This is a genomic window from Bacillus cereus group sp. MYBK108-1 (assembly GCF_051917185.1).
Classification (GTDB): domain Bacteria; phylum Bacillota; class Bacilli; order Bacillales; family Bacillaceae_G; genus Bacillus_A; species Bacillus_A cereus.
Genome location: NZ_JBQAHZ010000032.1, coordinates 1 through 50,085 on the forward strand (window position 1 = coordinate 1; position 50,085 = coordinate 50,085).

Genomic DNA, 50,085 nt, shown 5'->3' on the forward strand with positions numbered 1-50,085 from the left:
AAAACGTTGTGTCGCTTCCTCCATTGTAGGTATCGAAGGAAGTATTCCTTTTGCTAAGCCCACAGATTGTGGCTCCTTTCTTGATTGGAATGAATTAAAACGTTGTGTTGCTTCCTCCATTGTAGGTATCGAAGGAAATATTCCTTTTGCTAAGCCCATAGATTGTGGCTCCTTTCTTAATTGGAATGAATTAAAACGTTGTGTTGCCTCCTCCATTGTATGTATTGAAGGAAGTATGCTGTTTGCCAAGCTCATAGGGGTTGGCTCCTTTCTAAGGTATCTACTCTTAATATAACAGAACATAAGGAAAATTCAGAAAACCACAAATATTATTGGTTACAATGCATTTGAATGCTTTCTTTTTAAGCCCTCTATAATAATATAGCACTTCGAACAATAAATCTTGAATTTGAATACTTTTCATTAAAATAGAAAAGGTTTATGAATTTATTGCTTGCGACAAATGAGTTTTACAAAAGATACAAAATGTTAAACTCATAAGAACCAGTGATATCATGCGTTTTTCTATGGTATTACTGGTTTTTTTCGCTATAAAATGAAAAGAAAAAGATTGTCAGTTTAACAAAATAAAGTTATAGTTAAGGTAAGTTTTACATATTATAGATAACAGCATCGTATTAGGAGGTCGTGTTTTATGGCGAAAGGAGGACGAAAACCTGGAGCAAAAGAGCCGATTCGTTCATTAGAAAAAATTGAACAAATGAAAGATTGGTTACTACAAAATTCCTCATATCGAAATTACTTTTTATTTTACTTTGGAATTAATACAGGTTTACGTATCAGTGACATTTTACGATTACGTGTAAAAGATGTTCGTGGAAAAGATGTCATGAAAATTAAAATGGAAAAAACAGATACAACGGTAGAAGTGTATTTCAATTCAGTCTTACAACAAGAAATCGCGAAATACACAAGTAATCGTGCTGATTCTGATTGGCTTTTTCCAAGTCGTCAAGGAGATAAACCAATTACAAGACAAATGGCACATACTTTCTTGCATAAGGCGGCCGAGGCTTGCGGTATTGATTCGGAACAATGGGGAACACATAGTATGAGAAAAACGTTTGGATATCACTATTACCAGAGAAAGAAAGATGTCTACTATTTAATGAAATTATTTGGTCATGCGACACAAGGGCAAACGTTACAATATATAGGTGTAGAAGCTGACGAGATTCGAAAGACAATGGAAGACTTTACGTTGTAAGAACGAAAAGGAGGATATTGTTTGTGGTGGATGTAGTTATTAATTTTTTGCTAAATACTTTACCAAAGAAAAAATTCACTTGTGAGATGTGTCAATTTATTTTTCCGTTGCCACGAGGGGACGTAAGAGATTGTAAAAAGAAAAATGATGGTCCTTATTGTCCGAAATGCGGGAATAAGCATGGAGGGCAGAAAGAGAAAAGTTATAAGACGGTATTTGTAAACTAAGTAATAAAGAATGGAGGGCGTACGGATGAAGTGTGTCGAGTTTGAAGTATTAAAAGAATGTGGATCACCAACGGTATATTTTTGCGAACATGAGATGAAAAATAGTTGTTTGATTGCAATTCCATCCTGGAATTGGAGTTTCTTAATGGATTATGCGATTGATTTTAAAGATGAAAAGCCTATGTTAATGAAAGCGTTGGAGAAGTATGTTTCTTATCATCTTGTAGAGAATGTTGTAGATGCATTGTATGATTTTGCTCTTAGTGAAATTTAAGTAAAGTGTTATTGTATTACAATTTAAATTTTGTTTGGGAGGTAAAGATATATGAAGAATAAAGAACTGACAGGTTTGAATGAACAATTAAATAAAATCTATGCGTCTATCCTTTTTTTTACAATATCTATTATTGCCACTACACTTATGGTTTATTTGATTGAGAAAACACTTATTCTTCCTAGCTGGTCTATAGTTGTTAGTTATGCTGTTCCCTGGATTTTATTATTAATACAGATTTTATTAATTATTAGGGTTGTAAAAATTAAAAGAAATATGAAAGGTGTGTAAAAATAGCTAAACCAATTGATGGATTAGATACACCTATAATCAATGTAAATGAGGTTGGTTTTCCAGTGCCAGTTGCACCAGTAGAAATTTATTTTAAATGACTTACTCATAAAACACCGCGGTGTTTTAAAGTGACTGATTCAGAAAAATACCGCAGTGCTATGAAATTGATTGACTAATACTCAATTAATGTAAAAGTATTATTCGATAGAAAGGAGATGTGTTGTTTTGATACTCAATTTTTGGAGTTTGTTAGGCTTTTTGTTAGGTCTTATCGTATTTTGGGATTTGATTTTTATAAAAAAAAGATGATTTCCATATAAAGGTGAACAAACTCTTTATTTTGAACATATTTTCAAATGGTACAATTAGGAATTTGTAGAAGCTCAAAGAAAACGTGATGAAAAGCCAGGTGTTGAATAAAAAGGGGGAGTACAATGAAATTCAAAGGGATTATAAGCAGTTTTTTAACGGTAGGGTTGTTATTTACAGGATGTTCAGCAATTCAAAACTCAAATCCTGCAAAACAAACAAGTGGATCACAAGATATTGCACAAGTTATAGAATTTCCGTCAAATAAGTATCCAGAAACCGCGGCACATATTAAAGATGCGATTGCAAACGGAAAGACAGATATTTGTACAATTGATCGGAATGGAGCCGCTGAAAGAAGAAAACAATCTTTAGCAAATGTTCCAACGAAAAAGGGATATGATCGAGATGAATATCCCATGGCCATGTGTTTTGAGGGAGGAAAAGGTGCAAGTGTTAGGCATATAAAACCAGCTGATAATCGTGGTGCTGGTTCGTACATTGGAAATAAAGTGGAGAAATTACCAGACGGTGTAAAAGTGAAGATTGTTGTGAAATAAGGGGGACAGGGCTATGACAATTATAAAACTGTCTTGTATTTTCGGTATAGTTATATTCCTGGTATGGCGCTTTATAAGACTTTTATATCGTTTTTTAGAAAAGAAGGTTCAGCAGATTGAGGAAAGACAGGAAAGTAAAAAGATGCAACTTAGAGAATTACGAAAAGATGCGTTTGAAAATCGATATGATGAAGTTTATTATAATGATTCACCACCATTTAAGAGTAAACAACGTAAGAAATCCGCAAAATCTTCTACTTATACAGATGATAATTTGAACTATATATCACCTGTTATAACTACATCCACATTCCACTCACATCATGATAATTCATCAAGTAATTGTAGTGATTCTTCTTCTAGTGATGCTGGAAGTTCCAGCTGTGATTAACTAATAAAGAGCCATGTATATACATAGCTCTTTATTTTTTTGAAAATAAAGAAAAATAAATGGTAAAATAAAGGTAATTATAATAAACAAGGGGGAAGTATCATGGGATATTATGTTATTGATCCAGAAACAAATGAAGAAATTCACGTGTCTAAATGGAAAATAAAATATCCAGATCAAGACGCATCATGTGAAGTATGCAATACAGCTGTATATGTGAGAGCTGACGCTACACCAAATAGACAAGATCATTTCGCACATTACAAGCATTCTAATTGTCCTACTATAAAAGATGGACGTAAAAAGTATGAACATCTTCACCCTACAGAAAAAGATGAAGAAAATGCAAAGAGGATCAAAAGAGAAGTAGTTGCTAATTTATGGCCAATTTATCAAAAATGCAAAGAGATTATGAAAGGTAATCAAAAAGGAAATGAAGCATTTTTATATAAAAAAGAGTTTAAAGAAATGATTGATAAAGCAGATGAAAGAAATATATGGGCTTATAAGGGGTTAACACTAAAATATGTCCCATATGTGCTATTAGTGAATTATGGGGTCTTTCCTAAAAAAGACCTTCGAAAGCGAAAAGTTCATTTTGTATTTGATTCTTTAATGAGTAACTACGATGATTTATGGATAAATTCAAAAGTGAAACAAAATATATGGCGTGTTTATCCAGATGAACAAAATTCAGTTGAAAGAGAGCAAATAGACTGGGATACTTCTGGATTAGAACCAGATTACTTTATAAATTTCATTACAGAAATTCCAAACGAAATATTGGAAGGTAAAAAAGTCCTATCTTGATAGGGCTTTTTTATTTGTCGAAAAAAACCGAAAGAAAAAATAGGAAAACACTTGAACTTTTAACCTATATAGGTTAAATTTGAATTGAAAGGAGGTTCATAGAAAAATATTTATAGATTTAGAAAGGGATTTGTTAATGAAGGAAATTGATAAGTATATGTTTCTTCAAGAAGCGGCTATAAGATGGGGAATACCCTATGAAACAGTAAAAAACAAAGTAAAACCATCTTTAGCAAAAGAAGAACAAATTGATAGTATGATTGAACGCGGTTTGATTAAATATTTTGAACCGCCGCGTGATCCGAACCGCATATATAAACGGGATCAAAAGTCTTGGCTTGTATCGATTGATGCAATGCATGAATGGTTTGGTGAACCTAAAAATAAAAAGTAAAAAAACAAAAGAGAAAGATGTTTCCGCGCCTGCCAGCCTGGAAAAACACCTTCCTCTTATGGGCCAACATAATTTAAGAAAGGAAGAATGGCTATGAAACAAATCCTTATTAAAATTACGTCTGGTGAGCCTATTTTAACACAACCTCACCTTAAATTTAAATTCCTCAAAAAATTTTACTTATCTATTTCAGAAAATTACAAAAAGTTAAATCGTTATTTTGGTATTGAAGAAAATGTTTCCGATCAGATTTGGTTTTATGGTTTCTTTGCAACCTCCATTTTTATGATGCTTTTCACTTACTTATTTTCGGGTATCTTATATGGATTTTAGAGGAAAGCCAGAAAAATGCCTATTTTCAAAACAATCCTTCTAGAAAGGAGATAACACATTGATTCAATCATTAAAGAGTACCATGCAATTTATTGGTTTGATCTTAATTAGTGCGTTGATTGCTGTGAGCTTAGTGAATTAGTCCTTTAAGAAAGAAAGGAGCAATCACATGGAAGATTACAAATGTAGAGCGTGTGGGAAAATTGCCGCGGAAGGATTTGCGTTAGGAAGACTATGTTATTACTGCATTGAAGAAGTTGTAATTTACATGAAAAAACAGATAGAAGACAAAGAGAATTCTTGTAAGCATGGAGATAATCAAACAATCGAAATCCAGGGAACAGATGAATCTATAACAGTTTGTCATGAGTGTGGAGAAGAAGTATAAAAGGGAGGCAAGAAAATGAAAATCGGTGTATCTGTATGGAGAGTTCTTTGCAAAGAAACAAAGTTGAAATTGCTTCAAAATGCTATGCAAGAGAGTAAAAGCCGCTTTACAAAAGAATCCCTTTCCATTGCTATAAAGCAACAGAAAGGGGAAGTGTGATGAGTGATCGTATTGGTGAAGGGCACAAGAAATAAGATGCCTTCAAAAATATTTTAGCATGTTCATTTAGGAAATAAAGGGGGAATTTCATGTGATGAAAACAGTTCAATTATTGAAAAGTGAAGAATTTGAAATTGGTACAACGGATAAAAACGGGCACAAATTAAGACAGTCCGATTTTGTTGTCACACAAGATGACTTTGAAGGTATTAGTATCTGTCAAATCTTATACAACAGTATTGCAAAAGAGTTTGTGGCCATGAGTGATTCGAATTGGTGGATACCATATCATGATTTATCTGTTGCAACAGAAAGGCTAGATTATGTCATTGCAAAAGAGTTTTTGGGGCTTGAAACATGCGGTACATATTGGGGTAAGAATCGTACGCCATTTATCAGAATGCCGATTGAATATTTCAATCCTGTTGAGGAATCCACTTTTATTCTAGAAAAATTAGGGAGGCAATATGACGATCTATTGAGCATAAAAGAAAATGGGTGCTGGTACCTAACAGTGAACAAGAAAATATATAGTGAAAAGCGTCTTGGGATAGCCGCCTGTTTAGCCGCTGTTGATATTGTAAGAAGCAAAAAATAGGGCTTTGATTTTAAGGGTGAAATACAAATTCAAATTATAAATAGGGGGAATTAAAATGTTACATGCAGTTATGCAAGAGCAACAGTATTGGAAAGGTCAAAAGCAGAAGTTTCGAAAAGAAAATAAAAAATTATTGATTTCTTTAGAACCACATTTATATGAAAGGTTGGAAGAATTAGCACTTTATAATGAAAGCTTAGATCAAATCGCATTAGAGTTAGTAACAGAAGGGTTAGACTATATTTATATGGAGGATGTACCTGTTCAGCAGTCTCATGCTTTTCAGCATTTTATCGAATTTGAATTAACACCATTTCAACATAAGCTCTTACAACAATTAGCGATTAAACGAGGATGTTCAGCAAGAAAAATGGCATATACAATATTACGTTTTATGCTCAAAACAAAGTAAAAGAATCCAATCATAAAAGAAGGATTCTTTCACCAGGTATTCGTTGGCAAATGACTTCACCGAAGGAATTGAGTCTGGTACACTCAATTCCTTTTTTATGTTATAAAAAAGAATGTAATTTGTCAAAAAGCATTTGTTATAGAATAACAAATGCTTTTTGTTGAACTTGAATTGAACACTTTCAGAAAGTATTTATATTGTTTGCCTTTTTCTCTTGAAAAATTGTACCCTCAATCACTAATTTTAACATAGAATATAAAAAATGTAGCGCTTTAATATCAAAAAACCTATTGGTTTTATATGGATTATTTCTTTATAATAATGAGAGGTAGTTCCCGAATGTAGATAGGCTCTCATGCAAAAAAAACAAGAGAGCCTATCTTTTTAGCGTAAGGGGTTTAATGACAGCTTATTACTACAACTCGTTTTTATTTTAAAGTTATTAATCAGAAAATTCAATCCGATGTTTTTTTCTCAATATGGCTTTTCATATTTTTGAATTATAATATAATTAATTCTTTTTATTTCTATATCTGTCTCTTATCTTCCTGTTATGAATCCTTATTGAATTAAGGATTCTTTTTTTATCCTCATTTTTTTATCTTCAATTATGTCATGTAGTAATCTCATATCCACCTTTTTCTTTAAGGGGTACAGACAGATCGCTATCAAGCTAAAACTTTATATTATCTCCAAAGCGAAAAGCTAGTATTTTACTAGTTTTTTTATCTGTAAAAAGTCATATGCTTTTTATCTTCTTTATAATATTGTAAACGATCTTGTAAAGTACCAGTATGAAACTCAAACTTGTGACCATCTGGGTCTGTAAAATAAATAGACCGTTTATCTCGTTCATCTCTCTCTCGTCCAGGTAAGATATTAGCATGATTTTGGATTAATATTTCTTTTAAAGAATCAAATGCATTGTCTGTTACAGTAAAAGCTATATGTGTATATGAGTGCTGAATTTCATTTCTTGGTATACTTTCTTCGACATTTAAAGCAATCCATAAACCATTTAAATCAAAATAAGCTAACTTTCTACCTTTTACTAATAATTTTGCTTGAAGTATATTTTGATAAAACTCAATGGCTTTCTCTAGATTTGAGACTGAAAAACAAATGTGATTAATACTTTGTACCATGCTACATTCCCCTTATTAATTGATTAAGTTATATATTCCATTATAAGTAAAAAGACACTTTTCTACTAGGAGTACATATAGCAATTCGGAAAAAAATACGCTAAGAAAAAAATACCAAAAAGCTAATTCTTTCTTAATATATAGATAGAATTAGCTTTCTAAATGTTTTAAAGTATGTAATTGCTCTTTTTGTTTTACTTAGTTTGGAAGTAATAAGGAGCTACTAGTCCTTTTTCTAATAAATTTTGAACGCCATTAGGAAAGTAAAACATAATTTCTTCCGCTTCCTTTATGTTTATCCAACTAATATCAGTGATTTCATTTTTGTCTTGAATAGATATTTCGCCTCCGACTATTCTAGCTACAAAGGTGAAAATTACAGCATGTGCATGCGGGAAAAATTTTTCGTTAATCGCAAATATATCTTTAATTTCAACTGTTAACCCTGTTTCTTCAAATGTCTCACGGATAACTGCCTGTTCCAATGTTTCTCCACTTTCTCTTGCTCCTCCTGGGAGGCTCCATTCACTACCATTTTCACGTTTGTTTCCGACCATAAGAATTTTACTGTTTGTATCATCATAAATAAGCGCATATACTACATCGACTCGTTCCATAATTTTGCCTCCATTAAATAATTAAAATCTCCATTATACCTTATTTTAATGAAATCTTTTTAAATTTAACTTTAAATTCCTTTATACATAGAATCTGAAGAAAATTGTATCCAAAAATATGTAAACAAAAAACAAGGCTGAAACCAGCCTTGCCCTAAAGGAAAAAACTAACTCTTATATCTAAGAGTACATTATGTATGGAATTTTTTGAAGTGAGATACATTCGTGAAAGGATAAAAATGTTATAATTTCAAGATTTTTATATTAGTTGTGTTTTATAAAGAAACAGTCGAAATTGCTTGTTTATAAAGGAACTGTTGCTTTCCATTGCTTAAAACTAGTACCGAAAATTTATCAACAGCGATAATTTTTCCAGGTACTCTGACACCATTTATTAGAAAAATCGTTACTTCTTTCTTCTCTTCTATTAACTTCTCATAAAATTTTTCTTGTGTATGCATCATTTAGATGGTTGCAACTCCTCTCCTTTTTTTGAACTGTTCATAGCTTCTAAGAATACATATTCTTTTACTGTTAGTTCAACTGTTGGACAATATTCAACTTTTGATAATTCATGAAATAAAGAAAGATTTTTGTGTAGTTTTTGAATCATTTCATCTAAGGTGATTTCTCCTACACCATATTGGATAACAGGATTTAAAAATACGTCTATATCTACTAAACTTGGTTCAATTAAGGAAACAATCTCTTGAATCTTTGGTAAAACAATTGTTTCATAACGTTGTTTGAATAGTTCTAAGTCCTCTGGTGCGGGTTCATTCTCACATAGCTTTTTGAAAGATATTACACGAATGTCATTTCGTAATGAATCAATACGCTCTTCATAAAACGCTTTGTCAAATCCTTCTTTGTCAGCAACATCATAATGAAGCTCTGTTTGTGATCTACGCTTCTTCTTATAAGAATCCATGAGGATTTTTTCTTTTGCATTAAACATCATGATAAAAACAGTACGCTCTAAATTCATGACTTGGTTTGCTACGCTTAATGTTTCATCTAATACTTTTGCGCGTTCTTCTTCACTTAACTTTTTTATAGAGGATGGAACCAGGTTTTTGACATTCTCAAATGACTCTGAATTTGTAATGTGTTGAAGAGAAAATTGAGCAACCTCTGGTAAACAAGGATCAGTTGTTTTGTCTAAGAGTAACAAATCTTTAATCGTTCGCACTGTATTTTTGATCTCTTTTTGAGCTTGTCGAACTTTTTCTATGCTTCTTTCTATGTATTCTGGTTGTTTAAGACGATTGAAAATGTATTCTCTTCTTTCTTCAAAATGTTGCTGTAAAAGTGACATAGTTGTTTCCCCTCTCTAAGTGTCTTACGGTTTTAAAATCCTTCTCATGGATGCAAAAGGAACAGTATAATTATAACATTTTATACTTTGATACGATTTTAAAATTCTTATATTTCGGAATTTTTGAGAAGACGCTTCTTTTTCGTGTTGTACTTGCACAAGTTTCATACTGTCGGCATATAGCTAATAGCGTAAAGCACGCTGATAGCTAATGATTAAAAATGTGGCTTAAAAGGGTCATTTTTTTATGGGAAAAGTGATATTACCGCTCATATCGATTTTAAAAAAAAGTAGAGAATTTTTTTGTATAAAAAGGTGAATAACGTACAAACAGAAAGGAATACGTTTTAGTAATACCGATATTATCGGTCACATCGGGGAGGGTGAACAGAATGGAAAGATCAAAGTTTAGTAAACCTGTAGCATTCAATAAGAAGAATGAAAAGGATCGGATCATGTTACAACATGTAAAGCGTAAAAATTTTTCGGGTTATGTAAAGAAATTGATCTGGAACGATATACCCGATAAACATAAAAAAATAACATGCGAAGAGGATAGAAAACAAGTACCTTCACCAATTCGACAAGACGAACAGAGTGTAACAGGAAAGAAGAAATTAAGTGCCGCGGCACGTATTGAACAAATTAAGGCGCAAACAAAAAGACAGGAGCCTTCAAAAAGCTCACTGCCTGTATTTTTACCCAACAAAAACATTAACAAGTGATCCAATAATCGCGCCTACAGCGACAGCAATTGCAACATGCATATCGTTAGACCTCCTACTTTTCATTTATAAGTAGTATGTGTAGTTCTTTTAAATTTATACGAGGGGTGTTGCATCATGACTAAGACAGAAACGATTTCTTTTCGCTCTTTTATGGATCAAAGTTATAAAAAGAAAGCACATAAAGAAACACATAGTAAGAACGTACTTAAAAAGGTTTTTACCGCTACAGGGAGTTCATTAATATTAATACTTCCAAAGGTAACATTTGCGGCGGGAGTTAACGGGACGTTTGGCAATGTTCATAGTGCCATTATGAACGGGTTTGATGCGGGCGTAGTTTTAGTTATTATCTTTTCGGGCGCGGCCTGGGCATTGGGTCACCGTACAAAGGCAATAGAAATTTTAATTGGTGCATGTTGTGGATATATCTTGGCTAGACATGCGGTTGACATAAGAGACTTTTTAAAGGGAATTTAAAAGGAGGGGTCCTTGTGAAATACATTTTAGAAGATGGAAAAATGATTGCGGCTAATACAGCTGGGTATATTGGAGAAAAGGCAAAAGAGGGTTCTTTTTTAGATCAATTAAATAATTTTAGTGATGCTATTGTAGGGAAGGAAATGGAATGGATTTTCAAGCCAGTTGGTGAATTTATGGTTGATATAGTAAGCGAATTAGGTCATTGGTTTATTCTAAATTTGCCCGATATTATGGGATATGGTGCATTGGTGACAGCTGGATTTATCATGATAGGTTCAATGACAAACAAAGGTGGAATGATGAAGCCGCTTGCCTATTTTGCAGGCGGACTTATCTTAGCAATATGTATATTAGGAGGGGCCTAAAAATGATACAGGGAGAAGGCTTTATTATATGCGATAAAGAAAATACAAACCTTCCTGTTTTGGCACAAAATGAATATTTGCCAGTATTATATGAACCTAAGAAAATAAAAAAATCCTGGTTTAAAAGAAAAGAGATATATTCTTTAAAACAATTTTTACAAGTAGAAAAAAACAAAATGGTTGTATATCGGATTATTCCTCATGCGGATGTATCTAATAATATAAAGCGTTTATGGCGGGCGATCCATAAGATGTATGAAATGTACGAAAGTATGGGAAGTCGTATAGAAAGAAAAGGGATTACATTTCATTATCGTGAAAAGGACTATTTCTGGTTTGATGTTGTTTTCAAACAGGAAAAGGGCCAGAAGAAAATTGAATTTTATGTAGCAACTAGCGAATACCAAGCATTAAAGCTCAAAAGAAAACTAGAGAACAAAATGAGTGTGACAATTAAGGAAGCCGAAATATCAGATTTGCAAATTTCTAATGAAAATACAATCGTACAAGAAATGCGATATTTGAAACATGACATCTTTTCCTTAAATACAAATAGCAACGATACAAAAACACCTATTGGTAATATTTTAAGTGTTATTGATGAACTAAGTTATGATGGAGACATTTGCCGATTGAGTATCTGTAATGAAGCGGAAAACCGTCAGAAATGGGTGAAAAACGCTTCCTGGGCCATTGAAAAGTTAAAGAAGGGGAAACCACCCCAAAGGGTTAATATGAGCGGCAAACGACTTGTAACAGGGGCTAAAATTGGTGTTGCGGCTGTTATTAATGAAATAAATGATTTATTAACTGATACATTCCAGGCGTTCTCGAACGCTTTTTTTAAATCAGATAAAAAATTTAGCAAAGAGCACATCATTAAAAAGGCGCATACAACCGCTGATGAAGTTGGAACAAATCGTGTGAGTTATGACAAAGGAAATCAGCCTGTTTTTAAAACGCGTATACGGGTGGCCTCACATTCTCATGATCGGTTAACCAGGGAGACAATGGGGGAAACCTTAGCACTTTCTATGATGGATTTATCAGAAACGAATGAACTACATGGCGTAAAAATAAGAATGAGAAAACGCCAAACAGAAATATTACAGGAATTAAATACATTCGAACTATCAAGCAAGACAAAGTTTGATCCGAATGTAAATTTGATGAGTACCGATGAAATGAGCAAATTAGCTTTGCAAATGCCTGTAAAAGAGTTGCAACGAAAATATGCAGATGCATTGAGTGTAAAAAAGAAAGTTGAAATTGAGATACCAGCGATTATGCGGGATGAGAAAGGAATATTTTTGGGACATTCGGAATTGAAAGATCAAAAAATACCAATCTATATGCCAACAGATAATCCAGATAATTTTTATAGAGGTTACGTCTTTATAGGAGGACAAGGGGCTGGTAAAGATACAGCAATTAAGAATTTTGTTATTGAGGGAAATACAAAACATAAGATTAGTTTTATCATACCAGATGCAATTGTAGAAGAAGGTGGGCGGGGTATGGCAGACGGGATTCGTGATGCATTACCACCAGAAAACATTATTGATCTGGATTTAAACGACAGTGATTATATCCCACCTCTAGATTTAACAGAAGTAATTACAAAGCTAGGGCGGAACGGTGCTTCAAGATTTGCGGATGAAATGATTGATTTCATGCAAATTGAAGGATTAAGCCGAAGTGAAAAATATTTAACGGATGCGGCCAAAGCAAGTAAAGGAAGTCTATTTAATATTAAACGTATTATAGAAGATGAGGACTTTCGGGTAAATCGTATTCAAGAATTAGTGAATGAAGGGAATTTGCGTCTTGCGAATGAGCTGATACAGTGGGGAGATAATGAACAATTAGGGAATAAGTGTGATCCCATCATAACCAGATTAAACCGCTTTTTTGGGAATGAAAGATTGTATGATATCTTTGCACAAGACCCATTGAAAGAACTTGATTTTGGTAAATGGATGCAAGAAGGAAAAGTTATTATTTTAAGGGTTCCAAATGCTAGGGGATTGGGGGAACATGCAGTAAAAACCCTGGTTCACTGGATCACACTAAAAACCTTCATGACCAGGCTATTAATGACTAAAAAAGAGCAAGAAAATGGGGCGTTTATCATTTTTAATGAACCCGAGCAATATGAAAGTGAAGGATTAACTAAATTGATGGGTAGAGTGGGTACAGAGGGCAGAAAAGAGAGACTAGGAAGCATCTATGCATTTCACCATTGGAACAAATTGAAACCGTCATTACAAGAGAATTTACAAGGTGGCGGCGTACAGCAATTCCTATTTATGAACGATCATACAAAGACATTTGAATTATCTAAGTATCGATTTGAGGATACAATTTCACTAGAACAAGCATATAAAATACCAGCACATCATGCGATTATCAGTGTAAGAGCTGGGGGAGAAATGCAACCATCGTTCATTTGTAAAATGGCGCCACCGGTTAAACCAAAATATGATAATAGCTTTCTAACAAAAAGGCATTCTCGCATGTATGGCCGATCCTGGATCGATTTACAAAAACAGTACGGATAAAGTAAAGGCACAAGAGCAATGGTTCTTGTGCCTATTTACATTTTCCAAAAATCATGTGGTTGTGCGTAAGGGTCTATTTTTCTAATAACTTTCAAGAGTTTTTTCATTACAAGGGGTGTTGGAATATACGTTTTGTCACGACAAGCTTTTGTCATTGTTGGTAAAGAAATACCAGCAGTACGTGCGATTTTTTGTTGTTCTATTCCATGACGATCCAGCCATTTTTTTAATATGGTTTTATTATCTTTGAAAAACACTTTTCATCTCTCCTAAACTTGTATAATTTGGTTACAAGTTTGGACAGATTTTTTAGAATCTATTCTATAGAGTTTAATATTTTTTTAAATATGGGGAGAAAGTAGAATTTTTATGAAACAATCCAACGAACGATTCTGTTAATTTTTAACTAGTAATCTGGTATACATATAATGCAAAGATTTGACTTACGCATCATACAACAAATCTTTGCAAGGCGGCTTCCAAAAACATTTTGACATTTACATGCAAGAAAATATAAAAAAAGATTTAAATTGCAAACAGTAAATTAGAATTTAGTTTTGAAGAAAAATAATTTGTGTAGTGGAACAAAAATAAAGACGCATGATGTAGTTTTTCATCATACGTCTTTATTTTTTGAAAAGAGCCTAGACCAGAATCCTTGTTTTTGCTCTTGGGTGGAGGCTATAAGTTTTTGTGATTCACGCATTTCATCAAAATCTCGTTTCAATTGTTCATATTGCAATAACAGAGTTTTATTTAACTCGTTAGCAGACTGTAATTCTTGGAGAATTTGTTGATTTGTTTTTTCTTGTTCTTGAAGTTGTCTCATAAAAGTTTCTAAAGTTTGAGCGACTTGTGAGCTATTCAAAGTTAGTTCATTTTCTTGATGAGCGGGGGGCGCCCAATCGCTCATTTTTTCTTTAAACTCTTCTACAACAGCTGTTGCGGCCTCTTCTTTTTTTACTTTTTGTTTTTTGGTCAAATACCTATACTTTTCTAATGCTTGTATATCTTGAGCGGTAAATGCGCGACTGTCATTTGCACCTTTTGCGAATTTATACCCGCTCACTTCTAGTTCATTCGCCCAGCGCTTTAAAGTGCTATCAGATATTTGTAGTTTTTCAGATACTTCATGTGTCCAGTAAGCGCGTTCTTGTGATGTGGTATCATTCATATGTTTATCCTCCCTCGCTCAAAGGTCGTTCAATTCCAATTTTGAAGTGTAAGCTTTGTTTAATCAAGTCTTTGTAAGTATTTTCTTTAATAATCTTCATGGTTTTCAAATTAATACAAAGATATTCCTAGTAAAAAGAGTTGCTCTTATGAAAGAACAACTCTTTTTTATTAATTTAAAACTTCTTTAAATGTTGAGTGTATTAAAGAAGAATCAAAAATTTGTTGATGGGTGTATTTATTTTCTGATAACGCTTTCGAAAAGTTTGAGGTTTCCATGATAAATAGATACATAGTTTTATCAATTGACATTGGTAATATATTATGATCAAAGATTTCTTGTGCACTAATAATATACGATTTTACAGATTTTTGTCGTGTATTTATTTTCGCTGTTAATCGATGGTTTCCATCAATTAATAGGTATTCATTCATGCCGAATGGAAACTGTGTGCATATAATCGGTTTTTGGTTATTTACAGAACCCTTCCAGTTGTCAGTAGGGGTCCAATCTAAGGGAAATGACTTATTCTGTATACTATCCAATGAGATTTTTTGGATTCTTGGGTTTGTTTTTTTTATGAAAAGGCGGGCACCTGTGATTACAAAATTCAAATAAAATGTAAATGAAGGAAGAATTATTTTTTTTTGGAAAATTTCAAACCCTTCAAAAGAGAGGTTGTGTTTATTTTTATTTTCGATTTGGATATTTGTGTCTTGATCCGCTTTTTTTAATATTTCTAACCAACTATTAAGCCATTCATCTTGATGCTGAAAATTCAGTAAATTATTTCTTTTAAACATAATTTCTAATTCTTCAAAGTCAACACTATAAAGTTTGTCTGTAACGAGATTATAAGCCATGAATTTCTCTCCCTTTTCTTTGATACTTTTATTATAAATTAAAAGAAAAAGAGTTGCTCTTATAAAAGAACAACTCTTTTTTATTAGGATTATGCATATGGATCATCTTCTAAATCATTCAGTTTATTCCACGATGTATTTTCTTCTTCATCATTGGATTCCCCAGGATTCGTTATTTCTTGACTTGTTTCGATATGAGTTTGATCCAAAACAGGTGTATGAACAGTTTTGGAACCTTCATCATGTTCGATTGGTAAAGGTTGTATTTCGTTATCCAGTGCAAATGTATATTTACGTGGTAAAATTTCCGCTACATCTACATTACCAATTTGTTTATGAAGTTGTTGTGCCGCATACAAAAAGAACATTGTAAGATCACTTTGTTTGTTAATAAAATCGATCATGTCTGGTGAAATGTCTTTCTTAATATAGACATTTGCTCTATCACCAGCTTTGTATATTTTACGAGCCATTATTTTTCACCGACAGGAGCAAGCGCTTTTTCTTTTAATTCTTCAAATCTTGGAGAGCATGTGTACACAAGTAATCCGCGTGCATTTACGAAAAGGGGGTCTTTTAAGAAAATAACATTTGTTAAACGTCCTTTTTGCTCTAAAATTTGCTGTAGGCTTTCTTTTACGATTGCGGCACCGCCACCATAAATGAATACATACGGATCATCTTTCATATCATCAATTTTATTAATAATATCAGTTGCAATTCGATTTGCTAAACCCAATAACGCGCCACGTGATGCCTCTTTTAAACGAATATGACGAGGATGTTCAGAATCAAGATAAATTGCATTAAATTCAGCAATACTGTCTATTGTCTTTTGTTTATTGTTTAAGTTCCAAACCTTGATAATATCAAGTAAAGTTTCTTTCACTCCATATGGTAAACCACGACTCATTTTATGTTTAAAACTAACACCATGAGAAACAACTTCTTCTGTCGTACCAGCGCCAATATCGAAAGATAATATTGTTTTGTCAACAAAGTCTATTTCTGTAGTTTTGCCTTCTGTAGCTTCTACTTTTCTTTTGATGGTTTTACCTTTTTCATCATAAACGATTCCCCATGAACCCGCCGCACCTTCTGGTAAACACTTGCAAAATTCAATTTGGATATTAACTACTACTTCACGTCCGCTTGGGTGATGGAATTTTACCGTATGATGATTCATATAACGCTCTACAAATTCTTGTGCTGTTTGAGGCGTAATTGTTGCGACAGGTAATGCAACAGAAAGATCATAAGTAACATCAATTTTATCTTTATTTGGTTGTTTTTTCATAGCTGTAATTGCTAAACCAGCTAATGTAACAAGTAGCACAAGATCATCTTTCGATTTATCCGATTTCTTTTCCATTTCAATACCTTTAATGTTTTCATCAATCACTTTTTGACCAATAATGTAACGCAGATTGTTTGCTTTTAAGGTAGGTGATGAAATTGTAACATCAATGTTGTTTTCTAATTCTTCAACAGAAATATCCTCATCACTCAAAATGTTTGTTGCTTCTCCAATGTGATGTGAATAAATACTTGGTATAAATAAAGGATCAAGACCTAATACATTTAACTTTAAACCACTGTTTCCCGCATCCGCACCAGCTTTAAGAATTGCCATATATAAAAACCTCCTAAAGATTATTTTTATCGATTAACTTAATTCCATTATATGCTAAACCACTTTGAAAAGTCAATACAATTACACACAAATAAACACATTTTAATACAAGTCAATACAAAAATATCAGCAAAAACCCATAAAAATCATAAAAATACAAGTGTATTTCGTATTGATTAGTATTTACTTGTATTCATTTGTATTGACTTTTATTGATTTTCGACGGTAGTGACGCTATCAGCAACCCTCCAACTTGCCATCTTATAAGGCTGTGGAATAGTTTATAACGCTATCAGCAACCCTCCAACTTGCCATCTTATGAGGCTGTGGAATAGTTTATAACGCTATCAGTAACCCTCCAACTTGCCATCTTATGGAGCTGTGGAATAGTTTGTAACTCTACTACACGTTATGCAAACGGTCTAGGTGACCTCTAACCTCAAACGTAGGTTTACTATAGGCAGGCTGACAACTGCCCAACACAAGAAGTCATGCTTCTTGTGTCATTTTATGATGGTACTCTATTCCCATTTGTCGTAGGTTTATTGCTCCAATCCTATCGTCATTGGATTGGTATTGACATATTGTGCAACAAAATATATGTGCTTTCTTATTACGATTATTTTTGTTTATATTTCCACACTTTGGACACTTTTGACTTGTATATGCAGGGTTAAATGCAATGACTTTTATATTGTTCATAACTCCTTTATACTCAAGCATTTGTCGTAGTTGGTAAAAAGACCATGATAGTCGATAGTATTTGTTACGTTTCCAGATAGATGTTTTTAGATTTATGCCTGTTAAATCTTCAATCGCAATCAACGAATGTTCTCCTGCAAACTGGATAAGTGCCTTGGACAATACATGATTTGTATTTGTCATGAAACGGTTTTCTTTTCCACTTACTTTTTGGAGTTTTCGTTTTGCAGATTTTGTGCCGCAGGCTTGCAATCCTTTTCGTAAACGGACGTACTTTGCTGTGGTTTCTTTTATTAGTTTCCCACTTTTAAACAAGTGTTTATCGTTACTGTCAATAGCGGTAGCTAAAAAACGCATACCAAAATCAACACCTACGATATTTTTTATCGTGGAATCAGAGTCGAATCTTTTTTTTACTGCAAAATGCAAAAAGAATTTTCCTTTTTTGTATACAAGTTTAGCCGATCCGAATTTCCAAGAGCCATCAAAGTAGTGTTCTAGGCCTTTTGTAATAAATGGAACTTTAACGCGGCCTTGCAATGTACCAACACTCACTAACCCCTTTTTTGAAAATGCATAATCATGTCCATATGAATATTGCTGATTAGGTCGTTTATATTCTATCAATGTACTCTTACCTTGTTTTTCTAAAGCGGCGTAGCTTCCCGCAACAATTCTACATACATTACAAGCCATTTGGGATTTCAAACCAAACTGTTCTCGTAGGTCTGCGTACACTAACTTTTGTAAGGGTTTAAAGTGAGGTGGCAAATCGCTATTATATGCCATTTTTGATGCATGATTTAATGCTTTTCGGTTTGCATGTAAAGTATCTTGTAACAACGATGCTTGTTCATTTGTTGGCAATAATTTGGTTTTTGCTGTAAGAATAAGGATTATTTTAATCACCTCCTTAACAAATAAGAATATAACATTTTTGAAAAATAAGAAAATTTAAATCAGACAGAAATAATATATGTGAAAGATTGTTTCAATTAATTAATAAACAGCGGGAATGGAGTCTCCCACTGTTTAAAGTTTCATTTTATTACTAAATTGAACGTATCTATGTAGGGCCTCAACGCTTTTCAATCCCAAATACGCTTTAATTTCAATGGGTTTCATGCCATTCTGTAGCGCATTTAGTATAAAACGGTTCCGTAGCATGGTAGGCGTTATATGGATTTCAGCGCGTTTCGCTTCTTTCTGTAACATGCGTTGTACAGCGATTCGAGTTAAAGCGGCGGGTTGATCGTTTTCATAGTCCCAGCGGAATGTTTGCGGGCCGAAATCAAACGCCACAAAGAAGGGGTCACCCGTTTGTTGGCGCGGTCTAACAAGATTAGGAATCTTGTTGTAATACGATAAGGCAAGTTTCACATGCTCTTTTGAAAGGGTAATAGATCGTTTGTGGGCGTGTAACCCTCCTGGGGTAATCGTATTTGTCCCAAAGTGTACATCATGCATAGAAAGCGTAAGAATGTCCTGGATAGATAGCCCATAATCTAACATGAAATGAATCAATAAAAGATTACGTTCTAGAATAAATTTTCTTCCTGTTGCTTGGTAGTCGGTTAATCCGTTATAACTACGCATGACGCGGAATAGTTTTTTTATTTCTTGATCCGATGCAAAGTGTTTAGAAGTTAGTCCAGGAGGGGAGACATCACTTTTTAAATCCTGGGCCGCGCCATGAAATTGCAAAAAGTTAATCAGAATACCTCGTACACGCTTGATATTAGAAATTGACGCTCCACGTTCCTTTTTAAGAGCTTTTAAGTATCTTTCTAATACATTTGCATCAAAAGAATGAAAAAACGATTCTGGAGGTAATTTGACGTATTTCTGAATCCATGATGTGAAAAGGGTGAGATCGTAGCGGTATTGTTTAATGGTGGAAGATTTACGGCCATGTTTTAACAGATCAGCAAGGAAAACATCAACGGAAAGTTCCCAAGTCATGTTTATATACTCCTTTGTCCTAAAAATTGTGTACCGCAATTATATACGAGAACCATACAAACAAGCAATAGGGGATTCTAGCTCGCGGTGTTTTCTTTGGGGCTTGTGGGATTCCAGGGCCAGGACATTGCGGGGATATGCGGAGACATATGGGCGTGGCTAGACAGGGCGTAGAGTTGTGATATAGGTGGATATATAGATGTGTAGGAATGAGTGGAAGGCGAATGATGGGCCGATGTTGAAGGAGGACGATATGCGAGGAATGGGAATGGCCGCCGCCCCGCCTACGTAGTTTTATGAAAATCTGCCTGGCAACGGAATCTGATTCATAGCTGAATCAAGATACCCTTACCAGGAGAGCTTCAAGGTAAATCTAAGTTTCTAAATATTCCGCGGAACCTAGTGCTATCAATGAGTTTAAGATAAGAATAAGTTCAGAATAACCTAAGTATGTTGTCGCAACTAATTCTGTAGATTTATCTCATATTATTCTGAATTAATTCTGAGGTTATTTTCTTTACTGAAATGCTCATAATGAACAGAAATAATCGTTTGTTTTTAAAGTGCTGTACTATATATTCATGGTAAAAATCACGAATATTAGTATTTATACTGTCTACAGATATTCGGTGTTCCGTAGATTTGTATATTAAATGACAAGAAGAGTTCTATTTTGGTATTTAGTTTGATCTGGGGGTTTATGTTTAAAAATCTAGAAAAATATAGTTCCCAATATGGGATACTTTTTATAATAAATCTTGTTTTAAAAAAAATTAAAATGATTAAATACATTAGGATTTATTTTTGCTCAATAAGCCTTACTCTCACAAGGGATTAGAAAATTCTTCTTATTTAATTACTGATTTAAGAGCAGGTTCAATTCGAGTATAAATTCATAGCGGATTTGTTGTGAAAAACACTCTTAATTTATAAAAGTTTAATAGATTGATATTATGTTTAATCTATTAAAATAAATAATGGCATGACAAAAAGCCTTGTTAGGGATGGATTTTTTGAACAAGGCTATAAAACAATTATTTTTTTGTGAAAAATACGATTTAAGCGTTTGGATCAAGCATCTTTTTGAATAAATCGAACGGGATTGTACTCTTATTTGATTTTCTCAATCCTATATTTCTTATGTTTTCTTTCGCTTGTTGCTGTCTACGCTTCCTATTTGCAATTAACTGTTTTGTATAGATTGTTACGAAATGTGCAGGCGTACTTTCTTGTGATTTGTTTATCTCAAAAAACTGTACACAATCCTCAAAAGTCTTTCTTGCTTCCCAATCTACGTCTGGCGGCATACGTAATGCGATTGTATAAGCATCTTTTTCAGTAATATTTGTATCTTTACTTATGATATACATATACAGTTTCTTTTGATCTTCGCTCATAAACTCATCCATTTCGCGGAAGCGTAGTTCTAACTTTTCACCCGAATCAGGGGCATTCATTGGCTGTTTTTCTTCTACTTCTTCATTTGTAGGAGCAACAGAATCCAATATATCTATTCCCTGGCATGTAGGCACAGTTGGTTTTTCGGCTTGTTCTGTAGATTTCTCCTGTTTTTTACTTAGTTTTTTAGATAGAAACTTTGTGAATGTAGAAAAAATATCAATGGAAAACGCCCATTTTTGCTTAAAATATTCAATGATTTTTAAATAATTGGTATTGAGGCTTAATATGTAAATAGATGGTGCAATCTTACCATGACGTCTTGTTTTGATTTGATGGCATACTTCAAGGTCCTCTAACCAATTCAGAATAAAGTTGATGATCGGCACAGAAATACCCGATTTTTCACTGATTTGATTTTGTCTCATTTGAGAGTAGCCTTCTTGTACTAGGTAAGATAAAACAACTTCTAATGCCTTATAGCGGCGTGGTGTTTGTACGAAGAAATCTTTAGTGGTTTTACCTTCTGTATCTAAAAGAATCAGATCAATAGCTTTAATTACTTTTTGTACTGTTTTATTGATAGCACCTGTAGGAACATGAACAAGGTTTGGACTTAATTCTCGTTTTGCTGTACTTAGTAAAAAGTTATTTAGTAGCATAAAAAAACCTCCTATTTTTCCACCACAAATAAACAGGAAAAACAGAGGTTTTATATTCACAATAGATATACGTTATGGTATAATTTTAGTATCAAGTTTGATACTAAAGAAAAACACATACACCTATAGTGTGAATTAAAGCCCCTATCTCTTGGAGTTTTTAATTGGATTCTAGTTTGGCGACCGGGAACCAATTAAAAACAATGCGGTGGGGTTTTATTTTTTTTATTTATATCCAGCGTACTTTCTGGAAAATTAATGATACGAGTAAGTTATTTTTATTTTACAATTCTATTTGAATAATATCAACACTATAAGTTCATATTTGACTATAAAATATGAATTTAAATGTCCTAACATGTCTACGTCTGAAATTTTCAGAATATTCTGAATTAAGTTGAGAAAAACAGAGGTTCGTCTGATATGGTATAATTTTCTTATTTACATGTACGTTTCTGAATATTCTTAAAACAAGAAGAGGTGAAAATATATGAAGAAGTTATCTAAGGAAATCGACAATTATTTATCATCTAAAAATAAGACGTATACAGATTTAGCAAAAGAAATTGGAGTTGCCAAATCTACAGTTTCAAACTGGATTAATAAAGATAAAGAGTTATCTATATATACTTTTTCTAAAATTGCACATGTGGTTTTTACAAACGATAAAGATAAGCAGGAACAGAAAATCATAGAGTATTTAAAGACTTTAGATGATAGGTTAAATATTAATGTAAAAGTAGCGTTTGCATTGGCTCATTTAAATGATCATTCAACACTAATGGAACAGATTTATGAGATGTGTGAAGAAAACAATGATTTGGAAATGAAACGATTAGCAAATGTTTTTAAGTTATATATTGAGCGTTTAAATGGAAAAAATGTTAGAGAAGTGTATTTAAATATTGAAAAGGCGCGAGCTAAAAATAATAAGAAGAATTACGATGTAGAAATTTTTTGTGACATACTTTGTATGTTGATTTTATGTGATTTGGGCGATTTTGGATTAATGGAAGGGTATAAAATTAGGATTGAGGATAATTTTAAGTTAGTGACTAATGTTTACTTGAAACAACTATATAAATTTTGGGTAAAAGAACTTTGGAGTTATGCAGTATTAAGGAAAGATAAAAATTTAGAGTTTGAAAGAGAAAATAGACAACTAAGAACATCTAAGGATTTGAACTTTTTCCCTGTTATGGAGGCTTTGTTGAATATTAGAAGTGGGGAAAATGTTATGTTTTCCGATTACAAAAAAGCTTTATATTTCTTCCAAGAAGCATTGTATGTATTAAATGGTGCGAAAAGTAGTTTGAAATACAACATTGCATTAAATGATATTAATTTCATTAGAATAGTTTGGTGGAAAGATTTAGACAAAATTGATTTTGAAAAACTTCATCTTGCAGAATATGCATTATACTTGATTAAATTAGGGAAATTCCAACAAGCAATATACATATTGGAGCAAATAAGGCTGAAAAATGGTGAACTAACACCACTTCAAACATGTTATATGGGTATGGCTAAAAAAGATGTACAGTTAATAAAAAAGTCTATTGATATGTTCAAAGCGAATAACGATTTTTTATATGTGAAATTTGCAGAAGGAATATACAATGAATATGCAGAAAGTATAATATAAGATTAAGGGGAGGAGAGAACCAAGTGAAAAAGTTATATGCGTTGATGGTAGTTACTTTGCTGTTATTACCCATAGCAAATAGTTCACCAAGTAAAGTGGATGCGAAACAATATTACGCTAAAGTTGAAAACTTAGAAAATCAAAAACAATTTTATAGAATGATGGTCGATCCAGGTGGTGGAGGCTGATTCTTGATTTAAAATTTAATTTATATTTTTCAAAAGACATCGTTTAAGCGGTGTCTTTTGTGATTTTATAAACAGTTTTACAAATTCCTGGATAGGGTTTTGTGAAATTATTGTATGTTTTTTCACAATATAATACTAAAAGCGGAGGGTTAGTTATGGGGACAAAAGGATTAGGTGTGAATGAGTTGATTGAAATTGTAAAAGAAATAGACTTACAAACTTTTAGTGAAATTATAGAATTATGCGCAAGCTATGAAAATGAAGAATAAGAGAGTCTCATTATTGAGGCTCTCTTATTCTTTTTGTTCAACCTCCATTTTTAATTTAGTCGCATATTTTAATAATTCTCTCTCGATTTGGGGCTTATATTCATCTGGCACACTCATGTATTTTTCGTGAAGAAGTCGTGCTAAACGCTCAACAGGATCTTCACCTTTTACTGTTTTTAATATTTCGGCATCTGGAATTTCACTTTGTAACAGTGATGCAGTGTTTACTCCTAGATAGCTTGCGATTTCTTCTAATTTATTGAGGCGAGGCTTCTTTTCACCAGTTATCCAACTAGAAACGGTTCTGTAAGTTGTTCCTAAATCTTTCGCCATTTGTTTGCGATCAACACCTTTTATAGCTATTAATTTCTTTATGTTTTTCCCTAAAACATTTTCTGTAATTTCCATTTTATATCACTCCATTTTTAGACGTTTAACAAAACAAGAAAAAAATTATCACTTAAAGTGATAAAAATATGAACTTTAAGTGTTGACTTTCGGCTTAAAGCCGAATACAATGTAATTAAGGGAAGGGAGGGTGAAAAAATGCTAGCGTCAGAAAATAAAACCATTGTACGAGAATATAGGGAATCCAAGGGTTTAAGTATTAAGGAAGTTTCTAAAGGCGCTAAAATTCCGATCGGCACATTATATGATGTTGAAATTGGGAGAAGGAGTCTCAAAGCCAATAAAGCCAAAAAAATGGCTGATTTTCTTGAAGTTCCGATCGAGAAACTTTTCAGGCCAACATATTATCGTGCAATACCCATCACAGATTGAATTAACCTCATGTTATTGATTACATCTATCTTGTTCATATTCCTACTAAGTGTATTGTAAATGAAATTCGGCAAAAAGACGAAATAATTATGACTAAAGTATATAGTTCTATATTTAGAAAAGTAAAATTCTGAATATTCTGTCCCTTGAAAACTGAATAATCCTAAAGGAGCTGTAAAAAATGGTTTTGAAACGATCGTATCAAACACTACTACTCTTTACGAGTGTACTTTTATTTGTGATGAGCTTCTTGATTCCACTGAATCAAGCCAGTGCGGAGGTAATCAATCGAGAAAGGTATCAGATGGATTGGGCCTATAGTCCGCAGTATGGGAAAGATGTTCGTACAGAGCTTTTAAAGAACGCTAGTGGTCAAATCGCGTATTGTCTGGTATACGGTTTAAAATCCCCAAATGGAGAGGATTTACCAGAAGCAGGCAAAACAGATGATGTATCCTATCGTGTCTTAATGAATGGATACCCACAGAAAACACCAGAAAGTTTAGGTGTTTCTAATTGGCAAGAAGCCCATTACGCAACACAATTAGCTCTTTGGAATGCACTTGGCCAGATTTCCGTTGATGAATTACAGTTCAAAAATGCGGCTGTTCAAAAAGCGGCAAAGAACATTATTCACGCGGCAAATCAAAGCCAGGCTACACAAGATGTCTGGATGAATGTCATTCCAACGGATAAACAAGAAGCACAATTAAACGGTGAATATTTCGAAACAACAACATACAACGTTCAAACAAATGCAAAAAAAGGTACATTTCAAGTACAAATGAACAATGCACCACAAGGCACACGTATTGTCACAGAACAAGGTGAAGTGAAAGAAGCATTCCAACTAGGAGAAAAGTTCCGTATTCAAGTACCAAAATCCTCTAAGAGTAGTGAACTATCTCTAAAAGTCGTTTCAAATCTAACGAATGTTCATGCAATCGTATATAAAGGAACAAGTACGATTCAAGATGCAACTGTATTATTAGAGCGCAGTACAGAACAAATAAGCACAGACTTACAAGTATTCTGGAAAGCAAATGGCGCTTTAAAAGTGATGAAAGTGGATGAAAACCAAAAGCCACTACCAGGCGCAGTATTTGAAATCGCAAACAGCAATCAACAAGTTATGGGAACGATTACAGCTGACAAAAATGGTATCGCTGAAATGGGCAACCTAGAACTTGGCACATACACTGTAAAAGAAGTGAAAGCACCTGTTGGATATGTGTTAGATGCTACACCAAAACCTTTTGAAGTGAAAACGGGTGAAGTTGCTGTTGTTGAAATGAAAAATGTACAAATCAAAGGCAATATTGAAATTAAAAAGGTAAGTGATACAGGCAAGATTCTCCCAGGCGTTGAATTTACAGTATTTACGCCAGAAGGAAAGGCAGTCACAAAAGTAACTACAAATCAAGAAGGGATTGCGAAAGTAAATTCTCTCCCGTTTGGAAAGTATTACTTCCAGGAAACGAAAGGATTAGAAGGTTACTTATTAAATCAAACAAAGTATCCATTTGAAGTAAAAGAGCATAATCAAACACTTACATTCGAAGTGAAAAACGATCAAGTAAAAGGAAATGTACAGCTTGTAAAAGTAGATGAAGATGAGAAAACAAAATTAGAAGGTGCTGTTTTTATCCTAGCTGATGAAAAAGGAAAGAAAATCAGTGAGCATAAGACAGACAAAAACGGGTTAATCAAAATTTATAATATCCCATTTGGAAAGTACCAATTCATTGAAAAGACATCACCAGCGGGCTATGTGCTGGTAAAAGACCCGATTCCGTTTAGCATTACTGAAAACGGGAAAACAATTGAGCTAGTTGCAAAGAATACAAAGATTAAAGGATCAATTGAAATTACAAAAGTAGACGTAGCCGATGGAAACAACAAGCTACCAGGTGCAGAGTTTACGATCTATAACGAGCAAGGCCAGGAAGTCGTGAAAGGAAAAACAAACGAACAAGGCATTGCAAAGTTCGATAAACTCCCAGCAGGAAAGTACACATACAAAGAAACACTTGCGCCACAAGGTTATGTGTCACATGAAGAAACATTCTCCTTTGAAATTAAAGCGGATGGTGAAATTATTAAACACACCGTAAAAAACAAAAAGATTGAAGGTAGCTTAGAAATTACAAAAGTAGACGTAGCCGATGGAAACAACAAGTTACCAGGTGCAGAGTTTACGATCTATAACGAGCAAGGCCAGGAAGTTGTAAAAGGAAAAACAAACGAACAAGGCATTGCAAAGTTTGAGAAATTACCAGCTGGTAAATACACATATAAAGAGACATTCGCACCAGAGGGATATTTAATCAATGAAGAAACATTCTCTTTTGAAATTAAAACAGATGGTGAGATTATCAAACATGTTGTAGCAGATCAGAAAAAAGAAGTTCCACCAACACCAGAAACGCCACAACCAGAGCAACCGGAACAACCACAGCCAGAACAACCAAAACCACAACCAGAGAAGCCACAAACACCACAGGTCATTGAAAAACCTGTACCAACACCAGAGAAACCACAAAACATTGTAAAACAACCACAACCGATGAAAGAACAACCTAAGAAAGTAGAAAGTCATTTACCAACAACAGGCGGCAAAGCTGAAAATCCATATTGGAAATGGATTGGTGTTACATTTGTCGTTCTTGGTAGCATCCTAGCTGTTTACGCATTTAGAAAACGTAAGAATCAAGAAGTTTAAAAAATTCTCAACTGATAAGGGAGGGCGGGATCAAATGTGCATATTTGATGTACATTATCAAATCAATGATAGGAAATATACGAAATCATATTTACTTGCATTGGTGGAAGATGGGTTTCAGTTGCGAAAAAATATCCAACATGTTCTATTCAAAGAGCACCAACAAGAAATCACGATCCTTTCTACAGATTTAGAAGAATTAGATTTAGTAGCTTCATAATGAATGAAACCTCTTAGATGTACAGAATATTTCTATTTAGCGATATAGAAAGATAAAACAATACAGGAGGATTTCTTATGAAACCAATTAAGCATATGCGAAGTAAACGCGGTTTTTATATCGGTCGAGTTCCTCGTACAACACATACACCTTCAACAAATAAGCGTACAGAAGAATGGGCGGGAAGAATGGGAAAAAGCATGATTTTCTCTTCTCTCTTAGTCACGCTAGACCCTTACAAAAAAGCGCGTAAATCATAATATTCATGGGAGGACATTCTTTCACTGAATATCCTCCCCACTTAAAAGGAGGAAGCAGGATGGGAAAACAAGCGTATCAAAATCGTCAAGAATGCTGGGAAACGTTCTGGAAAGAACAAGTAACGGTAAATGGTGAATTAGATATTGAACAAGTGAAGCAAGAACTCTTCAACTATAAAACACTCTTAGATCAAATTAATCAACCTCAAAACGGAATCATGCAACCTCAAATCTTGATTCAATTAGCCGCAGAAGAACGAACACAAAAGCATCGTGAAAAACTTGTAGCCCTTGCATAAGGCCATTTCAAGGATAGAAAGGAAGTGAAGAAGTGGCGCACAGCAAGCTAGACAAAGAAATTGAAAACTTCATAGAAAAGAACTGGAAAATGCTTTTAGGTATAGGAGCTGTTGCATTTGTCTGGTTTTCTAAAGAAAAAATCCTCACAGAATTGATGAAGCTGGTGCCAACTGTAGTCGGTGTGTTTCGTGGGATTGCTTTATTGATCCTGTTGGGAATTGTCATACGGATTGTCTTACGTGGCATCTATTTATACCTAGAAAAGAAGCGGTATCGATACGTATTATTCATTCCGCACATAGATGATGAGGTCACACCAGATAAACTAGGGCAAATGATTCGGCATGTACATGGTTCGGGTCGAAAGCCTTTAGAACGTCTGTTAAAAGGTCGCGATTGGTACCGCATGACGATGTATCGTCCAGAGGGAGAAAATGAGCGTGTTCGCTTTTATGTAGGTGGTCCAGAAGATAAAATCAAACAGGTTGTGCAAGCCATACAAAGCGCCTATACTCACAGTGAAATTTATACCGTCCCAAAGGAAGAAATGCCATTTCCAACAAGGAAAGCGGTAGGAGGACGGATGGTATTAAAGAGAAAGCGGCTAGATGCCACGTTATCACTGGCACGCTATACACGTGATGTATTACCGATGTTAGGAAGTGCAATGGAAGAAAAGACATGGGTTGATGTTGCTTTTACACCAGATAACGGGTATCAGCTGACAAAAGGGATTCGAAAAGCAGAAAAGGCCATTCGAAAGAAGAAAAAGCATGGGCTAGATGCCTTTGAAAAAGAAGAAATTCGCGCATTGAATAAACGTTTTGCAAAAAATGAAGTGGCATTTCAAGTATCTGTTTCATTTGCAAGTGACTATTATCCTGGTGTACCTGTTATTAAGAATTTAGGGCATATGGTAGCAAGTATTATGGCCGATGTGAATGAGCTTAGATACAGAAGGTTAAGACGCAGTATGCCAGCTGTACCACATCCCGTATACGGGAAAATGATATGGACGGGATCAGAGCTATTAAACTTGTTCCATCTTCCTAACGTAACAGGGGATAAAAACAGCAAGACAGAGCGCAACATCTTGTATCTAGATAAAGGAGAAAACATGATACCGAATGATTTATTGGCCGAAGGCATTTCAATTGGCCATGTGATGCATCCCTATATCAAGGATCGATTAGTAAAAATTCGAGAAGATTTTTTCAAGAATCATGGTTACATTACGGGGAAAGTTGGGTCTGGTAAAAGCACCATTGCCATGAGATTGATGCAAAGTGTCATTGATAAATGGCTAGAAAATCCGAATGAAGCGGGTGGATTGTCTCTATTTGATCCAACCGAAGATTTGGCATATGTAGCAATGAATCGACTATTGAAAGCGGAAAAGGATGGGAAAGAAGTGGATTGGAGTAAGGTTCACTTTATCCGTTTTCGAAACACAGATCATCCGCCAGCTTTGAATTTGTTTCATCGTTTTCCAAATGAAGATATCCAAACAGTGGTTGAATCCATTATGGAAATGATTAAGTTAATGATTCAAGGGCAAGCGCAACAAACCGAAAGATTACTAAGAGCGATTATTGGGACGTTACTTTGTGATAAGAGTCAAATTCATACGATTTTAAGTATCCCATTATTCATAAGTGATGAACTGTTTCGAGCAAACGTAATAGCCAATTTACAAGGGCCAGAACAAAAATATTACTCTCACTTTTGGAAATATGAAGTAGGAAGCGCATTAGAAGACAGCACACAGGCAATTTTAAACCGATTAGATATCTTCCGTAATACGTTGTATTTAAAGCGTATGTACGGGCAAACAGGCTTTTCCTTAGAAATTCGGAAGTGGATGGATGAAGGCCACCTTATCTTTTATGATTTAGCGGGCATGGGAAAAGAAGATACATTACTAACAGTCGGTTACATTTGTAATCAATATCACCGTATCGCCCAACAGCGGCCGCATGGTTCAAAACTACATTTAGGCGTAATAGATGAAGCCCATGACGTGCCAGTACCCGTTCTTCCTAAAATTATTGCGAAGGATCGGAAGCATGGATTTGGATTATGGGTGATTACCCAGCAAGTTTCGGGACAGTTAGACAGAGAGCTTACAGACATGTTAACCGAGGCGGGCGGAAATTACTTTGTATGTAGGCAAGGGCATAATTCCGCAAAAACGTTAGAGGGCATTATGCAAAAGCAATTCCGTACAGAGTATTTGCAAAACCTTCCTAACTTAGTTGTAGCGATTCAAACGCAAGATTATATCAGAGGTGAGGCAAAAAATGTGTGGTGTACCATACGTGTTCCACCATTAGACCGATACCTACCAAATGGAAAAGCGGCGAATTATAAAAACGAAAAAGAAATTCATGCATCAAATGAATGGACCAGAGCAAAGATTCATTCTTTAGAGCAACAAAATGGGAAAGCAGGGTTAGAAATCGACAAAGAAATTGATGAGTTTCTATATGGAAAAGGCAAGTATCAACAAGCCGAAAAAGTCAATTTAACAAAAGAAGAACCTGTTGTGACATCGGGGCTAGATGAATTAGAAGAAAAAGCACCTTCAAATGAAGAAGTGAAAGAACCTGTTTCCGAAACAAAGCCAGTTGAACCCACACATCAAGCGCAAATTATCCCATTTCGAAAACAAGCTACCGAAGCGGTAAAAGTGAAAGAAGAAAAACAAGAAGTGAAACAGCCAGAAACACAAACAAAAGAATCAGAAATAGAACTTCCAGAAGAAACGCCGATCATCGAACCATCAAAAAGTGAGAATGAAATGGAGGCAGTTATGAAAGGAGAAAAAAGCATTTTCGATATGTGGGAAAAGGAGTAGAGACTATGTGCAGTATGTTGTTATTGGAAGAAGACCAAAACTTACTCATGGATATACACAATCACATCTATGTTGATATGGAGTATATAACAGAAAAAGTATATCCGAACCATAAGAAAAAATCAGTATACTACCGTTTGAATCGTTTGGTACAAGAAAAATATTTAAAAAATGAATTACTTCCCATACCTGTTTCAAGAAACCAGGTTCGTAAATCTGGAAGACCGCAAAACGTATATACGCTTGCGGCAAAGGGAGTAGAAACAGTTTGTGGATTAAGAGGGAGTGTACATTGGAAAAGTAGTTGGTCCCAACGTTCGGCATCCTTTGTGTATCACAGTTTAATGTTAGCAAAGATTGAATGTGCCATGACATTAATATCGAAGAGAGAAGAAAGATTGGAACTAAAGGAATGGATTAACGAACCGCGGGCCACATTCCAATATGCAAAAGGAAAAAATCGCGTCATACGCCCAGACGGGGTTGCGGTAATTGGATTAAAAGAAGCGATTGATAAAAACATTGGTGTATTCATGGAAATGGAACGTTCTTACGGATCAAAAGAAGTATTAGAAAAAAAGATCATCCGTTATAACGATTTCATGACACAAGAAGGAAAAAAGGCAGACTATCGGACACATGCTGGTATGGGATATGAAATACCGATATGGCGCCTGGTATTTGTTGCAGGTAGTGAAAGTAGGGAAAAAGAATTGATTCGCTACTTAAAAGGGGTAAGCAGTCCAGAAATTCCAGTTTATATCACACTGTTTCAAGATATATTGCAAGACCCATTCGGGAATATTTATCGGAATATTTATCGGAATATTCAAAATCCAAATGAGAAAGTGAGGTTCTAAGAATGTGTTTCGGTTTATTTTATCGATAAGCGCCAGTATTTTTCTGTTAGTTGTCTTTTCAGATTGGTTATTTGAAAGAGTACCAGGATCACGAGAAGCCTGGGAAGCGGTGAAAAGTAAAGTGGTGGAAATTTACTATACGCAAGGATGGGAAGGTGTCTTGCTTTTCTTCCTGGTCGTAGTGGGAATATGGAAGATGGTCGATCATAAGGGGGGCTAAAAGGTGCCATATCCTAGTCTAATATCTTCACATGGAAATCCCATTTTGGTAGGTATTGTTATCAGTATCGTCATGTTTGTGTTAATAGGGTATGCAATTTACACAAAAAAATGGGAGATGTTCATTTTCTGTTTCTTAGTATGGATGATTCTTTTCATGAAAGTAGTTTTTCCAAATGAAATAGCGGATATTGCATCTAAGTTGGCGGATCATCATTTTGGATAGATAAAAAGTAAAAAAATGAGGGGGAGACGGACGATGTTTACACATAAAAACACCTATGAAAGAGGAAATGTGGGAGAAGTTGAAGCTCAATTTTTAGTGGAAATCTATGAAGGAATGGGTTGTGAGGAAGTACATGAGATTTGTTTATCTCAAACAGATGTATATATGCAGAAGTTTTATCTCATGGAAAACGGAAAAATTATCGAAATAGAAATTGGATTAGATACAGATGAATTGGAATGGAAGTGTGATGGGATAGAGCTTACAAAAGAAAAAGCCATGTTAGAAATTGAGCGTGAAATCAGCTGTTATAACATGTTCGAGCAAGCAAGGATAGACAAAGGGTGGATGTTCAAAGAAAAAGCACAAAAGTTCCTTACAGTTTTAGGAGAAAAGGAGAGTGCATGATGGACGGATTGGAAGGTTTGGAGTTTGTTAGGGAGTTTCGGGCTACAGATGGGGCGTCCTTTGAAGTGGGGAGGGATGAAAACAAACGGTATGTAGTCCATGCTAGATTTCCCTATATCACAGGCAGTCAAACGAAACTCAACAATTTTATCAATTATGCAAGAAATGAAATAAAAGATGAATTAACCGCGGTTGGCATGGCTTCATTCGCTTGTGATTGCTACGAACGATCTTTACGCCAGTACCGAAATTGAATGGGGGATGAATATGTTTCAAAAGGTGAAACAGTGGTTTGCAAAAACATTTGAAAGTAAACAAGGGAAGGCAAGGAAAGCGACAAAGATTCCATCCTATAAAGGCCGCTTAATTGGAAAATGGGCCTTTTGGCTCCTGTTTTGTTGGATGCTCATTGTATCCGTCACAACCGTAGTAAAAGGAAAGGGAGATACACAAGCAAAGGCCAGCACTACTCCAAAGGAAGTTACGCAAAAACAAAACCTTGCCTCACGTCCAGAAGCAATTGAATTTGCGCGCGGATTCGCAAAGGAATACTTTACATGGCAAAGAGGGGATGAAGGCAAGAAGAAGCGTTCAGAGCGCTTACATCCCTATATACCGAAAACATTTGATCCGCAAGTTGGTTTAGATTTTGTAAGTATGCAATGGGATTCCAATTTTCTATACGCAACTGTATTAAGAGTAGATGAGGTTACAGATAAAGAAGCAAACGTAATTTTTAAAGTGAAATACAAATTAAGCCGCATGAAAGCAGATAACAGCGGGCCAGAGGATAAGGAGGTGATCCAGCAAGTGTCAGTTCCTGTTCAATCAGATGGAAAGGCTTTTGTGATTAGTGGATTCCCTCAAATTGTCAAGGTGAATGAAAAAGCAGAAGTAACAGAAGAAAAAGAAGGAAAAGAACGAGAGGAAATTCATGAAATCACTGTAAAAGAAGACATTCGAGAATTTTTGCCAACCTTTTTTAAATCCTATACGACCGCAACACAAAAAGAGCTCGCGTATGTTTTGGCCAATACAGATATTAAAGGGTTAGAAGGAGCCATGAAATTTGAAAATGTACTTTCCTCGAAGATTTATCCAGGAAAAACAAAAGGCACATATGAGGTACAAACAGAGGTGTCTATGATTGATCCACATTCTGAATCGAAAATGAAAACAAGTTATACGTTGTTTGTAAAACAAGATGGAAAGCAATGGATCGTAACAGACTTAAAAACAAAATAGGAGAGGGGCATGTATATGTTCAATATAAATCATTTTGTGTTAGGAATCGGGTTAGAAGGATTTTTCGAAATGATGAAGACACAAGGAACATACGCGTTATATTGTGCGTTTATCATTGTTATCCTGATCGTAGCGGCAAAGCGCGCATGGGGAAAAGCGATTACGTTAATTGTTGGCGGCGGGATTGTTGTATTCTTCATTAACAAACCAGATGCATTAAAAACAATCGGAACGTGGTTAGGCGGATTGTTTGGCGTCTAAGTAAGGGATGGAAAGGAAGAGGGCTACATGAAAGAAAAAGAATCAAAATCTATCATTGTCTATTGTTTCGGAAGCTATATGAACTATATGCGAAGACAGTACGAAATTATGGGATATCGTCTTCCGCGTGCGGTTACATGGAGGGCACTTGGTTATTTTGCGGCGGTAGAAGCGGGGCTTGTAGCCTTCCGCTTCCTTCCTCCCTTTAAATGGATATTTGGGGATATGATCGATCAAGTTTGGCTCATGTATTATGGTGTGATTCCTCTTTTCCTCGTATGGGGAGCAGATAAATATAAAACGGATGGAAAATCACTTTTCTCTTTTGTTCGGTCCTGGATCACATTTCGTTTACGGAAGCATCAAAGTAGTCGCTTGGTGAATGTACCCAAACTTAAAAAACATGTGTTTTATGGTCATGTATGTGTACAACATGACGTCAAAGATTTACCAATCGTACATTCATTCAGTGAAGAAGAGAACGACATACACGCTTATGATGTAACATTTTTACCCCAAAAGGAGGAAGTTGAATATGTTGAAAAAGATGAACAGACCACCATTAAAGCACGTTGAAAAGAATTTAGCGTTTAGTACAGACGGAAAAGTATCCGCAGTGTATGAAGTAGACGGATTTGAATACGATCATCAAGACGAAAGTACAAAAAAAGTATATTATCGCAATCAACTCGCTCTATTTACCCATCAAGAATATGATATCCACTTGCTTGTGATTCCTCGTACAACAAATTCAGATGAAATTCTGGATGAACATATTTCCACTTTAAAAGGGCCAATGGCCCCAACAGGACGCTTTCTTTTTAAAAAGGTAAAAGAATACTTACGAAATGCGGCCATTGCGAAAGAGAACATGGAATATCGCTTTTTCGTTTTAGTACAACTGAATATGGAACAGAAAGAAAGACAAATTCGTAATCCTGTCGTAGAAACATGGAAGTTTATGAAGAAGGTTAGAGAAGGATTTGCAGAGACAGCCCAAAACATATCGGGTATGAATGTGACGGATATTTTAGAAGAGGAAATTGAAAATTATTTAGAAGTAGAAGACGTGTTATTTAGCCAGGTTAGAGGGGCCTTTCATAATACAAGACGTGCGAAACCGTCAACAACGCGCTTTTTATTCCATCATAACTTCAAACGTGGCATGAAAGAACTGAATCGGGATCAAAACTGGAAAGTAGGTTCTACAGTTACCTTGAAAAATGAAGAAGGAAAGGCGGTAAAAGTACGTCGGCCAGATTTACAAGAAATGGTGCACTTAACGGATACGGTGATTGATGAAAGCCCAGGGCGCTCTCTGATACTCGAAAGACAAAATGAAGAAGGGGAAATGGAAACCTCTCATGTTGCTTTTCTTGCGGTGAAAGATATGCCCGAAATATCGGCTTTTCCTGGTGGAGAGTGGATTTATCGCATTCAATCTCATTCATTAAAGTTTCCTGTTGAAATGAGTATTCGAGCGTATCATTTAGAAAACCAGATGGTTACCCAAAAACTTTCGAACAGTGAACTGGAATTAAACGATCAACGCCAACAAGCAATGGTAGGCGGTCGTACAACAGATTTAACAATTGATCGTAAAGCAAGAGGCGTCAAAATTGTAAAAGATCGATTTGAAACAACGGGAGCACCTGGATATGAACTAAGTGTACTGTTTTGTGTATATGCAGAAGATGCGAAAACATTAAAATCACGCGTCAATACGCTGATTACAGAATATCGCAAAATGAAAATTGAATTGGTCAATCCATATGGAGAACAATTAGCATACTTCTACGAGTTCTTACCAGGCTCTAAACGTTATAATACGGACTTTAAGTTATTTGTGGAACCAGGCGTACTTGCAATGGGCATGTTCGGGGCCACAACGCAAATTGGTGACAATCAAGGTTTTTACATTGGAAAGACAAAGAAATTAAATCGTCCTGTTTTTGTTCGTCCAGAACTAGCGGCGAAAGCATTAGATAACATTGTAACAGCGTTTGAGAGTTTATCAGTTATGTTTGCGGGGCAAACAGGGAAAGGAAAATCCTTCTTGATGAATTTACTCGCTTTCTGGATTGTGATGAGTGGGGGAAGGGCATTTATAATCGATCCTAAAGGGGACCGCACAAGGTGGCCAGAATTATTGCCAGGGTTCAATGAGGATACCTTGCAAGTATGGACGCTTGGGAAGGATAAAAAGGATGCGGGCTGTTTAGACCCATTCCGAATCAGTGCAACAATAGAAGATGCAAAGAGTTTAGCACTTGAAATTTTAACGTTCCTATCGGATGTAGGATTAGAAGATATCCGATATGACTATTTATATAAAGCGATTGAACGAGTAGCGAAAAAGGAAGACGCATGTTTAACTTTGGTTCGTAAAGAACTAGAGGAAATGAAGAAAGAACCTAACTTATTGCCAACTGAATTAGAACGATTAAACGCTCTTACAAATCGTTTAGCAACCTTAGAAGGCATCCAGCTAGGAGATTTATTGTTTGGTAGACCAGGCCAAGATTACCGCGTATTAAGCCTAGAACGCCCGTTACAAGTATTACAAATTCAACATTTACGCATTCCGAAATCAGAGGAAAAGAATGAAAGTGTTACAGACAAATTATCTCGTAGTATCTTAATTGCATTAGCGGCATTTGGTAAATCCTTAATGCATTCCGATCGTAGTATTTTCAAAGTATACCTACAAGATGAGGCATCAAGTATTTTGAAAAATAAAGAGGGTGCGGCGTCTTCTGACAAAATCATTCGAGAAGGACGTTATCACAATATCGGATTGTATTTAGGAACACAAAACGCATCCGATTATCAATCCGAAAACAAAGAGGTTGCCAATGTGGGTATGAAGTTCTGTTTTGCGCTGAAATACGATAAGGAAGCGGAAGAAATGTTGCGTTACTATAACTTACCGGTCACAGAAGAAAATATCTTAATGTTACGCCAGTTACGACGCGGCGAAGCCTTATTCCAGGATATTTTTGGCCGAACTGCGGTTGTAGAAATTGATCCTGTTTTCCAAGAATTAAAGACTGCATTTGATTCCTCTACGAAAACAGACGAAGAACGCGCACAACAATTGGCGTAATTCGTATTACAATACAGATAAGAGTATTCTAAATTATCTGTATATGGAGGATGGAACGATGAAAAAATTACGTATGTTATCTGGATTATGTGTAGCAGGAATGTTGATGGTAACGGGGGTTTCGGGTTGCTCAAATGAAACGAAAAGTAATGCAAATCAACAAGAAAGTCAGAAAGAGCGTGATATGAAAGAATCAGATAAAGCCGCAGTTGCTTATTTAAAGGCTTATATTGAAATGGACCGAAAAAAATTAAATGAACTACAGTACAAAAAATATGATTTTGGAGAGGATCGAGTAAAAAATCCAGACATTAGTAAAGAAATGAAAGAGCGCTACGATTTGTATAGATATGATTTACAAGAGGGTGAGGATGAATTTTATTACAGAATAAAATTTTATGATCCTGTAGAAAAGGCTCAAATGGGGTTATACCTCCGAATGGTTAAAGATAAAAAGGATAATAAGTGGAAAAATTATGAATGGGCATGGGATTCAACAAATAGTCTTAATTCAATTGTAGGAGATGTTAAACCTGTACATGTCCATAAATGGGGGCAAAAGGAATGAAAAAACTTTTCTCTATTTGTATGATTCTTGCATTCTTCTTACTACCGTTAGGGTCCCATGTGGCCCTAGCGGAAGATACAAAAACAGAAGAAAAACAGGAACAAAAAGGAGCGCGAATCTCTGAAAATCTATTTAGTGGGTACACAGATGGGATTTACAAAGATAAGTATTACGAAATCGACACATATCAACCAAAGGAAGAAGATAAGAACGTGTTTCAAAAAGTTGGTGGATACTTATTTGGTGATGATAGTGTAGGAAAAGACTTACAAAGAATGTTGTATACAACATGTCAATGGCTTGCCAATATGGCGTTTCAGTTAAATGTAATTCTTGGCCAGTTAACAATTTTTTTAGTCGATCAAGCATTGAACCTGGATATTGTAGATACCGTAGCGGATAAATTAGGTGCGGCTATGCAAAATATCGCTGGTATTGGAAAAGGCGGTTTTTCATCTTCTGGACTATTCCCAGCAATTATCGGCATTGCTTGTGTGTTATCGGCTTGTTATGCGGGCTATATTTTCTTTATTAAGCGTCAGCCCTCAAAAGGTTTAAGTGAGTTAGTGAAAACGGTTTTGGTTATCGCTTTTATTGTTACGTACATTGGAAATGCAGGTACGATTTTAAAGAGTGCAAATACGATTAGTTCTGAAATTAGTGTAACGGTATTAGCAAAAGCAACAGGAACGGTTGCAGGTGATCCAGGACGTTCCAAAGCGGATGCAATCTTTTCAGTGAAAAAGCAGATTTGGGATTTGTTAGTTGAACGACCATATTTGTTTCTACAGTATGGGGAAGATTCAAAAGAAAAATTGGGAGCTAAACGAGTAGATGAATTATTGGCAAAAGCGCCAGGTGAAGATCGTATAAAAATAGTACAAAAAGAGGTAAAGGATCAAGGAAACCAAATGATGATTATTTCCTCTGTAGGAGAGCGCCTTGTATTTACAGTCATGTATTATGTCGTGAATACATTCGCAGGTGTTCCAGTAATTGCGTTTTGTTTATTGATTGTAGCATTCCAATTATGGTTCCTTGTCATGAGTATTATCTCACCAATCGTTATGGCGGTGGCTCTATTGCCAGGACACCGCAGAGTCATTGAAAGCTGGGCTTCACAATGGATTCGCCCATTGGCATTAAAAATATTTATGTCTGGTATGCTTGTTATCATCTTTACGGTGGCAGAATTACTATATGTATTGCCAGAAGCGGGCGTTGCAGGGTATGTATCTACAATGATTTTCCAAATTCTTGTTTTTGTTCTTTGCTACCTGTTTAGAGGAAATATTGTTGCGGCCTTTAGTCGAGCACGTGGCGTGTATGAGACAGTTACAAATATATCTCTTATGACTGAAAACTTTGTAGATAAAGGAAAAGAGTACGCTGGAAACACAATGTCTTATATTGGAGACAAAATGGGAGCACATTTTAACAGCGCGGCTGAATTAGCGGCGGCAGGCGGCCAGTTAGAAAATGCTGGGACAGATGACGAAAAGACAAAAGCCAACCCGTTAGTGCAAGCGAATATACCGAATGATTTACCAAATAATCAAACGGATCAAGAAAAAGAAGAGAATAAAAAGAAAGGAAATCTTATTTCTTTACAGGATCGTGATAAAGAAGGGAATTTACCACAGCAGGAAGAGGAAGGGAAAGAACAAACGACACCAGGTGAAGAAGAGGCACCAATGCAACAAGACCTTATCAGCTTAGATAAGGAAGCATTAGAACAAGAAATGGAAGAACAACAAGAAGGAGCAGAGGTAGAAGAGTCAGAAATGGAGGTTCAACCAGAGCTTGTATCTTTAGAAGATGAGGAAATCCCAACAGGGGAAGAAACACAAGCTGGTATGGAGGCTTATGAAGAAATTCAAACAGAAGTACCAGAACAAGCAGTACCATTAGAAGAAATTCCGACTGATATAGAAGTACATGAAGATGTACAAACAGAAGTACCAGAACAAGAGGTACCATTAGAAGAGGTTTCAACTGATATGGAAGCATATGAAGAAATCCAAACAGAGGTACCAGAACAAGAAATGCCACTAGAAGAAGTTTCAAGTGATATGGAGGCATATGAAGAGATTCAAACAGAAGTACCAACACAAGAACTTCCATTAGAGGAAGTGTCACCAGATCATGAAACATTTGAAGAAATCCCATCCGATATCCCACAACAAGAAATTTCAACAGAAGAAATTCCGATGGATATTTCAAGAGAAGAAATACAACCAGAACAGGAAACTTCAACAAATATTCCACAACAAGAAATTTCAACGCCAATTGAAACAGAGGCAAATGAACCTTTAATACCAGATACAATTCGTGCAGATGTAAATGAGGAAGGTGTCATTGTACCTCATACACCAGAAACAACAAGTGCAGATATTCCAGATGCTATTCCTGCAGAAGTAAATGAGTCTGGGGAGATTGTTGCAAAAAAACCTAATATAGATGTCGAGTCAACTGTACAAGAAACAAATTCTTCTGACTCATTTATCCCAACGGAATCCATTTCCCCTACTGATTTAACACGAGTAAATGAGAAAGAAGTAAGCAAAAATGAACCGATTCAAGGAGAAGCGGAAACAATCGATACACCAGATATACAATATGGAGCTGTAGCCGCGGGAAGTGAAAATTGGATGCCTTCTAATGATCCGCAAAACTTAGATAACTTAGATGATTTGGAGCCACAAAAAAAAGATGAGTAGAGTCCTAGACTTTTAGGACTTTACTATTTTTTTACGAAAAAAGGAGCGATATAGCTATGAAACACTGGGGATTAACGTGTATGAAAATGGTGAGTATCAGTATTTTTCTCTGTATTGGGTGTTTAGGGTGGATGAACATAATCATTCTTTTCATACAGAGAGAATGGCCGACAGATTTATTAGGATGGATTGGTTTAGGGTTACTTATCTGGTATACGCTCATTCTTTTAACTCTCCAAATTATCCATAATGAGTTACGTTGCCCTATTGATGACAGGGCCAAACTAGCCTTTTTTATCTGGTTTGTAGGAATCGGTCATTTTGGATTATTAGACTTTATACAAAACCAGCAATCTACTCTTTTAACGTTACTATTTCATGTTTTAGCGATGATACCTATTCTTTTGGCCCTTACATATGGGCTGATTGTTCGAAAGTATTCCAATCAATCTTGATACATGTTGTAAGGGGGGAGGGATGATATGAGACCAGAAATAAAAGAAGTTGTAGATAAAACGGTACAAGAAGAGATTGCACAAGAACAAAAAAAGAAGAAGAAAAAGAAATCCTGGTTACTGACATTTCTTTTTGGGAGTTCTACTTTCACGATAGGATTGTTCGTCTGTATTGGATTTCTTTTATTTATTGTTTTAGGGCAAGGCATTGGCAAAAAAGAAGAGGAAGCACCAGCAACCATCCCAAGTAATGGAATGACGGTTTGTCGGCCAGGTGGAAAAACAGTGGCACCAGAAGAATTACAGCCCCATTTAGGCGGCGTTTTTACAGGGAAAGCACAAGCCTTTTTAAATGCAGGAACACAAAACCAAATCGATCCCGTTTTACTAGCGGCCATTGCAAGATTGGAAACGGGTAACGGTACTTCTAATGCAGTAAAGAACTATAACAACCCTGGGGGCCTCATGGACCCTAGCAGTTCGCAAATGAAAGGGTTTATGAAGTTTGCCACTTTAGATGAAGGAATCAACGCTATGGCCCGAAACTTATATAAAAACTATATCGGTATGGGGATAACAACCATAGAAGCAATTGGAGCGAAATATGCACCGCCAGGAGCCGCAAATGATCCGCATGGTACAAATGGTTTATGGCCTGTATTAGTAACAAAGTTTGTGGCGCAAATGGGCGGCCTTACTTTTAATTGTGAAGCGGGAAAGCCAGGCGGCGTTGTAGATACTGGATCAGCAAGCTCACAAGGGTTTATTCGTCCTATCGCTCAAACAACGATTACAAGCCCATTTGGGCCACGCTGGGGCACTATTCATAAAGGTATTGATTATTCTTGCCAAGACGGTGTCACACCAATTGCCGCGTCGAAAGGTGGCGTTGTAGAGTGGGCGAAATTTGGCGCTTCCGGTTCGGGGTTTGGCGGATATGGAAACGTAGTTGTAATCAATCATGGGAATGGATATTGGAGTTTATACGGTCATATGTCGTCCATTACTGTACAGGAAGGTCAAAACATTGGAGTCGGTCAACAGGTAGGTGTTTGCGGAAGAACAGGGCAAGTAACAGGGCCACATCTTCACTTTGAGATCAAAACATCTTTGACGTTTGGTCAAGTCGACCCAGCACCTTATTTGCCGAAATAAGCGGAAAGAAAGGGAGGATTAGGGATGAAACAGGGAATCGTTGGTTTAATCATAGTTGTACTAGTGGGTATCAGTGTATGGTTATGGAATCAAAATCGCACCTTACAGCATAAAGTCGAGCAAACGGAAAAGAAATGGACGGAACAAGTAAAAGAGCTAAAAACAGAGAATCGAGCATTGGAAAAGCGCGTAACAGTTTTAACAGGAAATACCCAAGAGAAAGGGCAAGAAGTAGCAAAACAGTTTGTAGAGCTGTTAATACAGAATGATAACAAGCAAAAAGAAAAGCCAGGATTTGAAAAGATCAAAGAAATGATAACAGGAGAAGCACGAAACAAATTATTAAATGCGCCAGAGGATGCACATAACCATATAGAAGATGATGGGTCTATGCACATTCAAACGAAAGCAAAGATAACGGATATGTATTACATTAAAACCGCTGATAATAAAGCAGACGTAACGGTTAAATATAATTATCTTGTAACAGTTGATGGAACAGAACAACAAGAAAAACACACTATGAAATTAAATTTACTATTAGAAGGTGAGAAATGGTTTGTAGAAAATTATGAGTTCCAAATCAATACAGGAATTGAAGGACCATAAGGAAAGGAATGAAGGGAGTTGGTGAATCAAAATGTATTGCATCATATCGGGTATGAAGTATTGCAAGAAACGTTTGTATTGATTCGAAATGTCTTTTCCTATTCAAATCAAGATGAATACAGTGTGACATATGTACGAGAAATTGCGGATGCCTTGCATAATATCCCGCATTCGATTCAGAAACAGCATGATACATTTTTAGAATTTGAGTTTAAATTGTTAGAAGAAACATTAATGCAAATGGATTTTGGAAAGGTTGCTATACAAAACATTCCCTATTTTAGAATGTATGCGGCACGTGTACAGCAATTGTTACAGAAGCGTTATGAAGGGGTTTAATCGAGTGGAAATGAGGCGATAAAAAATGATCGTATTGGGAATTGGGCTGTCAGTTTTGCTGATAGCCTTTTTGTTTATCCAGGTGTATCCGTTTCACGAACAAAAGTTAGAACAAAGAAAATATGACGAATATGGAATCTGGATCATTATTTGTACAGGGATATGCCTCTATATTTCATATCATTTTTTACAGGAAAATATGTGGCAATGGGGAGTGAAAATCGCTGGTGCAACCTTTTTTACAGGATTTTCAATTGGATGCGTTGGAAAACAATGCATATATGATTTTCAGCATAAAAAGTTTCCATTCCAGAAAAAATGACGCTTCAAATTTGCTTGTAATTGATTTTGAAGAAACTGTTAATACATTTGGTATTGAATAAGATTGTACTCTTTATTGGGCCTTTTAAGTGGTTTAAATGAGTTTTTAGAGGAAAAGGGGTGTGGGGATGCTTTTTTTTAAGGTTATTGCATATATTTTGCTAAGTATAGGAGTTTGTACACTTGTTTTGGCAGGAATAGCCGCTATTGTAAAGAAACAAATGATAATCGCAAATATAAACCTATTATTGGCCATGTATTATTTTTGTTCGGGAAGCCTTCTGTATTTGTGCACGTTATGGGAAACACAAGATATTTTCCTACAAGCCTTTTTGATTTTAATTGTAGGAATTGCGATCGTCCGATTAAGAAAAAGCTGGTATATACCGCAAATGCGTACCCATCTTCAAAAATTACAGGAGCAAGCGACAAATAAGAATGATCTGTGAGGAAATTCAAGGGGAAAAGGAGTGGAGAAATCTTGATACATCAATATGAATTGAACTTTTCAGTGATGTATAGTGGAAAGGTAACAGGCTCACAATCTGCAATTATTCCAGCAAGTTCTTTAGAAGAAGCAAATGAGAAATTACAGTCAGAAGTAAAGCGGCGATTAGGAAAATGTAGAATAAAAATTAATACAACAAGTTTATGTGTTTCAGAGAACAAACGATATACAATTGGATGAATTAAGGGGAGGAGTCTTGCAATTAGCAAGGCTTTTTTATTTGAAATGATTAAAAATTTTATTGAAAAAGTCTTATAAAAGAACGTAAGTTCGTTTAAAATAAGAACTAATGTTCTTTTTGGAGGGATGACAGTGTATGACTATTCAATATTGCCGAATCGAATTGTTTTATGTGTAGACCTTCGTAGCTTTTACGCTTCGGTCAGTTGCATCAAGATGGGATTAGACCCACTTCAAACCAAGTTAGCTGTAGTCGGTGATGTTAAAAGGAATGGCTCAATTGTTTTGGCTGCAACTCCACCATTAAAAGCGTTAGGAGTAAAGAAAATGGCAAGATTGTATGAAATCCCGCGTCGTAAAGACATTCTTGTCGTAAATCCGATTATGGGAACTTACATCAAATGCTCAAATTACATCACTAAATTGGCTCTACAATACGTTCCTATTGAGGATTTCCACCAATACAGTATCGATGAATTTTTCATGGATATTACGGATAGTATTCATTTGTTTGCTAATGATCCATACGAATTTGCATTGAAGTTCAAGCGTGAGATTTATGAGCATACACGTATTGAATGTACGATTGGTATTGGTCCTAATCCTTTGATGAGCAAAGTAGCTTTAGATGTGGAAGCGAAGAAAACGAAAGATTGTATTGCATATTGGAAGTACGAAGATGTGCCTATAAAATTATGGCCAATACGACCACTCAGTAAGTTTTGGGGGATATCAGGTAAAACAGAAGCAAAGTTAAACCGAAAAGGAATACATTCAATCGGAGACCTGGCGCAATACCCACTCAAATACTTAAAACAAAGCTTCGGGGTTATTGGTGAAGAATTACACTTACATAGCAACGGTATTGATTTCAGCCGTATTTCAGAAAAATACGTTCCTGCTACAACTTCTATTGGTAAAAGCCAAATACTCATGCGTGATTACACTATAGAAGAGTTTTCGATTATCCTTCTGGAACATATAGAGGAAGTTTGCTATCGATTGAGAAGGCAAAATAAACTGGCTCAAACACTCCATTTTTCTATTGGATACAGTAAAAATTACGCTGGTGGTTTCAAAAAAACTCACACTATGAACCGACCAACCAATTTAACAATGGATATTTATCATAGTTGTACATATTTTTTACATGAGTTATATACTGGGGAGCCAATTAGATCCATCAATGTTTCTTTAACTAACTTAATTAATGAAGGTGAAGAACAAATCTCTCTTTTTGACAATGTAATACAACGAGAAAAAGAAATGAAATTAACGAAGGTAATGGATGAAATACGCACTAAGTTTGGTAAAAACAGCATACTAAGAGGAATTTCGTATACAAATAGTGCTACAACAAGATACAGAAATACATTGTTAGGAGGACATAAATTGTGAATAACACTAATATGCCAAAAGGAAGAGGAATGGTCAAATGGCAAGGATTTGCCGCGATTCCGGAGCAGTTTGCTGGTATCCATGAAATTGTTAAAGAAAAGATGAAAGTAGAACGACCGATATTAACCCAGGATGAAAAAGAACTTATAGAGAACCTATTATTATGTTCATTGCTTTCTGAAGAAGAAATATTAATTACATATTTTGAAGACGGCCATCTACTTACTAGTTATATGACTGTAACTGATATTGATCCGTTAAATAGTACTGTAATATGTACGGATGCTTTTTATAACAAAAATATTCTTAAATTCATTGATATTATTGATGTTAAATAAGTAAAGGGGGGAACTTTGAGAATAAAATGGACATAAGCTCATCTGTTAAAAATACAGATAATGGAAATTAGATGCGATTTCGAGAAAATCATATCATTACTTTTGGGAACGACAACTATATTGGGTTTTATCAGTCAATGGGTGAAGATATAGTGTCATAGAAAAAAGAACTTGTAGTGATTCCTACAAGTTCTTTTTGTTTTTTTGATACAGTGACCCCTTATTACAAAACTTAGGCAATAAAGAAGGGGGTATACATTTTAATTTGGAAGGGGAGTGGTATAATTAATGAAGGTAAAAATTAGAAAATAGTGATCTGATATTAATTGTGAATAGACAAGGGAGAGAATACATTGATTAAAAAAATCACCTTAAAAAACGCCGCTACTTATAATCAATCGGGTACTTATTTGGATGATTTGAAAAAGATAAATTTCATTTATGGTAATAATGGTGCGGGTAAAACAACAATCTCAGAGTTTATTCGAATAGAAAAAAATTTTCCCGATTGTACATTGGAATGGGAAGATAAAAAGATAACTACATATGTTTATAACCGTAACTTTGTAAACGAAAATTTTGGTTTAGATAATCCAATCAAGGGAATATTTACACTTGGCAAGGAATCAGTGGAACTACAGTCTAAAATTAAAGATTTAAAGGATAGAATAAAGGCACACGAGATTGAAATTAAAAAATCAGATGAAAATTATAATATAAAAAATGAAGAAAAAACTGCATTAGAGAATGAATTTATAGAGCAGTGTTGGAAGATAAAAAATGACATAGAAGGTGAATTTAAAGATTTAATTGAAGGTTATCGTGGATCTCGAAAAAAGTTTATGATTAAATGCTTAGAGGAATCTACAAATACACATAGAGAACTAAAGTCAATTGATGACATAAGATCAAATAAGGAATCTCTATTTGATCGTCCAGTAGAGAAGGTAATACATTATAGTAATTTAAACTTTGAAAATGAACTAGAAGGTAATGAAATTTTTGAACTGAAAATTTTGGGTAAAGAAGATGTTGATATTGCAGGTTTAATTACTAGGCTAAATATTAGTGATTGGGTTCAACAAGGATACCCCCTAATTAATAAAACAGATGGAGTATGTCCGTTTTGTCAACGAGATCTTCCAAATGAATTTGAGGAAAAGTTGAATAGTTATTTTGACCAAACTTATATGCAACAAATGAAAAATTTGGAGGATATTTCAGATAAGTATATACGTAGTATGCAAGAGATAATAAGTCGAATTGATGAGTTAGCTATTAATGGTGAAGAAATATTCCTAAATAAAGAGAAAATAAACCAAACATTGAACCTAATAAAAGCAAAATATGAAGAAAATACACTTTTGATTGAACAAAAAAGGAAAGAACCAAGTAGGAGTATAGAGATTAATAAGCTATCAGATTTTGTAGCAGAATTAAATCAGGAAATCTCAAATGCAAATAAAAAAATTGATGAATATAATAATGCGATTGAAAACATAAAATCCGAGAAGCAAAATTTAGCAAATGATATGTGGCGTTATATTATTGAACAAAATAAAACGAACACCGCACAATTTAATCAGAAAACAGATCGTGTAGAAAGAGCTTTGTTAGGATTGAAACAGGCTAAAGAAAAAAAAGAACGGTATAAACGGAATCTTGAGCAAGAGTTGTTACAGCATCAAGAACAGGTCACAAGTGTGGAGTATTCTGTAAGTGAGATAAATAAAATTCTTATCTCTTTTGGATTTTCAAACTTCAAACTAGCGGCCTCCACTGAAAAAGGTTTTTACACAATCGTTCGTGAAAACGGGGAAGACGTTAAAGATACTTTGAGTGAAGGAGAAAGGACTTTTATCACTTTCTTATATTTTTACCAACTTTTAAATGGAAGTAATCGTAAAGATGATATTGTGATGGACAAAGTGGTTGTTATTGATGACCCTATTTCCAGCTTGGATAGCAATGTTTTATTTATGGTAAGTAGCTTGGTTAGACAGATAATGCTTGATATTAAAGAAGGTGCATCTGATATTAAACAAATATTTATTTTGACTCACAATATATATTTTCATAAAGAGATTACGTTCAATCAAGGTAAAAAGAGCTTCGGGGAAGGGGGCTTTTGGATTGTAAGAAAAAATAATAATATATCTTACATTCAGAAATACGAAAAAAACCCAATTAAAACATCGTATGAATTACTTTGGCAAGAGTTAAAAAACAAAGAAAATCGAAGTTTAATCTCCATTCAAAATGTTATGCGCAGAATACTAGAAAACTATTTTAAGTTTTTCGGTAATATTAACATTGATGAATTAGAAAATAAATTTGAACTTGAAGAAAAGCTGATATGTCGTTCTTTAATCTCTTGGATAAATGATGGATCACATTATATTAGTGAAGACTTGTATGTAGAAAATAATGAAGATATAGTACATAGGTATTTTGATGTTTTCAAAAAGATATTTATTCAGGAAGGTCATGGTGCTCATTTTGAGATGATGCTAGGTGATTATCAAAATGAATCCCCAATACTAAACAGCAACCTTGAAGACAACGAAGCTATAAGTCTAGATGAAATACATTCTGGAATAGCACAGGTGGCAAGTAGTGAGGAATAAAACTATAAAGAATAAAGCGAAAAGAACTGAATATAGAGCAACTGATTTTGTTAAATATATTGCAAAAGTTTGTAATGAAACCATAGAAATAGAGTCCTAATAATAAAGGACTCTATTTCTATGGTTATTTCACATACGCTTTTCAATCAATTGAATTTGAAAAATGTCATTATCTGTAATACCAAGCACTTTCATTTCTTCTTTAAACGAGCGCCAGGGTTCTACTTTAATGGATTTTGTACTTTTATCCCGCAATGTATATTCTCTTATATAATATGATGTTTGTTTTTTATTATTTTTCATTGTAATTCCACCTATGTATTAATAATAGAACATTTTACCAAATGAGTGTATATTTTAATAATGTAAATACTAGAAATTTGATTAGGAAAGAAGTTGATATTTTATGCCAAATTGTGACTGGGGTAGACCTTGTGATTGTTTAGACTGTAGAACAAAACGATTTCCTATAGTATGTACTCATTGCGGTTTTGAAAATATACTTAGAGTGGTGGGGAGCTCTGAATATAAGATGGGTAGAAAAGGACTGGGAGATTATGAATTTACTCATCCAGGAGGAACAAAAGATTTAAGTTGTTACCATTGTTCAACAGTCATACCAAGAGTTCGATACTATGATGATTATGATGAAGAAGCTTGTAAAAGTAGTTTAGAGCTATATAAAAATAAATTAAATGGCCTTATTTGTAGTGCTTGTAATGCAATAGAAGGTGATCTCAAAGGTATTTCTTTTGTTACATTAAAAAAACTACATAATAAACTTTACTGTCAAAATTGTATAGTGGAAGTTGGGAAAAATCAAATCCCCGATCCTTCAAATGAAAGTGAAAAATATAATTTTAATGGAAATACTTTAAAGTGGGAATTAGATAAAGTACGTATCGAGTGCCCTTCTTGTCATAGAAAAAGGTGGCTAAATGCAGAAAATCGTTGGAGAAAGCAATGTAAGCCCTGTTATTATGCTAAATCATAAATTAAATCTAAGGGAAGCACCTTACTATGACAAAAGGTGTTTCCCTTTAGTTTGTACCTTATGATTTATAGGCTTGTTTTGCTAATATTTATGTATTTGTTAATCACTTCAAATTAAAAGTAGAGTGTCTATAGTGACAATTATTAAGGATTTTATTAATGAAATCTCCCCTGTTATTATCCTTCTCTTTTTCTTGCTGTTGGAATGAATTAAAACGTTGTGTCGCTTCCTCCATTGTAGGTATCGAAGGAAGTATTCCTTTTGCTAAGCCCACAGATTGTGGCTCCTTTCTTGATTGGAATGAATTAAAACGTTGTGTTGC

Annotated in this window: 63 protein-coding genes; 47 read left to right on the forward strand and 16 right to left on the reverse strand. The window is 34.9% G+C overall.

Going from position 1 to position 50,085, the window contains the following annotated elements; all coding sequences use genetic code 11:
- Positions 1 to 255, reverse strand: a 255-nt coding sequence (locus ACTFSL_RS27370) for a hypothetical protein (RefSeq protein ID WP_440042700.1), incomplete at its 3' end; no start/stop codon positions are given.
- A gap of 400 nt (positions 256 to 655) precedes the next feature.
- On the opposite strand from ACTFSL_RS27370, the gene ACTFSL_RS27375 reads away from it, so the two are divergent.
- The 13 genes from ACTFSL_RS27375 (at position 656) to ACTFSL_RS27435 (ending at position 6,377) form a co-directional block, all read left to right on the forward strand.
- Positions 656 to 1,228, forward strand: coding sequence for a tyrosine-type recombinase/integrase (locus ACTFSL_RS27375; protein WP_001051787.1), 573 nt, complete (start codon positions 656 to 658; stop codon positions 1,226 to 1,228).
- A 23-nt stretch (positions 1,229 to 1,251) separates the two neighbouring features.
- Entirely contained in the window at positions 1,252 to 1,455 is a 204-nt protein-coding gene (locus ACTFSL_RS27380) for a hypothetical protein (protein ID WP_440042701.1), read from the forward strand.
- Positions 1,456 to 1,480: 25 nt separating this feature from the next.
- Positions 1,481 to 1,729: a YueH family protein gene (locus ACTFSL_RS27385; RefSeq protein ID WP_440042702.1), complete on the forward strand. Its 249-nt coding sequence runs from the start codon at positions 1,481 to 1,483 to the stop codon at positions 1,727 to 1,729.
- A gap of 51 nt (positions 1,730 to 1,780) precedes the next feature.
- A complete protein-coding gene (locus ACTFSL_RS27390) occupies positions 1,781 to 2,020 on the forward strand; it encodes a hypothetical protein (RefSeq protein WP_440042704.1) in 240 nt (79 codons plus the stop codon).
- 437 nt (positions 2,021 to 2,457) lie between these two features.
- The gene (locus ACTFSL_RS27395; RefSeq protein ID WP_440042706.1) at positions 2,458 to 2,892 is read left to right on the forward strand and encodes a NucA/NucB deoxyribonuclease domain-containing protein; all 435 of its coding nucleotides are present in this window, start codon (positions 2,458 to 2,460) and stop codon (positions 2,890 to 2,892) included.
- Between the two features lie 13 nt (positions 2,893 to 2,905).
- Entirely contained in the window at positions 2,906 to 3,283 is a 378-nt protein-coding gene (locus tag ACTFSL_RS27400) for a hypothetical protein (protein WP_440042708.1), read from the forward strand.
- Between the two features lie 102 nt (positions 3,284 to 3,385).
- Complete coding sequence (locus ACTFSL_RS27405; RefSeq protein ID WP_440042709.1) at positions 3,386 to 4,093, forward strand: hypothetical protein; 708 nt, start codon at positions 3,386 to 3,388, stop codon at positions 4,091 to 4,093.
- A 136-nt stretch (positions 4,094 to 4,229) separates the two neighbouring features.
- Positions 4,230 to 4,487, forward strand: coding sequence for a hypothetical protein (locus ACTFSL_RS27410; RefSeq protein ID WP_000658304.1), 258 nt, complete (start codon positions 4,230 to 4,232; stop codon positions 4,485 to 4,487).
- A 93-nt stretch (positions 4,488 to 4,580) separates the two neighbouring features.
- Positions 4,581 to 4,820 carry a DUF3961 domain-containing protein gene (locus tag ACTFSL_RS27415; RefSeq protein ID WP_440042711.1) on the forward strand — a complete coding sequence of 80 codons (240 nt, stop codon included), beginning with the start codon at positions 4,581 to 4,583 and terminating at the stop codon, positions 4,818 to 4,820.
- Between the two features lie 169 nt (positions 4,821 to 4,989).
- Complete coding sequence (locus ACTFSL_RS27420) at positions 4,990 to 5,208, forward strand: hypothetical protein (RefSeq protein ID WP_000390512.1); 219 nt, start codon at positions 4,990 to 4,992, stop codon at positions 5,206 to 5,208.
- Positions 5,209 to 5,223: 15 nt separating this feature from the next.
- Positions 5,224 to 5,367, forward strand: coding sequence for a hypothetical protein (locus ACTFSL_RS27425; RefSeq protein ID WP_168388088.1), 144 nt, complete (start codon positions 5,224 to 5,226; stop codon positions 5,365 to 5,367).
- A gap of 94 nt (positions 5,368 to 5,461) precedes the next feature.
- Positions 5,462 to 5,965, forward strand: a complete 504-nt coding sequence (locus ACTFSL_RS27430) for a hypothetical protein (RefSeq protein WP_440042714.1) — start codon at positions 5,462 to 5,464, stop codon at positions 5,963 to 5,965.
- Positions 5,966 to 6,020: 55 nt separating this feature from the next.
- Complete coding sequence (locus ACTFSL_RS27435; protein WP_000902064.1) at positions 6,021 to 6,377, forward strand: hypothetical protein; 357 nt, start codon at positions 6,021 to 6,023, stop codon at positions 6,375 to 6,377.
- 725 nt (positions 6,378 to 7,102) lie between these two features.
- On the opposite strand, the gene fosB is transcribed toward ACTFSL_RS27435, so the two are convergent.
- The 4 genes from fosB to ACTFSL_RS27455 all read right to left on the reverse strand — a co-directional run bounded on the left by fosB (position 7,103) and on the right by ACTFSL_RS27455 (position 9,457).
- Positions 7,103 to 7,522, reverse strand: coding sequence for a FosB family fosfomycin resistance bacillithiol transferase (gene fosB / locus ACTFSL_RS27440; protein ID WP_440042715.1), 420 nt, complete (start codon positions 7,520 to 7,522; stop codon positions 7,103 to 7,105).
- Positions 7,523 to 7,716: 194 nt separating this feature from the next.
- Positions 7,717 to 8,139, reverse strand: a complete 423-nt coding sequence (locus ACTFSL_RS27445; RefSeq protein ID WP_063263889.1) for an NUDIX hydrolase — start codon at positions 8,137 to 8,139, stop codon at positions 7,717 to 7,719.
- 275 nt (positions 8,140 to 8,414) lie between these two features.
- Positions 8,415 to 8,600: an RNA chaperone Hfq gene (hfq, locus tag ACTFSL_RS27450; RefSeq protein ID WP_086404307.1), complete on the reverse strand. Its 186-nt coding sequence runs from the start codon at positions 8,598 to 8,600 to the stop codon at positions 8,415 to 8,417.
- Positions 8,600 to 9,457, reverse strand: coding sequence for a hypothetical protein (locus tag ACTFSL_RS27455; protein WP_000055175.1), 858 nt, complete (start codon positions 9,455 to 9,457; stop codon positions 8,600 to 8,602). The genes hfq and ACTFSL_RS27455 overlap by 1 nt, the downstream gene beginning before the upstream one ends.
- A 392-nt stretch (positions 9,458 to 9,849) precedes the next feature.
- Between ACTFSL_RS27455 and ACTFSL_RS27460 the strand changes: the two genes are divergently transcribed.
- The 4 genes from ACTFSL_RS27460 (at position 9,850) to ACTFSL_RS27475 (ending at position 13,591) form a co-directional block, all read left to right on the forward strand.
- Entirely contained in the window at positions 9,850 to 10,182 is a 333-nt protein-coding gene (locus tag ACTFSL_RS27460) for a hypothetical protein (RefSeq protein ID WP_061655298.1), read from the forward strand.
- A gap of 117 nt (positions 10,183 to 10,299) precedes the next feature.
- A complete protein-coding gene (locus ACTFSL_RS27465; protein WP_440042718.1) occupies positions 10,300 to 10,662 on the forward strand; it encodes a glycosyltransferase in 363 nt (120 codons plus the stop codon).
- Positions 10,663 to 10,676: 14 nt separating this feature from the next.
- Positions 10,677 to 11,030 carry a hypothetical protein gene (locus tag ACTFSL_RS27470; RefSeq protein ID WP_440042720.1) on the forward strand — a complete coding sequence of 118 codons (354 nt, stop codon included), beginning with the start codon at positions 10,677 to 10,679 and terminating at the stop codon, positions 11,028 to 11,030.
- 2 nt (positions 11,031 to 11,032) lie between these two features.
- Entirely contained in the window at positions 11,033 to 13,591 is a 2,559-nt protein-coding gene (locus tag ACTFSL_RS27475; RefSeq protein ID WP_440042722.1) for an ATP-binding protein, read from the forward strand.
- 35 nt (positions 13,592 to 13,626) lie between these two features.
- On the opposite strand, the gene ACTFSL_RS27480 is transcribed toward ACTFSL_RS27475, so the two are convergent.
- The 8 genes from ACTFSL_RS27480 to ACTFSL_RS27515 all read right to left on the reverse strand — a co-directional run bounded on the left by ACTFSL_RS27480 (position 13,627) and on the right by ACTFSL_RS27515 (position 21,985).
- Positions 13,627 to 13,848 carry a helix-turn-helix domain-containing protein gene (locus ACTFSL_RS27480; protein ID WP_000465160.1) on the reverse strand — a complete coding sequence of 74 codons (222 nt, stop codon included), beginning with the start codon at positions 13,846 to 13,848 and terminating at the stop codon, positions 13,627 to 13,629.
- Between the two features lie 359 nt (positions 13,849 to 14,207).
- Complete coding sequence (locus ACTFSL_RS27485) at positions 14,208 to 14,765, reverse strand: MerR family transcriptional regulator (RefSeq protein WP_440042724.1); 558 nt, start codon at positions 14,763 to 14,765, stop codon at positions 14,208 to 14,210.
- 170 nt (positions 14,766 to 14,935) lie between these two features.
- On the reverse strand, positions 14,936 to 15,628 hold the full coding sequence (locus ACTFSL_RS27490; RefSeq protein WP_440042726.1) for a hypothetical protein: 693 nt from the start codon (positions 15,626 to 15,628) through the stop codon (positions 14,936 to 14,938).
- A gap of 89 nt (positions 15,629 to 15,717) precedes the next feature.
- A complete protein-coding gene (locus tag ACTFSL_RS27495) occupies positions 15,718 to 16,101 on the reverse strand; it encodes a hypothetical protein (protein WP_440042728.1) in 384 nt (127 codons plus the stop codon).
- Positions 16,101 to 17,261: a ParM/StbA family protein gene (locus tag ACTFSL_RS27500; RefSeq protein WP_000996174.1), complete on the reverse strand. Its 1,161-nt coding sequence runs from the start codon at positions 17,259 to 17,261 to the stop codon at positions 16,101 to 16,103. The genes ACTFSL_RS27495 and ACTFSL_RS27500 overlap by 1 nt, the downstream gene beginning before the upstream one ends.
- Positions 17,262 to 17,750: 489 nt before the next feature.
- On the reverse strand, positions 17,751 to 18,872 hold the full coding sequence (locus ACTFSL_RS27505; protein ID WP_062821406.1) for an RNA-guided endonuclease TnpB family protein: 1,122 nt from the start codon (positions 18,870 to 18,872) through the stop codon (positions 17,751 to 17,753).
- 123 nt (positions 18,873 to 18,995) lie between these two features.
- Complete coding sequence (locus tag ACTFSL_RS27510; protein WP_440042730.1) at positions 18,996 to 19,925, reverse strand: tyrosine-type recombinase/integrase; 930 nt, start codon at positions 19,923 to 19,925, stop codon at positions 18,996 to 18,998.
- A gap of 1,058 nt (positions 19,926 to 20,983) precedes the next feature.
- Positions 20,984 to 21,985, reverse strand: coding sequence for a Replicase RepFR55 (locus ACTFSL_RS27515; RefSeq protein ID WP_440042732.1), 1,002 nt, complete (start codon positions 21,983 to 21,985; stop codon positions 20,984 to 20,986).
- A 490-nt stretch (positions 21,986 to 22,475) separates the two neighbouring features.
- Between ACTFSL_RS27515 and ACTFSL_RS27520 the strand changes: the two genes are divergently transcribed.
- Both ACTFSL_RS27520 and ACTFSL_RS27525 read left to right on the forward strand, forming a co-directional pair.
- The gene (locus tag ACTFSL_RS27520) at positions 22,476 to 23,630 is read left to right on the forward strand and encodes an AimR family lysis-lysogeny pheromone receptor (protein ID WP_440042734.1); all 1,155 of its coding nucleotides are present in this window, start codon (positions 22,476 to 22,478) and stop codon (positions 23,628 to 23,630) included.
- Between the two features lie 23 nt (positions 23,631 to 23,653).
- Positions 23,654 to 23,818, forward strand: a complete 165-nt coding sequence (locus ACTFSL_RS27525; protein WP_000737805.1) for a hypothetical protein — start codon at positions 23,654 to 23,656, stop codon at positions 23,816 to 23,818.
- A gap of 293 nt (positions 23,819 to 24,111) precedes the next feature.
- Here the strand turns inward: ACTFSL_RS27525 and ACTFSL_RS27530 are convergent, their stop codons facing one another.
- Positions 24,112 to 24,495 carry a helix-turn-helix domain-containing protein gene (locus ACTFSL_RS27530; RefSeq protein WP_023523901.1) on the reverse strand — a complete coding sequence of 128 codons (384 nt, stop codon included), beginning with the start codon at positions 24,493 to 24,495 and terminating at the stop codon, positions 24,112 to 24,114.
- A 138-nt stretch (positions 24,496 to 24,633) separates the two neighbouring features.
- Here ACTFSL_RS27530 and ACTFSL_RS27535 point away from each other — a divergent pair, with 138 nt between their 5' ends.
- The 27 genes from ACTFSL_RS27535 (at position 24,634) to ACTFSL_RS27665 (ending at position 48,769) form a co-directional block, all read left to right on the forward strand.
- The gene (locus ACTFSL_RS27535) at positions 24,634 to 24,867 is read left to right on the forward strand and encodes a helix-turn-helix domain-containing protein (protein WP_000881124.1); all 234 of its coding nucleotides are present in this window, start codon (positions 24,634 to 24,636) and stop codon (positions 24,865 to 24,867) included.
- Positions 24,868 to 25,048: 181 nt separating this feature from the next.
- Positions 25,049 to 27,589, forward strand: coding sequence for a SpaA isopeptide-forming pilin-related protein (locus tag ACTFSL_RS27540; RefSeq protein ID WP_440042736.1), 2,541 nt, complete (start codon positions 25,049 to 25,051; stop codon positions 27,587 to 27,589).
- A gap of 34 nt (positions 27,590 to 27,623) precedes the next feature.
- Positions 27,624 to 27,809: a hypothetical protein gene (locus tag ACTFSL_RS27545; protein WP_000334852.1), complete on the forward strand. Its 186-nt coding sequence runs from the start codon at positions 27,624 to 27,626 to the stop codon at positions 27,807 to 27,809.
- 77 nt (positions 27,810 to 27,886) lie between these two features.
- Positions 27,887 to 28,069 (forward strand): hypothetical protein, encoded by a 183-nt coding sequence (locus ACTFSL_RS27550; RefSeq protein ID WP_440042738.1) that lies wholly within the window; start codon positions 27,887 to 27,889, stop codon positions 28,067 to 28,069.
- Positions 28,070 to 28,128: 59 nt separating this feature from the next.
- Positions 28,129 to 28,368, forward strand: a complete 240-nt coding sequence (locus ACTFSL_RS27555; protein WP_000517906.1) for a hypothetical protein — start codon at positions 28,129 to 28,131, stop codon at positions 28,366 to 28,368.
- 32 nt (positions 28,369 to 28,400) lie between these two features.
- Entirely contained in the window at positions 28,401 to 31,226 is a 2,826-nt protein-coding gene (locus ACTFSL_RS27560) for an ATP-binding protein (protein ID WP_440042740.1), read from the forward strand.
- A gap of 5 nt (positions 31,227 to 31,231) precedes the next feature.
- Positions 31,232 to 32,086: a replication-relaxation family protein gene (locus ACTFSL_RS27565; protein WP_440042741.1), complete on the forward strand. Its 855-nt coding sequence runs from the start codon at positions 31,232 to 31,234 to the stop codon at positions 32,084 to 32,086.
- 4 nt (positions 32,087 to 32,090) lie between these two features.
- A complete protein-coding gene (locus tag ACTFSL_RS27570; RefSeq protein ID WP_000488222.1) occupies positions 32,091 to 32,306 on the forward strand; it encodes a hypothetical protein in 216 nt (71 codons plus the stop codon).
- A gap of 3 nt (positions 32,307 to 32,309) precedes the next feature.
- Positions 32,310 to 32,531: a hypothetical protein gene (locus ACTFSL_RS27575; RefSeq protein WP_440042742.1), complete on the forward strand. Its 222-nt coding sequence runs from the start codon at positions 32,310 to 32,312 to the stop codon at positions 32,529 to 32,531.
- A gap of 33 nt (positions 32,532 to 32,564) precedes the next feature.
- Positions 32,565 to 32,939: a hypothetical protein gene (locus ACTFSL_RS27580; RefSeq protein ID WP_440042743.1), complete on the forward strand. Its 375-nt coding sequence runs from the start codon at positions 32,565 to 32,567 to the stop codon at positions 32,937 to 32,939.
- Positions 32,936 to 33,193, forward strand: a complete 258-nt coding sequence (locus tag ACTFSL_RS27585) for a hypothetical protein (protein WP_440042744.1) — start codon at positions 32,936 to 32,938, stop codon at positions 33,191 to 33,193. The genes ACTFSL_RS27580 and ACTFSL_RS27585 overlap by 4 nt, the downstream gene beginning before the upstream one ends.
- Before the next feature lie 13 nt (positions 33,194 to 33,206).
- Entirely contained in the window at positions 33,207 to 34,184 is a 978-nt protein-coding gene (locus ACTFSL_RS27590) for a conjugal transfer protein (protein ID WP_440042745.1), read from the forward strand.
- Between the two features lie 9 nt (positions 34,185 to 34,193).
- Complete coding sequence (locus ACTFSL_RS27595) at positions 34,194 to 34,445, forward strand: TcpD family membrane protein (RefSeq protein WP_000281809.1); 252 nt, start codon at positions 34,194 to 34,196, stop codon at positions 34,443 to 34,445.
- Between the two features lie 27 nt (positions 34,446 to 34,472).
- Positions 34,473 to 35,021 carry a TcpE family conjugal transfer membrane protein gene (locus tag ACTFSL_RS27600; protein ID WP_000659657.1) on the forward strand — a complete coding sequence of 183 codons (549 nt, stop codon included), beginning with the start codon at positions 34,473 to 34,475 and terminating at the stop codon, positions 35,019 to 35,021.
- Positions 34,981 to 37,551, forward strand: a complete 2,571-nt coding sequence (locus tag ACTFSL_RS27605; RefSeq protein WP_320483822.1) for an ATP-binding protein — start codon at positions 34,981 to 34,983, stop codon at positions 37,549 to 37,551. The genes ACTFSL_RS27600 and ACTFSL_RS27605 overlap by 41 nt, the downstream gene beginning before the upstream one ends.
- 58 nt (positions 37,552 to 37,609) lie before the next feature.
- Positions 37,610 to 38,119 (forward strand): hypothetical protein, encoded by a 510-nt coding sequence (locus tag ACTFSL_RS27610; RefSeq protein ID WP_440042746.1) that lies wholly within the window; start codon positions 37,610 to 37,612, stop codon positions 38,117 to 38,119.
- Positions 38,116 to 40,839, forward strand: coding sequence for a CD3337/EF1877 family mobilome membrane protein (locus ACTFSL_RS27615; protein ID WP_440042747.1), 2,724 nt, complete (start codon positions 38,116 to 38,118; stop codon positions 40,837 to 40,839). Before ACTFSL_RS27610 ends, ACTFSL_RS27615 begins: the two co-directional genes overlap by 4 nt.
- Positions 40,840 to 40,895: 56 nt before the next feature.
- Positions 40,896 to 41,294, forward strand: coding sequence for a hypothetical protein (locus ACTFSL_RS27620; RefSeq protein ID WP_440042749.1), 399 nt, complete (start codon positions 40,896 to 40,898; stop codon positions 41,292 to 41,294).
- A 27-nt stretch (positions 41,295 to 41,321) separates the two neighbouring features.
- A complete protein-coding gene (locus tag ACTFSL_RS27625) occupies positions 41,322 to 42,449 on the forward strand; it encodes a peptidoglycan DD-metalloendopeptidase family protein (RefSeq protein ID WP_070180414.1) in 1,128 nt (375 codons plus the stop codon).
- Positions 42,450 to 42,473: 24 nt separating this feature from the next.
- A complete protein-coding gene (locus tag ACTFSL_RS27630) occupies positions 42,474 to 43,058 on the forward strand; it encodes a hypothetical protein (RefSeq protein ID WP_440042751.1) in 585 nt (194 codons plus the stop codon).
- Positions 43,059 to 43,076: 18 nt separating this feature from the next.
- Entirely contained in the window at positions 43,077 to 43,397 is a 321-nt protein-coding gene (locus ACTFSL_RS27635; protein WP_440042753.1) for a hypothetical protein, read from the forward strand.
- A 25-nt stretch (positions 43,398 to 43,422) separates the two neighbouring features.
- Positions 43,423 to 43,719: a hypothetical protein gene (locus ACTFSL_RS27640; RefSeq protein ID WP_440042755.1), complete on the forward strand. Its 297-nt coding sequence runs from the start codon at positions 43,423 to 43,425 to the stop codon at positions 43,717 to 43,719.
- Between the two features lie 127 nt (positions 43,720 to 43,846).
- Positions 43,847 to 44,167, forward strand: coding sequence for a hypothetical protein (locus ACTFSL_RS27645; protein ID WP_440042756.1), 321 nt, complete (start codon positions 43,847 to 43,849; stop codon positions 44,165 to 44,167).
- A 32-nt stretch (positions 44,168 to 44,199) separates the two neighbouring features.
- Positions 44,200 to 44,406, forward strand: a complete 207-nt coding sequence (locus ACTFSL_RS27650; RefSeq protein WP_440042758.1) for a hypothetical protein — start codon at positions 44,200 to 44,202, stop codon at positions 44,404 to 44,406.
- A gap of 132 nt (positions 44,407 to 44,538) precedes the next feature.
- Positions 44,539 to 45,804: a Y-family DNA polymerase gene (locus ACTFSL_RS27655; protein ID WP_440042760.1), complete on the forward strand. Its 1,266-nt coding sequence runs from the start codon at positions 44,539 to 44,541 to the stop codon at positions 45,802 to 45,804.
- Positions 45,801 to 46,142 carry a YolD-like family protein gene (locus ACTFSL_RS27660; protein ID WP_440042761.1) on the forward strand — a complete coding sequence of 114 codons (342 nt, stop codon included), beginning with the start codon at positions 45,801 to 45,803 and terminating at the stop codon, positions 46,140 to 46,142. The genes ACTFSL_RS27655 and ACTFSL_RS27660 overlap by 4 nt, the downstream gene beginning before the upstream one ends.
- Positions 46,143 to 46,495: 353 nt before the next feature.
- Positions 46,496 to 48,769 carry an AAA family ATPase gene (locus ACTFSL_RS27665; RefSeq protein WP_440042763.1) on the forward strand — a complete coding sequence of 758 codons (2,274 nt, stop codon included), beginning with the start codon at positions 46,496 to 46,498 and terminating at the stop codon, positions 48,767 to 48,769.
- A gap of 129 nt (positions 48,770 to 48,898) precedes the next feature.
- On the opposite strand, the gene ACTFSL_RS27670 is transcribed toward ACTFSL_RS27665, so the two are convergent.
- Entirely contained in the window at positions 48,899 to 49,072 is a 174-nt protein-coding gene (locus ACTFSL_RS27670) for a hypothetical protein (RefSeq protein WP_440042764.1), read from the reverse strand.
- Positions 49,073 to 49,301: 229 nt separating this feature from the next.
- Between ACTFSL_RS27670 and ACTFSL_RS27675 the strand changes: the two genes are divergently transcribed.
- The gene (locus ACTFSL_RS27675; protein WP_440042765.1) at positions 49,302 to 49,763 is read left to right on the forward strand and encodes a hypothetical protein; all 462 of its coding nucleotides are present in this window, start codon (positions 49,302 to 49,304) and stop codon (positions 49,761 to 49,763) included.
- 103 nt (positions 49,764 to 49,866) lie between these two features.
- Here the strand turns inward: ACTFSL_RS27675 and ACTFSL_RS27680 are convergent.
- Positions 49,867 to 50,085: hypothetical protein (locus tag ACTFSL_RS27680; protein WP_440042766.1), on the reverse strand; the 219-nt coding region annotated here is incomplete at its 5' end.

Bases quoted from the DNA above. Each gene is read 5' to 3' on its own strand.
- ACTFSL_RS27495 (WP_440042728.1), bottom strand. From the start codon at position 16,101: ATGGCTCGTAAAATATACAAAGCTGGTGATAGAGCAAATGTCTATATT.
- ACTFSL_RS27610 (WP_440042746.1), top strand. From the start codon at position 37,610: ATGAAAAAATTACGTATGTTATCTGGATTATGTGTAGCAGGAATGTTG.
- ACTFSL_RS27405 (WP_440042709.1), top strand. From the start codon at position 3,386: ATGGGATATTATGTTATTGATCCAGAAACAAATGAAGAAATTCACGTG.
- ACTFSL_RS27500 (WP_000996174.1), bottom strand. From the start codon at position 17,261: ATGGCAATTCTTAAAGCTGGTGCGGATGCGGGAAACAGTGGTTTAAAG.
- ACTFSL_RS27580 (WP_440042743.1), top strand. From the start codon at position 32,565: ATGTTTACACATAAAAACACCTATGAAAGAGGAAATGTGGGAGAAGTT.
- ACTFSL_RS27625 (WP_070180414.1), top strand. From the start codon at position 41,322: ATGAGACCAGAAATAAAAGAAGTTGTAGATAAAACGGTACAAGAAGAG.
- ACTFSL_RS27645 (WP_440042756.1), top strand. From the start codon at position 43,847: ATGCTTTTTTTTAAGGTTATTGCATATATTTTGCTAAGTATAGGAGTT.
- ACTFSL_RS27585 (WP_440042744.1), top strand. From the start codon at position 32,936: ATGATGGACGGATTGGAAGGTTTGGAGTTTGTTAGGGAGTTTCGGGCT.
- ACTFSL_RS27555 (WP_000517906.1), top strand. From the start codon at position 28,129: ATGGGAAAACAAGCGTATCAAAATCGTCAAGAATGCTGGGAAACGTTC.
- fosB (WP_440042715.1), bottom strand. From the start codon at position 7,522: ATGGTACAAAGTATTAATCACATTTGTTTTTCAGTCTCAAATCTAGAG.
- ACTFSL_RS27390 (WP_440042704.1), top strand. From the start codon at position 1,781: ATGAAGAATAAAGAACTGACAGGTTTGAATGAACAATTAAATAAAATC.
- ACTFSL_RS27510 (WP_440042730.1), bottom strand. From the start codon at position 19,925: ATGACTTGGGAACTTTCCGTTGATGTTTTCCTTGCTGATCTGTTAAAA.
- ACTFSL_RS27530 (WP_023523901.1), bottom strand. From the start codon at position 24,495: ATGGAAATTACAGAAAATGTTTTAGGGAAAAACATAAAGAAATTAATA.
- ACTFSL_RS27455 (WP_000055175.1), bottom strand. From the start codon at position 9,457: ATGTCACTTTTACAGCAACATTTTGAAGAAAGAAGAGAATACATTTTC.
- ACTFSL_RS27675 (WP_440042765.1), top strand. From the start codon at position 49,302: ATGGGTAGAAAAGGACTGGGAGATTATGAATTTACTCATCCAGGAGGA.
- ACTFSL_RS27445 (WP_063263889.1), bottom strand. From the start codon at position 8,139: ATGGAACGAGTCGATGTAGTATATGCGCTTATTTATGATGATACAAAC.
- ACTFSL_RS27485 (WP_440042724.1), bottom strand. From the start codon at position 14,765: ATGAATGATACCACATCACAAGAACGCGCTTACTGGACACATGAAGTA.
- ACTFSL_RS27615 (WP_440042747.1), top strand. From the start codon at position 38,116: ATGAAAAAACTTTTCTCTATTTGTATGATTCTTGCATTCTTCTTACTA.
- ACTFSL_RS27430 (WP_440042714.1), top strand. From the start codon at position 5,462: ATGAAAACAGTTCAATTATTGAAAAGTGAAGAATTTGAAATTGGTACA.
- hfq (WP_086404307.1), bottom strand. From the start codon at position 8,600: ATGCATACACAAGAAAAATTTTATGAGAAGTTAATAGAAGAGAAGAAA.
- ACTFSL_RS27465 (WP_440042718.1), top strand. From the start codon at position 10,300: ATGACTAAGACAGAAACGATTTCTTTTCGCTCTTTTATGGATCAAAGT.
- ACTFSL_RS27630 (WP_440042751.1), top strand. From the start codon at position 42,474: ATGAAACAGGGAATCGTTGGTTTAATCATAGTTGTACTAGTGGGTATC.
- ACTFSL_RS27420 (WP_000390512.1), top strand. From the start codon at position 4,990: ATGGAAGATTACAAATGTAGAGCGTGTGGGAAAATTGCCGCGGAAGGA.
- ACTFSL_RS27595 (WP_000281809.1), top strand. From the start codon at position 34,194: ATGTATATGTTCAATATAAATCATTTTGTGTTAGGAATCGGGTTAGAA.
- ACTFSL_RS27545 (WP_000334852.1), top strand. From the start codon at position 27,624: ATGTGCATATTTGATGTACATTATCAAATCAATGATAGGAAATATACG.
- ACTFSL_RS27415 (WP_440042711.1), top strand. From the start codon at position 4,581: ATGAAACAAATCCTTATTAAAATTACGTCTGGTGAGCCTATTTTAACA.
- ACTFSL_RS27475 (WP_440042722.1), top strand. From the start codon at position 11,033: ATGATACAGGGAGAAGGCTTTATTATATGCGATAAAGAAAATACAAAC.
- ACTFSL_RS27375 (WP_001051787.1), top strand. From the start codon at position 656: ATGGCGAAAGGAGGACGAAAACCTGGAGCAAAAGAGCCGATTCGTTCA.
- ACTFSL_RS27435 (WP_000902064.1), top strand. From the start codon at position 6,021: ATGTTACATGCAGTTATGCAAGAGCAACAGTATTGGAAAGGTCAAAAG.
- ACTFSL_RS27540 (WP_440042736.1), top strand. From the start codon at position 25,049: ATGGTTTTGAAACGATCGTATCAAACACTACTACTCTTTACGAGTGTA.
- ACTFSL_RS27425 (WP_168388088.1), top strand. From the start codon at position 5,224: ATGAAAATCGGTGTATCTGTATGGAGAGTTCTTTGCAAAGAAACAAAG.
- ACTFSL_RS27670 (WP_440042764.1), bottom strand. From the start codon at position 49,072: ATGAAAAATAATAAAAAACAAACATCATATTATATAAGAGAATATACA.
- ACTFSL_RS27490 (WP_440042726.1), bottom strand. From the start codon at position 15,628: ATGGCTTATAATCTCGTTACAGACAAACTTTATAGTGTTGACTTTGAA.
- ACTFSL_RS27460 (WP_061655298.1), top strand. From the start codon at position 9,850: ATGGAAAGATCAAAGTTTAGTAAACCTGTAGCATTCAATAAGAAGAAT.
- ACTFSL_RS27605 (WP_320483822.1), top strand. From the start codon at position 34,981: ATGTTGAAAAAGATGAACAGACCACCATTAAAGCACGTTGAAAAGAAT.
- ACTFSL_RS27590 (WP_440042745.1), top strand. From the start codon at position 33,207: ATGTTTCAAAAGGTGAAACAGTGGTTTGCAAAAACATTTGAAAGTAAA.
- ACTFSL_RS27600 (WP_000659657.1), top strand. From the start codon at position 34,473: ATGAAAGAAAAAGAATCAAAATCTATCATTGTCTATTGTTTCGGAAGC.
- ACTFSL_RS27640 (WP_440042755.1), top strand. From the start codon at position 43,423: ATGATCGTATTGGGAATTGGGCTGTCAGTTTTGCTGATAGCCTTTTTG.
- ACTFSL_RS27410 (WP_000658304.1), top strand. From the start codon at position 4,230: ATGAAGGAAATTGATAAGTATATGTTTCTTCAAGAAGCGGCTATAAGA.
- ACTFSL_RS27550 (WP_440042738.1), top strand. From the start codon at position 27,887: ATGAAACCAATTAAGCATATGCGAAGTAAACGCGGTTTTTATATCGGT.
- ACTFSL_RS27395 (WP_440042706.1), top strand. From the start codon at position 2,458: ATGAAATTCAAAGGGATTATAAGCAGTTTTTTAACGGTAGGGTTGTTA.
- ACTFSL_RS27620 (WP_440042749.1), top strand. From the start codon at position 40,896: ATGAAACACTGGGGATTAACGTGTATGAAAATGGTGAGTATCAGTATT.
- ACTFSL_RS27565 (WP_440042741.1), top strand. From the start codon at position 31,232: ATGTGCAGTATGTTGTTATTGGAAGAAGACCAAAACTTACTCATGGAT.
- ACTFSL_RS27535 (WP_000881124.1), top strand. From the start codon at position 24,634: ATGCTAGCGTCAGAAAATAAAACCATTGTACGAGAATATAGGGAATCC.
- ACTFSL_RS27520 (WP_440042734.1), top strand. From the start codon at position 22,476: ATGAAGAAGTTATCTAAGGAAATCGACAATTATTTATCATCTAAAAAT.
- ACTFSL_RS27400 (WP_440042708.1), top strand. From the start codon at position 2,906: ATGACAATTATAAAACTGTCTTGTATTTTCGGTATAGTTATATTCCTG.
- ACTFSL_RS27385 (WP_440042702.1), top strand. From the start codon at position 1,481: ATGAAGTGTGTCGAGTTTGAAGTATTAAAAGAATGTGGATCACCAACG.
- ACTFSL_RS27515 (WP_440042732.1), bottom strand. From the start codon at position 21,985: ATGCTACTAAATAACTTTTTACTAAGTACAGCAAAACGAGAATTAAGT.